Source organism: Achromobacter sp. CSND-B12, from assembly GCF_052906545.1.
The window spans coordinates 4,675,433-4,732,289 of sequence record NZ_JBREGJ010000001.1; the positions used below are offsets into that span (position 1 = coordinate 4,675,433).

General features: G+C 66.9%; 50 protein-coding genes (2 of these 50 cut by a window edge). 34 read left to right on the forward strand and 16 right to left on the reverse strand.

All coding sequences use genetic code 11. The features are described 5' to 3' along the window. Together axyY and axyX are read right to left on the reverse strand one after the other, a co-directional pair. Positions 1-753, reverse strand: the 5' portion of a protein-coding gene (gene axyY / locus ACUTAG_RS22095) for a multidrug efflux RND transporter permease subunit AxyY (RefSeq protein ID WP_446650345.1). The gene continues 2,385 nt to the left of window position 1, outside the view; the window shows 753 of its 3,138 coding nt (coding positions 1-753); the start codon lies at positions 751-753; its stop codon lies off the left edge, out of view. Positions 754-759: 6 nt separating this feature from the next. Then, a complete protein-coding gene (gene axyX, locus ACUTAG_RS22100; protein WP_054445374.1) occupies positions 760-1,935 on the reverse strand; it encodes a multidrug efflux RND transporter periplasmic adaptor subunit AxyX in 1,176 nt (391 codons plus the stop codon). Between the two features lie 242 nt (positions 1,936-2,177). Between axyX and axyZ the strand changes: the two genes are divergently transcribed. The 7 genes from axyZ (at position 2,178) to ACUTAG_RS22135 (ending at position 10,077) form a co-directional block, all read left to right on the forward strand. Next, positions 2,178-2,816 (forward strand): multidrug efflux transcriptional repressor AxyZ, encoded by a 639-nt coding sequence (gene axyZ / locus ACUTAG_RS22105; RefSeq protein ID WP_020924753.1) that lies wholly within the window; start codon positions 2,178-2,180, stop codon positions 2,814-2,816. A gap of 86 nt (positions 2,817-2,902) precedes the next feature. Next, the gene (locus ACUTAG_RS22110; protein ID WP_148316411.1) at positions 2,903-3,799 is read left to right on the forward strand and encodes a LysR family transcriptional regulator; all 897 of its coding nucleotides are present in this window, start codon (positions 2,903-2,905) and stop codon (positions 3,797-3,799) included. 232 nt (positions 3,800-4,031) lie between these two features. Beyond that, entirely contained in the window at positions 4,032-5,534 is a 1,503-nt protein-coding gene (locus ACUTAG_RS22115; RefSeq protein WP_006389201.1) for an ABC transporter substrate-binding protein, read from the forward strand. Between the two features lie 95 nt (positions 5,535-5,629). Then, positions 5,630-7,429 carry a gamma-glutamyltransferase family protein gene (locus ACUTAG_RS22120; protein ID WP_148316875.1) on the forward strand — a complete coding sequence of 600 codons (1,800 nt, stop codon included), beginning with the start codon at positions 5,630-5,632 and terminating at the stop codon, positions 7,427-7,429. Positions 7,430-7,505: 76 nt separating this feature from the next. Beyond that, positions 7,506-8,480: a diacylglycerol/lipid kinase family protein gene (locus ACUTAG_RS22125; protein ID WP_148316413.1), complete on the forward strand. Its 975-nt coding sequence runs from the start codon at positions 7,506-7,508 to the stop codon at positions 8,478-8,480. Then, the gene (locus tag ACUTAG_RS22130; protein ID WP_054517587.1) at positions 8,477-9,313 is read left to right on the forward strand and encodes a metallophosphoesterase family protein; all 837 of its coding nucleotides are present in this window, start codon (positions 8,477-8,479) and stop codon (positions 9,311-9,313) included. The genes ACUTAG_RS22125 and ACUTAG_RS22130 overlap by 4 nt, the downstream gene beginning before the upstream one ends. Continuing rightward, positions 9,310-10,077: a phosphatase PAP2 family protein gene (locus tag ACUTAG_RS22135; RefSeq protein ID WP_026382610.1), complete on the forward strand. Its 768-nt coding sequence runs from the start codon at positions 9,310-9,312 to the stop codon at positions 10,075-10,077. Before ACUTAG_RS22130 ends, ACUTAG_RS22135 begins: the two co-directional genes overlap by 4 nt. Here the strand turns inward: ACUTAG_RS22135 and ACUTAG_RS22140 are convergent. The 3 genes from ACUTAG_RS22140 to ACUTAG_RS22150 are packed head-to-tail and all read right to left on the reverse strand — an operon-like array spanning position 10,048 to position 11,536. Beyond that, entirely contained in the window at positions 10,048-10,482 is a 435-nt protein-coding gene (locus tag ACUTAG_RS22140; protein WP_020924748.1) for an NAD(P)-binding domain-containing protein, read from the reverse strand. The two genes, ACUTAG_RS22135 and ACUTAG_RS22140, sit on opposite strands and share 30 nt — an antisense overlap. After that, the gene (locus ACUTAG_RS22145; RefSeq protein WP_020924747.1) at positions 10,479-10,925 is read right to left on the reverse strand and encodes a PaaI family thioesterase; all 447 of its coding nucleotides are present in this window, start codon (positions 10,923-10,925) and stop codon (positions 10,479-10,481) included. Before ACUTAG_RS22145 ends, ACUTAG_RS22140 begins: the two co-directional genes overlap by 4 nt. Then, positions 10,922-11,536, reverse strand: coding sequence for a TetR/AcrR family transcriptional regulator (locus tag ACUTAG_RS22150; protein WP_148316415.1), 615 nt, complete (start codon positions 11,534-11,536; stop codon positions 10,922-10,924). Before ACUTAG_RS22150 ends, ACUTAG_RS22145 begins: the two co-directional genes overlap by 4 nt. 437 nt (positions 11,537-11,973) lie before the next feature. Here ACUTAG_RS22150 and ACUTAG_RS22155 point away from each other — a divergent pair, with 437 nt between their 5' ends. The 17 genes from ACUTAG_RS22155 (at position 11,974) to ACUTAG_RS22235 (ending at position 31,064) form a co-directional block, all read left to right on the forward strand. Further along, positions 11,974-13,137, forward strand: a complete 1,164-nt coding sequence (locus ACUTAG_RS22155) for a porin (RefSeq protein WP_054437462.1) — start codon at positions 11,974-11,976, stop codon at positions 13,135-13,137. 419 nt (positions 13,138-13,556) lie between these two features. Further along, positions 13,557-13,916: an NADH-quinone oxidoreductase subunit A gene (locus ACUTAG_RS22160; protein WP_020924744.1), complete on the forward strand. Its 360-nt coding sequence runs from the start codon at positions 13,557-13,559 to the stop codon at positions 13,914-13,916. A 42-nt stretch (positions 13,917-13,958) separates the two neighbouring features. Further along, entirely contained in the window at positions 13,959-14,435 is a 477-nt protein-coding gene (locus tag ACUTAG_RS22165) for a NuoB/complex I 20 kDa subunit family protein (RefSeq protein WP_006217960.1), read from the forward strand. Between the two features lie 82 nt (positions 14,436-14,517). Then, positions 14,518-15,144, forward strand: coding sequence for an NADH-quinone oxidoreductase subunit C (locus ACUTAG_RS22170; RefSeq protein WP_006389210.1), 627 nt, complete (start codon positions 14,518-14,520; stop codon positions 15,142-15,144). A 3-nt stretch (positions 15,145-15,147) separates the two neighbouring features. Further along, a complete protein-coding gene (locus ACUTAG_RS22175; protein WP_006389211.1) occupies positions 15,148-16,404 on the forward strand; it encodes an NADH-quinone oxidoreductase subunit D in 1,257 nt (418 codons plus the stop codon). Between the two features lie 46 nt (positions 16,405-16,450). Next, positions 16,451-16,945 (forward strand): NADH-quinone oxidoreductase subunit NuoE, encoded by a 495-nt coding sequence (gene nuoE, locus ACUTAG_RS22180; RefSeq protein ID WP_006389212.1) that lies wholly within the window; start codon positions 16,451-16,453, stop codon positions 16,943-16,945. After that, entirely contained in the window at positions 16,942-18,309 is a 1,368-nt protein-coding gene (gene nuoF / locus ACUTAG_RS22185) for an NADH-quinone oxidoreductase subunit NuoF (protein WP_026382606.1), read from the forward strand. Before nuoE ends, nuoF begins: the two co-directional genes overlap by 4 nt. A gap of 15 nt (positions 18,310-18,324) precedes the next feature. Continuing rightward, complete coding sequence (nuoG, locus tag ACUTAG_RS22190; protein WP_054484610.1) at positions 18,325-20,652, forward strand: NADH-quinone oxidoreductase subunit NuoG; 2,328 nt, start codon at positions 18,325-18,327, stop codon at positions 20,650-20,652. Further along, complete coding sequence (gene nuoH / locus ACUTAG_RS22195; RefSeq protein WP_006389215.1) at positions 20,652-21,725, forward strand: NADH-quinone oxidoreductase subunit NuoH; 1,074 nt, start codon at positions 20,652-20,654, stop codon at positions 21,723-21,725. The genes nuoG and nuoH overlap by 1 nt, the downstream gene beginning before the upstream one ends. Positions 21,726-21,746: 21 nt before the next feature. Further along, positions 21,747-22,235, forward strand: coding sequence for an NADH-quinone oxidoreductase subunit NuoI (gene nuoI, locus ACUTAG_RS22200; protein WP_006389216.1), 489 nt, complete (start codon positions 21,747-21,749; stop codon positions 22,233-22,235). A 17-nt stretch (positions 22,236-22,252) separates the two neighbouring features. After that, on the forward strand, positions 22,253-22,903 hold the full coding sequence (locus ACUTAG_RS22205; RefSeq protein ID WP_006389218.1) for an NADH-quinone oxidoreductase subunit J: 651 nt from the start codon (positions 22,253-22,255) through the stop codon (positions 22,901-22,903). Continuing rightward, a complete protein-coding gene (gene nuoK, locus ACUTAG_RS22210) occupies positions 22,900-23,208 on the forward strand; it encodes an NADH-quinone oxidoreductase subunit NuoK (RefSeq protein ID WP_006217969.1) in 309 nt (102 codons plus the stop codon). The genes ACUTAG_RS22205 and nuoK overlap by 4 nt, the downstream gene beginning before the upstream one ends. 17 nt (positions 23,209-23,225) lie before the next feature. Further along, complete coding sequence (gene nuoL, locus ACUTAG_RS22215; RefSeq protein WP_049055052.1) at positions 23,226-25,277, forward strand: NADH-quinone oxidoreductase subunit L; 2,052 nt, start codon at positions 23,226-23,228, stop codon at positions 25,275-25,277. Further along, complete coding sequence (locus ACUTAG_RS22220) at positions 25,274-26,776, forward strand: NADH-quinone oxidoreductase subunit M (RefSeq protein ID WP_026382603.1); 1,503 nt, start codon at positions 25,274-25,276, stop codon at positions 26,774-26,776. The genes nuoL and ACUTAG_RS22220 overlap by 4 nt, the downstream gene beginning before the upstream one ends. 9 nt (positions 26,777-26,785) lie before the next feature. Next, positions 26,786-28,270 (forward strand): NADH-quinone oxidoreductase subunit NuoN, encoded by a 1,485-nt coding sequence (nuoN, locus tag ACUTAG_RS22225; protein ID WP_054484611.1) that lies wholly within the window; start codon positions 26,786-26,788, stop codon positions 28,268-28,270. Between the two features lie 12 nt (positions 28,271-28,282). Beyond that, on the forward strand, positions 28,283-28,612 hold the full coding sequence (locus tag ACUTAG_RS22230) for a DUF2818 family protein (protein WP_024068076.1): 330 nt from the start codon (positions 28,283-28,285) through the stop codon (positions 28,610-28,612). A gap of 217 nt (positions 28,613-28,829) precedes the next feature. After that, entirely contained in the window at positions 28,830-31,064 is a 2,235-nt protein-coding gene (locus tag ACUTAG_RS22235; RefSeq protein ID WP_242609293.1) for a TonB-dependent receptor, read from the forward strand. A 61-nt stretch (positions 31,065-31,125) separates the two neighbouring features. On the opposite strand, the gene serB is transcribed toward ACUTAG_RS22235, so the two are convergent. Continuing rightward, positions 31,126-31,983: a phosphoserine phosphatase SerB gene (gene serB / locus ACUTAG_RS22240; protein WP_054445384.1), complete on the reverse strand. Its 858-nt coding sequence runs from the start codon at positions 31,981-31,983 to the stop codon at positions 31,126-31,128. Positions 31,984-32,006: 23 nt separating this feature from the next. Further along, positions 32,007-35,489 (reverse strand): transcription-repair coupling factor, encoded by a 3,483-nt coding sequence (gene mfd / locus ACUTAG_RS22245; RefSeq protein ID WP_006389226.1) that lies wholly within the window; start codon positions 35,487-35,489, stop codon positions 32,007-32,009. 29 nt (positions 35,490-35,518) lie between these two features. On the opposite strand from mfd, the gene ispD reads away from it, so the two are divergent. The 3 genes from ispD to ACUTAG_RS22260 all read left to right on the forward strand — a co-directional run bounded on the left by ispD (position 35,519) and on the right by ACUTAG_RS22260 (position 39,042). Next, positions 35,519-36,202 carry a 2-C-methyl-D-erythritol 4-phosphate cytidylyltransferase gene (ispD, locus tag ACUTAG_RS22250; protein WP_026382600.1) on the forward strand — a complete coding sequence of 228 codons (684 nt, stop codon included), beginning with the start codon at positions 35,519-35,521 and terminating at the stop codon, positions 36,200-36,202. Then, the gene (ispF, locus tag ACUTAG_RS22255) at positions 36,199-36,684 is read left to right on the forward strand and encodes a 2-C-methyl-D-erythritol 2,4-cyclodiphosphate synthase (protein WP_006389228.1); all 486 of its coding nucleotides are present in this window, start codon (positions 36,199-36,201) and stop codon (positions 36,682-36,684) included. Before ispD ends, ispF begins: the two co-directional genes overlap by 4 nt. Before the next feature lie 300 nt (positions 36,685-36,984). Beyond that, a complete protein-coding gene (locus tag ACUTAG_RS22260; protein WP_227740054.1) occupies positions 36,985-39,042 on the forward strand; it encodes a DUF4344 domain-containing metallopeptidase in 2,058 nt (685 codons plus the stop codon). A 115-nt stretch (positions 39,043-39,157) separates the two neighbouring features. On the opposite strand, the gene ACUTAG_RS22265 is transcribed toward ACUTAG_RS22260, so the two are convergent. From ACUTAG_RS22265 to risA, 4 genes are all read right to left on the reverse strand, one after another. Next, positions 39,158-39,676: a carboxymuconolactone decarboxylase family protein gene (locus ACUTAG_RS22265; RefSeq protein ID WP_006389230.1), complete on the reverse strand. Its 519-nt coding sequence runs from the start codon at positions 39,674-39,676 to the stop codon at positions 39,158-39,160. A gap of 73 nt (positions 39,677-39,749) precedes the next feature. Then, a complete protein-coding gene (locus ACUTAG_RS22270) occupies positions 39,750-40,298 on the reverse strand; it encodes a peroxiredoxin (RefSeq protein WP_006389231.1) in 549 nt (182 codons plus the stop codon). Positions 40,299-40,357: 59 nt separating this feature from the next. Next, positions 40,358-41,752 carry a sensor histidine kinase RisS gene (gene risS, locus ACUTAG_RS22275; RefSeq protein WP_006389232.1) on the reverse strand — a complete coding sequence of 465 codons (1,395 nt, stop codon included), beginning with the start codon at positions 41,750-41,752 and terminating at the stop codon, positions 40,358-40,360. Positions 41,753-41,786: 34 nt separating this feature from the next. Further along, positions 41,787-42,521, reverse strand: a complete 735-nt coding sequence (gene risA / locus ACUTAG_RS22280) for a response regulator transcription factor RisA (RefSeq protein WP_003813882.1) — start codon at positions 42,519-42,521, stop codon at positions 41,787-41,789. 131 nt (positions 42,522-42,652) lie between these two features. Between risA and tsaB the strand changes: the two genes are divergently transcribed. Both tsaB and ACUTAG_RS22290 read left to right on the forward strand, forming a co-directional pair. Then, the gene (tsaB, locus tag ACUTAG_RS22285) at positions 42,653-43,909 is read left to right on the forward strand and encodes a tRNA (adenosine(37)-N6)-threonylcarbamoyltransferase complex dimerization subunit type 1 TsaB (protein WP_446650346.1); all 1,257 of its coding nucleotides are present in this window, start codon (positions 42,653-42,655) and stop codon (positions 43,907-43,909) included. Next, complete coding sequence (locus ACUTAG_RS22290) at positions 43,906-44,835, forward strand: uracil-DNA glycosylase (protein ID WP_241122290.1); 930 nt, start codon at positions 43,906-43,908, stop codon at positions 44,833-44,835. The genes tsaB and ACUTAG_RS22290 overlap by 4 nt, the downstream gene beginning before the upstream one ends. 69 nt (positions 44,836-44,904) lie before the next feature. Here ACUTAG_RS22290 and lplT read toward each other — a convergent pair whose 3' ends face one another. Continuing rightward, complete coding sequence (gene lplT, locus ACUTAG_RS22295; RefSeq protein WP_054484616.1) at positions 44,905-46,221, reverse strand: lysophospholipid transporter LplT; 1,317 nt, start codon at positions 46,219-46,221, stop codon at positions 44,905-44,907. Positions 46,222-46,533: 312 nt separating this feature from the next. On the opposite strand from lplT, the gene smc reads away from it, so the two are divergent. From smc to ligA, 3 genes are read left to right on the forward strand one after another with little or no spacing between them, the layout of a single operon-like run. Continuing rightward, on the forward strand, positions 46,534-50,067 hold the full coding sequence (gene smc / locus ACUTAG_RS22300; RefSeq protein WP_020924729.1) for a chromosome segregation protein SMC: 3,534 nt from the start codon (positions 46,534-46,536) through the stop codon (positions 50,065-50,067). A gap of 46 nt (positions 50,068-50,113) precedes the next feature. Further along, positions 50,114-51,178, forward strand: a complete 1,065-nt coding sequence (locus tag ACUTAG_RS22305) for a cell division protein ZipA C-terminal FtsZ-binding domain-containing protein (protein WP_054484617.1) — start codon at positions 50,114-50,116, stop codon at positions 51,176-51,178. Next, a complete protein-coding gene (gene ligA, locus ACUTAG_RS22310; RefSeq protein ID WP_006389238.1) occupies positions 51,178-53,277 on the forward strand; it encodes an NAD-dependent DNA ligase LigA in 2,100 nt (699 codons plus the stop codon). Before ACUTAG_RS22305 ends, ligA begins: the two co-directional genes overlap by 1 nt. Before the next feature lie 197 nt (positions 53,278-53,474). Here ligA and ACUTAG_RS22315 read toward each other — a convergent pair whose 3' ends face one another. From ACUTAG_RS22315 to msrB, 4 genes are all read right to left on the reverse strand, one after another. Next, the gene (locus ACUTAG_RS22315; protein ID WP_006389239.1) at positions 53,475-54,251 is read right to left on the reverse strand and encodes a peptidylprolyl isomerase; all 777 of its coding nucleotides are present in this window, start codon (positions 54,249-54,251) and stop codon (positions 53,475-53,477) included. Positions 54,252-54,268: 17 nt separating this feature from the next. Next, on the reverse strand, positions 54,269-54,538 hold the full coding sequence (locus ACUTAG_RS22320) for a BolA family protein (protein ID WP_006389240.1): 270 nt from the start codon (positions 54,536-54,538) through the stop codon (positions 54,269-54,271). A 76-nt stretch (positions 54,539-54,614) separates the two neighbouring features. Next, the gene (locus ACUTAG_RS22325) at positions 54,615-55,181 is read right to left on the reverse strand and encodes a septation protein A (RefSeq protein ID WP_446650347.1); all 567 of its coding nucleotides are present in this window, start codon (positions 55,179-55,181) and stop codon (positions 54,615-54,617) included. Continuing rightward, positions 55,178-55,576 (reverse strand): peptide-methionine (R)-S-oxide reductase MsrB, encoded by a 399-nt coding sequence (gene msrB / locus ACUTAG_RS22330; protein WP_006389242.1) that lies wholly within the window; start codon positions 55,574-55,576, stop codon positions 55,178-55,180. Before msrB ends, ACUTAG_RS22325 begins: the two co-directional genes overlap by 4 nt. Positions 55,577-55,628: 52 nt before the next feature. On the opposite strand from msrB, the gene ACUTAG_RS22335 reads away from it, so the two are divergent. Next, positions 55,629-56,306: an energy-coupling factor ABC transporter ATP-binding protein gene (locus ACUTAG_RS22335; protein ID WP_446650348.1), complete on the forward strand. Its 678-nt coding sequence runs from the start codon at positions 55,629-55,631 to the stop codon at positions 56,304-56,306. Continuing rightward, on the forward strand, positions 56,303-56,857 hold the 5' portion of the coding sequence (locus tag ACUTAG_RS22340; RefSeq protein WP_026382593.1) for an energy-coupling factor transporter transmembrane component T family protein. 42 nt of this gene lie beyond the right edge of the window; the window shows 555 of its 597 coding nt (coding positions 1-555); it begins with the start codon at positions 56,303-56,305; its stop codon lies off the right edge, out of view. Before ACUTAG_RS22335 ends, ACUTAG_RS22340 begins: the two co-directional genes overlap by 4 nt.

The following is a 56,857-nucleotide window of genomic DNA, read 5'->3' on the forward strand; positions in this document are numbered from 1 at the left end:
CCGCAGCGGAATGTTGGCGAATTGTTCCGGCGTATGCAGCGATTCCCCCGCCACGATGCTGGCGTTCAGCGGCGCGTCCTTCGGCACGGCCTGGTTGCCCAGTTCGCCGATGGTGACGCGCGCGTTGTGGCTGCGCAGGGCCGAGACGATGTCGCCCGGCGTCAGCGACAGGGCGGTGAGCTTGGCCGGGTCCGGCCAGATGCGCATGGCCGCTTCCGCGCCGAACGATTGCACCTTGCCCACGCCTTCGACCCGGCGCAGCGCCTGCAGCACATTGGATGCGGCCAGTTCGCCCAGTTGCATGTCGTCCAGGCTGCCATCCGACTTCAGCGACACCACCAGCTGGATGTTGTCGGCGGCCTTCTCCACGCGCACGCCGTCGCGCCGCACGGATTCCGGCAGGCGCGGTTCGACTGCTTTCAGGCGGTTCTGCACTTCCACCGCCGCGATATCGGGGTTGGTGCCTTGCTTGAAGGTCAGGTTGATGCTGGCCCAGCCGGTCGAGTCGCTGCTGGACGAGGTGTACATCAGCCCCGGGGCGCCATTCATCTCGCGTTCGATGATGGCGGTGACGGCCTCCTCGACCACCTTGGCCGAGGCGCCGGGATAGCTGGCGCCGATGTTGACGACCGGCGGAGCGATGTCCGGATACTGCGCCACCGGCAGCGCGCGGACCGACAACAGGCCGACCAGCGCGATCAGCAGCGAGATCACCCACGCGAAGACGGGGCGATCGATAAAGAAACGCGCCATGGCGGTTTACCTTTTTTCGTTATTTCCCGCGGTCGCCACGGGCGCGCTTGGCGCGGCCCGCTCGACCGGTTTGATTTTCTGGCCAGGGGCCAGCTGCGCGGCGTTTTCCACGACCACGCGTTCGCCGCCCTCGAGCCCCTCGGTGATGACCCAGTTCGGCCCCAGCAGGCGGTGCGCGGCCACCGCCACGCTGCGCAGCTCGCCGTCGTCGCCCGCCACCAGCAGGTGCGCGCCGTCGGCATTGCGCAGCAGGGCGTCGCGCGGCACCAGGTAGGTGTCGCGGTTGACGGCCTGCTCCAGCCGCACGCGCACGTACATGCCGGGCAGCAGCACGCGGTCCGGGTTGTCGAACAGCGCGCGCATGGTCACGTTGTCGGTGCCCGGGTCCACCGCCAGGTCGGCGAACGACAGCGTGCCGCCCTGGCCGTATTCGGAGCCGTCGGGCAGCAGCAGGCGTACCCGCATCTTGTCGGGCGCAACCCCCTCAAGCGCGCCGGCGCGGATCTGCTTCTGCAACTGCATGACCTCGGCCGCGGGCTGCGAGAAGTTGACGTAGATCGGGTCGAGCTGCTGCACCACGGTCAGCGGCGTGGCCTGGCCTTCGCCCACCAGCGCGCCCTCGGTGACCAGCGCGCGGCGCGCGCGGCCGTCGATCGGCGAGGTGACGCGGGCGTATTCCAGCCGCAGCCTGGCGCTCTGCAGGTTGGCCTTGGCCAACGCCACTTCGGCGCGCGCCTGGCGTTCCTCGGCCACGCTCTCGGCGTGGTCGCGTTCGCTGATGGCGCGGTCCGACACCAGGTCGGCGTAGCGGCGCAGCTTGTCGGCGGCGGCGGACAGGTTGGCCTGGGCGCGCGCCAGCGCGGCCGCCTCGGAATCGTAGGCCGCCTGCAGCGGCGCCGGATCGATCTGGAACAGCGGGGCGCCGCGCGCCACTTCCTGGCCTTCTTCATACAGGCGGCGGGTGACGATGCCGGCCACGCGGGCGCGCACTTCGGCCTCGCGATAGGGCTCCAGCCGGCCGGGCAGTTCGCTGGCCACCGAGGTGGGCGTGGCCTTGGCCACGATGACCCCGATTTCGGCGGGCGCCTTGGCGGCTTCGGGGGCTTCCTTCTTCGAGCAGGCGGAAACAAGAAGCAGTACGGATACGAATGCGAGCGTTCTGAGAGGGACTCGGTGCGACATTTTTAGAAGTTATTGTGGGTTGCCCATGGCGGGCGAGGAAGGGAAAGTGCGCGGGTTTTCCCTGTGGGGTCCGCAGTCTATCATTTAATCCATCATGCTTGATTAATTGTTTTGTTCAAAAGTATGCTGGCGGCTGCATACATCTTTACAGTGCGCAGACGGCGGCCTCCGCAAACGGGGCCGCCGTTTTCACGTCAATCCGTTTTTCCCCGCAACCCATTCATTTACAAGGAGATCTTTGTATGGCCCGCAAGACGAAAGAAGAATCCCAACGCACCCGCGACCGCATCCTGGACGCCGCCGAGCACGTGTTCCTGTCCAAGGGGGTGGCCAGTACCACCATGAGCGATATCGCCGATTTCGCGGGCGTTTCCCGGGGCGCCGTCTACGGCCATTACAAGAACAAGATCGACGTCTGCATCGCCATGTGCGACCGGGCCCTGGGCGAAGCCGTGTCGCTGACCCGGGTCTCGACCGACGGCGAGGCGCTGGAATCGCTGTATGCCTCGATGCGCCAGTACGTGCAGATCTACGCCGAGGAAGGCTCGGTGCAGCGCGTGCTGGAAATCCTGTACCTGAAATGCGAGCGCAGCGACGAGAACGCGCCGCTCCTGCGCCGGCGCGACCTGTGGGAACGCCACGCCCTGCGCACCTCCGAAAAACTGCTGCGCGCCGCGGTCAGCCGCGAAGACCTGCCGCGCGCGCTGGACGTGCGCCTGTCCAATGTCTACCTGCACTCCCTGATCGAGGGCGTGTTCGGCACTATCTGCTGGTCCGATCGCCTCAAGGGTGATATCTGGCCGCGCGTCGAGCGCATGCTCCGCGCCGCCATCGACACCCTGCGGCTGTCGCCGCAACTGCGGACGCCGCAGGCCGCTTGACCCCCTGGACGCGGCCGACCCGTTAGCCCGCGTCCCGATGCCGCGCCGGCCGCCGCCACGCCAGGCCGTGCCCCTACAATCCGGCCATGACCCTCAAGCAACTCGAAGCCTTCTACTGGGCCGCCACCTGCGCCAGTTTCGCCGTGGCGGCCGAGCGCCTGCACCTGTCGGTGTCGTCGCTGTCCAAGCGCATCGCCGAACTCGAGGACGCATTGGGGCGGCCGCTGTTCGACCGCAGCGGCCACAAGGCCGTGCTGACCGACGCCGGCCAGCGGCTGCTGCCGCAGGCGCGCGAACTGCTGGCAGCGGCTGACCAGATTCGCGCCTCCCTGGCGGAAACCCCGGTCCTGCGCGGCCGCTGCCGCTTCGGCGTGGGCGAACTGACCGCGCTCACCTGGCTGCCGCGCCTGATCGGCGTGGTGCGCGCCGCCTATCCCGAACTGGTGCTGGAACCCTACGTGGACATCGGCCAGGTGCTGGAGCAGCGGGTCGCCGACGGCGAACTGGACTTCGCCGTCATCGCCGGGCGTTCCTCGCGGCCCAACATCGCTTCCGCGCCGATCGGCGAAGCCGCGTTCGCCTGGGTCGCCGCGCCCGCGATGCTCGAGGGCGACACCCGCATGTCGCCGGCATTGCTGGCGCGGCTGCCGCTGGTGACCTTGCCGCCGGGCGCCGGCACCACCCGCATCATCGACGACTGGCTGGCCGGGCGCGACGTGGCCGGCGAGCGCCTGTGCTGCAACAACTGGGGCGCCATTGCCGGCCTGCTGATCGAGGGCACCGGCGTCGGCCTGCTGCCCAGCCACTGGGCGCAGGCCTTGCAGGCGGAAGGCAGCCTGTGCGTGCTGCACTGCGAGCCGGCGCCGGCGGCGCTGCCGTATTCATTCCAGTACCGGCGCGACGACGCCCGGCCGCTGGTCGCCAGATTGCGTGAAGCGGTGCTGGAGGCGGTGGATTTCTCGGCGCCCTGCCGGTTGCCCTGAAGGATCGACGTCGTTCCGTCCGCAAGGCGGTCGTCCGGGACCAGGGGCGGGCGCCTGGCGGCCGCCGCTCTATACAATCGCCGCGCGCCTGGCGCAGAATCCAACAAGAACGTGCGCAACGGGGGGATGGGCCCGGCGATGCAGCACGGCTCGGGGTCTGTTCCCTCATTGCCGGGCGGCGCGCCGTCCGGCGCGGGGGGAAGCAGGCCGCCTGAATCGACGGAGATCATTCATGCGTAAACTCTGCCTCGCCATGGCCATGGCGGGAATGCTGGCCAGCGGGCTGGCCCACGCCCAATCGACCCTGAGGGTGGGCCTGCAGGACGACCCGGACGTGCTCGATCCGACCCGCGCCCGCACCTTTGTCGGCCGCATCGTGTTCGCCTCGCTGTGCGACAAGCTGGTCGACATCACGCCGGATCTGAAGTTCGTGCCGCAGCTGGCCCAGTCCTGGAGCACCAGCCCGGACAACAAGACCCTGACGTTCAAGCTGCGCACCGATGCCGTGTTCCATGACGGCACGCCGATCGACGCCGCCGCCGTCAAGGCCAACCTGGACCGCGCCCGCACGCTGCCCGACAGCAACCGCAAGAGCGAACTGGCCACCGTGGCCAGCGTCGACGCGCCCGACGCCGGCACCGTGGTGCTGCACCTGTCCGAACCCGACGCCTCGCTGCTGTCGCAACTGTCCGACCGGGCCGGCATGATGATCTCGCCCGCCTCGTTCGACAAGGACCCCGGCGGCAAGCCGGTTTGCTCCGGCCCGTACCAGTTCAAGGAGCGGGTGCAGAACGACCGCATCGTGCTCGAGAAATTTCCCAAGTACTGGGACGCCGCCAACTACCACTTCGACCGCGTGGTGTTCACGCCGATCCCCGACAACACCGTGCGCCTGAACAACCTGCGCGCCGGCGACCTCGACATCATCGAACGCGTGGCGCCCAGCGATGCCAAGGCGGTCAAGGACGACGCCAACCTGCGCCTGGCGCCGGTCACCGGCCTGGGCTTCCAGTCGATTTCGGTCAACCTGGGCAACGGCGCGCGCGCCAACAACCCCCTGGCCAAGGACAAGCGCGTGCGCCAGGCGCTCGACCTGGCCATCGACCGCGACGTGCTCAACCAGGTCATCGGCGAAGGCCAGTACCAGCCGGCCTACCAGCCGTTCCCGCCGGCCAGCTTCGCCTACAACAAGTCGTTCGAGCACGCCGGTCGCGATCCCAGGAAGGCCCAGGCCCTGCTCAAGGAAGCGGGCTTCGATCGCGTCAAGTTCGAGATCACCTTCGGCAACAACACCACCATGCAGCAGGTGTTCGAGCTGGTGCAGGCCATGGGCGCCGAGGCCGGCTTCGACATCACCCTGCGTCCGGTCGAGTTCGCCTCGCTGCAATCGTCGCTGGCCCGCGGCGACTTCGAAGTCGGGCAGAGCGGCTGGTCCGGCCGCGTCGATCCCAGCGGCAACATCCACCAGTACCTGAGCTGCAAGGGCAACCTGAACGACGGCAAGTTCTGCGACCCGCAGGCCGACAAGCTGCTCAACGAGGCCCGCGCCGAGCCGGACACGGCCAAGCGCCGCGCCCTGTACGACCAGGTGCTGTCGGTGATGCAGGACCAGCGTCCCATCGTCTATCTGTTCTACCTGCCGTGGACCTTCGGCACGCAGAAGAAGCTGGAAGGCTTCGTGCCGTATCCCGATGGCCTGATTCGCCTGAAGGGCGTCACCCTGGCCGGGAAGTAGCATCGAGCCAGACACGGGACCCGGTTGCGGGTCCCGTTTTTACTTGTCTCTCGCGGCCGCCGGCCTCGCGCCGTCCGCAACAGGATCGCATCATGATGTTTACGACTCGCCCGGAAATCCTCGGCACCTTCGGTGTCGTGACGTCCACCCATTGGCTGGCCAGCTCGGCCGGCATGTCGCTGCTGGAGCGCGGCGGCAACGCCTTCGACGCCTGTGTCGCCTCGGCCTTCGTGCTGCAGGTGGTCGAGCCCCACCTGGTCGGCCCGGCCGGCGAAGTGCCGGCGGTGTTCTATTCCGCCCGCACCGGCCGCCTCGAAGTGCTGTGCGGCCAGGGCACCACGCCCGCCGCCGCCACGCTCGAGCGCTACCGCGCCGAAGGCCTCGGTCTGATCCCCGGCAACGGCCTGCTGGCCACCGTGATCCCCGGCGCGTTCGACGCCTGGATGCAGCTGTTGCGCGACCACGGCACGATGCGCGTGCGCGACGTGCTGGAACCGGCCATCTACTATGCCGAGCACGGCCACGCGCTGATGCCGCGCATCTCCAACACCATCGCCGGCCTGAAAGACTTCTTCCAGGCCCACTGGCCCACCACCGCGCAGGTCTACCTGCCCGGCGGCAACGTGCCCGAGGCCCGCAAGCTGTTCCGCAACCCGGCGCTGGCCGCCACCTGGGCCCGCGTGCTGCGGGAAGCGGAACAGGCCGGCGCCGACCGCGAGCGCCAGATCGAGGCCGCCCGCGACGCTTTCTACCGCGGCTTCGTGGCCGAGGCCATCGACAAGTTCGCGCGCGGCCACGAGGTCATGGACGAAAGCGGCCAGCGCCATCGCGGCGTGATCACCGCCGACGACCTGGCCGGCTGGTCCGCCAACTACGACCAGCCCGCCACCTATGACTACCACGGCTACACCGTGGCCAAGGCGGGCGCCTGGAGCCAGGGGCCGGTGTTCCTGCAGACCCTGGCGCTGCTCAAGGAGATGGACCTGGCCGGCGTCGGCCCGACCAGCGCCGAGTTCGTGCACCGCGTCACCGAAGCCATGAAGCTGGCCTTCGCCGACCGCGAGGCCTACTACGGCGATCCCGCCTTCGTCGACGTGCCGCTGGCGCAACTGCTGTCCGACGACTACAACGACGCGCGCCGCGCCCTCATCGGCGAGCAGGCCTCGCAGGACCTGCGGCCCGGACAGATCCCCGGTTTCGAGGCGCAGGTGGCGCGGGTGATGGACACCCTGCAGCGGCTGTCCAAGGTGTCGGCCCCCGGCAGCGCGACCAACGAGCCGACGCTGGCCGACATGCGCGCCTCGGTCAAGCGCGGCGACACCACCCACGTCGACGTCATCGACCGCTGGGGCAACATGGTCTCGGCCACGCCGTCGGGCGGCTGGTTCCAGTCCTCGCCGGTGATCCCGGAACTGGGTTTCGGCCTGAACACCCGCGCCCAGATGTTCTGGCTGGAGGAGGGGCTGCCGGGCACGCTGGCGCCGGGCAAGCGCCCGCGCACCACGCTGACGCCGTCGCTGGCGCTGCGCGAGGGCCGGCCCTATCTCGCATTTGGCACGCCGGGCGGCGACCAGCAGGAGCAATGGCAACTGCTGTTCTTCCTGCGCCACGCGCACCACGGCCTGAACCTGCAGGAAGCCATCGACCTGCCGATGTCGCACACCATGCATTTCCCCACCTCGTTCTACCCGCGCGACCGCAAGCCGGGGCACCTCGCGGTGGAAAGCGGCTTCGGCGCCGAGACCATTGCCGCGCTGCGCGCCCGCGGCCACCAGATCGAGGAAGTGCCGCAATGGTCGGTAGGCCGCCTGACCGCCGCTTCGCGCGACGCCGACGGCCTGCTGCACGCTGCCGCCACGCCGCGCCTGATGCAGGCCTACGCGGTCGGCCGCTGAGCCTCATGCCGGCGCGCCTACCCGGCGCGCGCCGGCACGGTTGCGGCGATTTGCCGCCATGGGCTATCTTTTGCCCATGACGCCTATCCAGCAGAGCCCGGCGAGCGGGGCTCCTCCCCTGACGGGACACGAACCCCTCTTCATCGTCCTGAACACCGGCTCCGGGCGCGGCGACGCGCAAGCGCTGCAGGACATCATCCGACGCGTGCTCGACGAGGCCGGCCGCCGCTTCCAGCTGATGCCGGTCGACGATCCGTCGCGCCTGGTCGCCACCGCGCGCGAGGCCGTGGCCCGGGCGCGCGAGGCCGGCGGCATCGTGGTCGCGGCCGGCGGCGACGGCACGCTCAACGCTGTCGCCGGCCAGGTGCTGGGGCAGGGCGTGCCGTTCGGCATCCTGCCGCAAGGCACCTTCAATTACTTCGGCCGCCGCTACGGCATCTCGCAGGACACCGAAGCCGCGCTGCGCGGCCTGCTGGGCGGCGAGCTGCGGCCGGTGCAGGTGGGCCTGCTCAACGGCCGCCTGTTCCTGGTCAATGCCAGCCTGGGCCTGTATCCGCAACTGCTCGAAGACCGCGAAGCCTACAAACAGCGCTTCGGCCGCAGCCGCCTGGTGGCGCTGTGGTCCGGGCTCGTGACGCTGATGCGCGCGCCGCGCCAGCTCAGCCTGCGGCTCGACTACGAAGGCCGCGTGCGCGACCTGCGTTCGCCAACGCTGGTGGTGGGCAACAATCGCCTGCAACTGGAGCATATCGGCATCGATCCCGCCGAACTGGACCGCGGCCATCTGGTGGCCATGGCGGCGCGGCCAGTCGGCACGCTGGCGCTGTACGGCCTGTTGCTGCGCGGCCTGTTCAGCCGGCTGGGCGAGGCCGAGCACGTCGTCAGTTTCGCCTTCGACCGTCTGATGGTCTCGATCCGTGGGCGCCGCCGCGTCAAGGTCGCCATGGACGGCGAAATATCCTGGATGGACACCCCGCTGGAATTCAAGGTGTCCGACACGCCTCTGCCGCTGGTGGTGCCGGTCGCCGCCCCGGAAGAGGGGCGGCCATGACGCGCATCCTGCAATTCTCCGACACCCACTTCGGCACCGAGCGCAAGCCGGTGGTCGAGGCCGCGCTGGACCTGGCCCGATCACTGTCGCCCGAATTGGTCGTGATCAGCGGCGACATCACCCAGCGCGCGCGGCGCGGCCAGTTCGCCGCCGCCCGCAAGTTCATCGAGCGCCTGTCGCTGCCGGTGCTGGCGGTGCCGGGCAATCACGACATTCCGCTCTTCAACCTGTTCGCGCGGGCGCTCAATCCTTACGGCAACTACAAACGCGCGCTCGGCGCCGTGCTCGAGCCGGTCTATGAATCCGACGGGCTGCTGGCCATCGGCGTCAACACCACGCGGCCCCGCCGCCGCAAGGACGGCGAGATTTCCGATGCGCAGATCGCGCGCGTGGCGCAGCGCCTGCGCCAGGCCAGGCCGGGGCAGTTGCGGGTGGTGGTGGCGCATCACCCGATGCGCGCCAAGGTCGAATCCGATCACTCCAACCTGCTGATCGGCCGCCAACGTGCGCTGGCCGCCTGGGCCCAGGCCGGGATCGACCTGATCCTGGGGGGGCATATCCACCTGCCCTACGTGCTGCCGGCCAGCGTCGACCCGGCCGTGGCCGCCGGCTGGGTGGTGCAGGCCGGCACCGCATGCTCGCGCCGGGTGCGGGGCAATATCCCCAATTCGGTCAACCTGATCAGCTGCGAAACCGCGGGCGATACGCGCGTCTGCCACGTGGAGCGCTGGGACTACGCCGCTGGCGCCCACGCTTTCGCGCCGGCCGACAGGACGCTGGTCACGACGGCTGGCGGCGATGGCCCGGCCGGCCTGCCGCCGGGGGCGCGATGACCGATTCCTGCGCGGCCTGGGTGGCGTCCCACGCGCTGCTCCTGTTCATGCTGGCGCCGGCGGGCATCGCGCTCGTGGCGGTGCTGCTGGCGCGGGTCTATGTCCGGGCCACGCCCGCGGCCCGCCTGGCTGGCTTCGCCGGTGCGGTCGCCCTGGCCTGCGCCGTCTTCTTGTCGCTGGCCGCGGCCGTGACGCGACCGGGCGTGGTGGTCGAGTTCGACAGCGCCCTGGCAGGCGCCCTGAGCATGTCGATGGCGGATTCCGTGCTGTGGCTGCTGTCGTGGTTCACCACCCTGGGCGATCGCAGCCTGTTGACGGTCTTGGCCATCGCGATGACGGTGGCGTTGCTGTGGCACCGGCAGTGGCGCCTGGCCGCTTTCTGCGCCATTGCCACCGGCGGCGGCGGGGCGCTCAACCGGCTGCTCAAGCACGGCTTCGAGCGCGTCCGCCCCGAACATGACCACGGTTTCGCGACGGCGTTGGGCTGGAGTTTCCCCAGCGGGCATGCCTCGGCGGCCATGGCGGTGTACGGCGCGGCGTGTTACCTGGCCTGGCGTCTCGCGCCGGTTGCCTGGCGGTTGCCTGGCGTGGCGCTGGCCGCCGCGCTGATCATGGCGATCGGGTTGAGCCGGGTCCTGTTGCAAGTGCACTTCGCCAGCGACGTGGCGGCGGGTTTCGCCATCAGCTTCGCCTGGCTGGCCATCTGCGTGGCCGTGACGGAACGGGCGAGCGCTTCAGCGCGGCGGGAGCAGCGCATCCAGTAGGCGCGCGTCGGTTCCGCGGATATCCCGCGATCCCAGCGCGGCGCAGGCATAGCGGCCGCCGGCGGTGGCGATCGCCTGGTCGAGCCGGCGCGCCCGGTCTGGCGGCGGGGGTTCCAGGTCGACGATCAGCTTGCCGGCCACGGGCGCGGTCACTTCGCCGTCGCTGAAGCGCTCCAGGGTGCGGTCGATCTCGCGTTCGCGCGGCAGCGCCAGCACGATGGTGTCCGACTCGGCCAGGGCTTCACGCGCCGAGGTGGCCAGGGTCGCGCTGCCGCGGAAGTCCTCGCAGCGGTCCGGGTCGATGTCATAGACCGTCAGGGCGATATCGGGCTCGGCCGCCAGCAGCCGCCGCGCCGCCCGGGTGCCGGTGCGCCCCATTCCCACGATGCTGATGCGCAGGCTCATGGCTTGGGCACCGACCAGGTGCTGACGATATGGGCCAGCGGTTCGCCGCCGCCGGCCGCGGTCAGGATGACCTCGCCCGCCGACAGGCGGCCCACCTTGAGCAGCCGGGCGTCGGCGTGGACCGCCCCGGCCGGGCTCTTGCGCAGGAAGTTGATGGTCAGGCTGGCGGTGACGGCATGGGCCTGTCCGGTGGCGCCGACCACCGCGGCATACATGGCCAGGTCGGCCAGCCCCATGAGCATCGGGCCCGCGACGATCCCGCCCAGGCGCTGGTGGCTGTCGCGCGCGGGCAGGACGGCGAGGGCGGTGCCGCGGCCGATCCGTTGCACCTCGATGCCCAGCAACAGGGAAAAGGGATGCTGTTCGGCCAGCAACAGCTGGAAGTCGGCCAGGCTGATCAGTGGCGCCTCGGCCCGGGCGCAGGGCAGGGTGGTGGAGGTCATCGTTGTTCCAGCGCGTGGCAATAATGATCCAGCAGGACGTCGGCCTGCTGGCCCAGGGATTTCAGGCGGCGGGTGTGCAACAGCAACAACAGCCCGATGAGGTAGGTGAAGACGTTCATCTGCTCGACCTGGACCGCGCCGGCGGTCCAGGACTTGGTGCGGGCCAGCGCCTGGCCCAGCACGTCGACGCATTGGCGCAGCCGGCCGTTCAGTTGCTCGTCCATCTCGCGGCCCAGGCCGCGCGGCCCCAGGCCCTGGAACAGGTACAGCCCGAGTGAGAAATCGGTGCGGCGCTCGGCGTAGTAGCCGAAGAAGGCCAGGATGGCCTGGCGCGCCGCGGCAGGGGGGGCGCAGTCGGCGGTCGCCGCCTGCAGATGCGCATGCAGGCGCTGCAACGATTCGTCCAGCAAGGCGCCGTACAGGATTTCCTTGCCGGCGAACCAGGGATATATCGCGCCCGTGGTGCAACCGGCTTCCTTGGCGATCGCGCGGATGGTGGTCTTTTCGAGGCCGTCACGCTCGAATACGCGCTGCGCGGCGTCCAGGATCATCTGGCGGCGCAGGGCGCTTAGGCGTTCGTTGCGGTCAGCGCGCGGAGTTGAGGTGGGCATCGGCAGCCAGGGGATTGAGGTGTTGTTAAATAATATCGACGATTTATTTAAATAACAACGTTATTAAAGACATCGCCAACCGGCCACGCAAGGGCGCGGGCCGGCGGGACGGCAGGGCCTCAACCGGGCGCTGGCGGACTGGGGAAAATCGTTCAAAAGAAATAAGGGCGGTATCAGCGAATTATTGGGGTCAGGGCTGAAAGTCGCGTGGATACGTGATCGTTTGCAAAATTCAGGGTTAGCCCTAGCGGGATTGGTCTGATGTTGCAATATCCCAACAAGGCTGTCGCAAACCTGCACTTTTCTGGTGTCTACCATAGCCAGCCCCCCTGATTTTTGATGCAATAGCGTCAACTTCCCTTCGCGGAGTTAGGGGGGCGGCAGGCTGGTTTGCTGGATTGCTGCTCTTGTCACTCAAATCAACGGAGATTTCTTAAATGAAAAAGACTCTGCTCGCTGCCGCCCTGCTCGCCGGTTTCGCCGGTGTCGCCCAGGCAGAAACGTCTGTCACCCTGTACGGCATCATCGACACGGGTATCGGCTACAACAAGATCAGCGGTGCTGGCGATGCCAAGAACGGCAGCAAGATCGGCATGATCAACGGCGTCCAGAACGGTTCGCGCTGGGGTCTGCGTGGTTCGGAAGATCTGGGTGACGGCCTGCGCGCTGTTTTCCAACTGGAATCGGGTTTCGACTCGGGTAACGGCAAGTCGGGCCAAAACGGCCGTCTGTTCGGCCGTCAAGCCACCGTCGGTCTGGCCAGCGACAGCTGGGGTCAACTGGACTTCGGTCGCCAAACCAACATCGCGTCGAAGTACTTCGGTTCGATCGATCCGTTCGGCGCCGGCTTCAACGTCGCCAACATCGGTACCGGCATGAGCGCTGCCAACACGCAACGCTACGACAACATGGTCATGTACCAAACCCCGTCGTTCAGCGGCTTCCAGTTCGGCGTTGGCTACTCGTTCAGCGCTGATGATGGCAATGCCGACGGTTCGACCAAGGCTGATCCGGATCGCGTTGGCTTCAAGACCGCCGACAACGTCCGTGCCATCACGACCGGTCTGCGCTACGTCAATGGCCCGCTGAACGTCGCCCTGACGTACGACCAGCTGAACGCTTCGCACAACCAGGCTCAAGGTGAAGTTGACGCCACCCCCCGTTCGTACATGATCGGCGGTTCGTATGACTTCGAAGTGGTCAAGCTGGCCCTGGCCTACGCTCGCACCACCGACGGCTGGTTCGCCACGTCCAACCCGGCTGGCGCTTCGGGCACGATTACCGTTGATGGTACGTCGCGTAAGCTCGGCTTCGGTGCCAACCAGTTCGCTGATGGCTTCAAGGCCAACTCGTACCTGCTGGGTCTGTCGGCCCCGATCGGCGGTGCTTCGAGCCTGTTCGGTTCGTGGCAGCGTGTCGATCCGTCGAACAACAAGCTGACTGGCGACGACGCCACGATGAACGTGTTCTCGGCCGGCTACACCTACGACCTGTCCAAGCGTACCAACCTGTACGCCTACGGTTCGTACTCGAAGAACTACGCCTTCAACGATGGCGTCAAGGCGACCGCCGTCGGCGTCGGCCTGCGTCACCGCTTCTAATCGAAAGCAGGGCGCAAGTCCTGCCTCGATTCGTAGTGCATGAGCGGGCTTCGGCCCGTTCATATGAAGCCACCCTCCGGGGTGGCTTTTTTTATGTCCGAAATGTCTGCTTTTTAGGCGACAGGTCCGCGCGCATGGCGGTGCGTGCGGGCGGGTGTCGTGTGTCGTCGCGACGTGTACGCGATCGGCGGTGAAGGGGTTGTGAATGGCGTCGCGCGTGGCCGCTGTGCGGGCGTTTTGTGGTGCTGGCGGCGCGGGCGTGGAGCGATTGCGGTAAGCTGTTTGCTTCCCGTCAAAGACTGCGATTGTTCCACTGGAGAAATGCAGTCTTTCACCCGCTGTTCACGCTACAGAGTTCAGCCGGAAGTAACCGCGCGAATGCTACAATCCTAAGGTTTGCGCATTTGACGGACGCCTGAATGAACCTGCAACAGTATTTCCCCGTCCTGCTGTTTATCGTAGTGGCCACCCTTATCGGGTTCGCGCTTCTGACGGCCGGCTCCCTCCTTGGCCCGCGGCGTCCCTACGCCGAGAAGCTATCCCCCTATGAGTGCGGCTTCGAAGCGTTCGAAGACGCGCGCATGAAGTTTGACGTGCGCTACTACCTGGTGGCGATCCTGTTCATTCTTTTCGACCTGGAAATCGCGTTCCTGTTCCCGTGGGCCATCGCCCAGGGCACGGTTGGAATCGTCGGCTTCTGGACGGTCATGGTTTTCCTCGCCGTGTTGACCGTCGGCTTCATCTACGAATGGAAAAAGGGCGCGCTGGACTGGGAATGACCCTTCGGGTTATTTCATCACCGCACGCTATCAGAGACGAATATGGCTATAGACGGCATTCTCAAGCAAGGGTTCATCACAACCAGCGCCGATAAGTTCCTTAACTGGGCGAAAACCGGCTCCATGTGGCCCATGACCTTCGGCCTGGCCTGTTGCGCGGTCGAGATGATGCACGCGGGCGCGGCCCGCTACGACCTGGACCAGTTCGGCATCATCTTCCGCCCCAGCCCGCGCCAGTCCGACCTGATGATCGTGGCCGGCACGCTGTGCAACAAGATGGCGCCGGCGCTGCGCAAGGTCTACGACCAGATGCCCGAACCGCGCTGGGTGGTGTCGATGGGATCCTGTGCCAATGGTGGCGGTTACTACCACTACTCGTATTCCGTGGTGCGCGGCTGCGATCGCATCGTACCGGTAGACGTCTACGTGCCGGGCTGCCCGCCCACGGCCGAGGCGCTGGTCTACGGCTTGCTGCAGATGCAGAACAAGATCCGCCTGACCAACACGATTGCGCGCTGAGTTTGCGCACCGGTCCGCGGCCGCCGCAAACGCCGCCGCAGGACCCCGCGAAACAGCGTATCGGTTCACCTAAGCGTACAAGATGATGACCAGGCTCGAAACCCTGAAAAACAATTTGCAGACCACCCTCGGCGCGGACATCGCGCTGACCGAGGCGCTGGGCGAGCTGACGCTCGAAGTGCCCGCGGAGCAGTGGTTCTCCGTCTGCAACAAGCTGCGCACCGAAGCCGGCCTGCGCTTCGAAATCTGTATCGACCTCTGTGGCGTTGACTACCTCACCTGGGGCAACGGCACGCGCCAGCTGCCCGAGGAAGCCAACGCCAAGGTGCACCGCGCGCGCTTCGCCGTGGTCGCGCACCTGCTTTCGGTCGAGAACAACTGGCGCCTGCGCGTGCGCACCTGGGCGCCGGACGACGAATTCCCGATGGTCGCCTCGCTGATGGAATGCTGGCCGGCCGTGGGCTGGTTCGAGCGCGAGGCGTTCGACCTGTACGGCATCGTCTTCGAAGGCCACCCCGACCTGCGCCGCATCCTGACCGACTACGGCTTCATCGGCCACCCGTTCCGCAAGGACTTCCCGCTCTCCGGCACCGTCGAAATGCGCTACGACCCGGAACAGAAGCGCGTCATTTACCAGCCCGTCACGATCGACCCGCGCGAGATCACGCCGCGCGTGGTGCGCGAAGACACCTACGGCTTGGGACGTTGAATCATGGCAGAAATCAAGAACTACACGCTCAACTTCGGCCCGCAGCACCCGGCCGCCCACGGCGTGCTGCGCCTGGTGCTCGAGCTGGACGGCGAAGTCATCCAGCGCGCCGACCCGCACATCGGCCTGCTGCACCGCGCCACTGAAAAGCTGGCCGAGCACAAGACCTACATCCAGGCGCTGCCCTACATGGACCGCCTGGACTACGTGTCCATGATGTGCAACGAGCACGCCTACGTCATGGCCATCGAGAAGCTGCTGGGCGTCGAAGCCCCGCTGCGCGCGCAGTACATCCGCGTCATGTTCGACGAGATCACGCGCCTCTTGAACCACCTGATGTCGTTGGGTTCGCACGCGCTGGACGTGGGCGCCATGGCGGTGTTCCTGTACGCCTTCCGTGAACGCGAAGACCTGATGGACTGCTACGAAGCGGTCTCGGGCGCGCGCATGCACGCGGCCTACTATCGTCCGGGCGGCGTCTACCGCGACCTGCCGGACACCATGCCGCAGTACGGCGAGACCAGCAAATACCGTGGCGAGAAGGAAGTGCGCGTCATGAACGACGCGCGTTCGGGCTCGCTGCTGGATTTCATCGAAGACTTCACCAACCGCTTCCCCGCCTGCGTCGACGAGTACGAAACCCTGCTCACCGACAACCGCATCTGGAAGCAGCGTCTGGTCGGCATCGGCGTGGTCGATCCCGATCGCGCCAAGGCGCTGGGCTTCACCGGCCCGATGCTGCGTGGCTCGGGCGTGGCCTGGGACCTGCGCAAGATGCAGCCCTACGAAGTCTACGACCTGCTCGATTTCGACATTCCCGTCGGCGTCAATGGCGACTGCTACGACCGCTACCTGGTCCGCATCGCCGAAATGCGCGAGAGCAACCGCATCATCCGCCAGTGCGTGGAATGGCTGCGCAACAACCCGGGCCCGGTCATGATCGAGAACCACAAGATCGCCCCGCCCAAGCGCACCGCCATGAAGACCAACATGGAAGAGCTGATCCACCACTTCAAGCTCTTCACCGAAGGTTTCCACGTGCCCCCGGGCGAAGCGTTTGCTTCGGTGGAGCATCCCAAGGGCGAGTTCGGCATCTACCTGGTGTCGGACGGCGCCAACAAGCCGTACCGCCTGAAGATTCGGGCCCCCGGCTTCGCCCACCTGCAATCGCTGGACGAAATGTCGCGCGGTCACATGATCGCCGACGCCGTCACCATCATTGGTACGCAGGACATCGTTTTCGGCGAGATCGATCGCTGATCCGCCAGACAGTCACGAGCACGCCCGCATAACCCGGATTCAAACTATGCTGCTTTCCGAACAGGCCTACCAGAAAATCGACCGAGAACTCGCCAAGTTCCCGGCCGACCAGCGGCAGTCCGCCATCATGGCCTCTCTTGCCATCGCGCAGGAAGAGAAGGGCTGGTTGGCTACCGACATCATCGAAGATGTGGCCAACTACATCGGCGTCCCGCCCATCGCGGTGCAGGAAGTCGCCACCTTCTACAACATGTTCGACGTCAAGCCCGTCGGCAAGACCAAGATCGCGGTCTGCACCAACCTGCCCTGTGCCTTGCGCGACGGCGAACGCGCCGGCGACTACCTCAAGCGCAAGCTGGGCGTGGACTACCGCGAAACCACCGCCGACGGCCAGTTCACCCTGGTCGAGGGCGAGTGCATGGGCGCCTGCGGCGATTCCCCCGTGCTGATCGTGAACAACAAGCATATGTGCGTGCGCATGACCGAAGAGAAGCTGGACGCGCTGGTCGCGGCCCTCAAGGCGCAAGGAGAGTCGGCATGAACGCGCCGGACATCTACAAGCAGTTCGCGCAGGGCCTGGAGCCCAACCCGCTGAACGACCTGTCCAATTCGATGTGCCTGCACGGCCGTCACATCAAGCCGCAGATTCTGGCCGACGTCGACGGCGCCAACTGGCGCCTGGCCGACTACGTCAAGCGCGGCGGCTACGAAGCCCTGCGCAAGATCCTCACCACCGGAATGAAGCCGGAAGACGTGATCGCCGAAGTCAAGGCGTCGGGGCTGCGCGGCCGTGGCGGCGCGGGCTTCCCGACCGGCCTGAAGTGGAGCTTCATGCCGCGCGCCTTCCCGGGCCAGAAATACCTCGTCTGCAACTCGGACGAAGGCGAACCCGGCACGTTCAAGGATCGCGACATCCTGCGCTTCAATCCGCACATCGTGATCGAAGGCATGGCGATCGCCGCCTACGCGATGGGCATCAGCGTCGGCTACAACTACATCCACGGTGAAATCTTCGAAGTCTACGAGCGCTTCGAAGAGGCCCTGGAAGAAGCGCGCGCCGCCGGTTTCCTGGGCGACAGGATCCTGGGTTCGGAATTCAACTTCCAGCTGCACGCGTTCCACGGCTACGGCGCCTACATCTGTGGCGAGGAAACCGCGCTGCTGGAATCGCTGGAAGGCAAGAAGGGCCAGCCGCGCTTCAAGCCGCCGTTCCCGGCCAGCTTCGGCCTGTACGGCAAGCCCACCACCATCAACAACACCGAAACCTTCGCGGCGGTGCCCTGGATCATCCGCAACAGCGGCCAGGCCTACCTCGAAGTCGGCAAACCCAACAACGGCGGCACCAAGCTGTTCTCGATCACCGGCGACGTCGAGCGTCCCGGCAACTACGAGATCCCGCTGGGCACCCCGTTCTCGACCCTGCTGGAACTGGCGGGCGGCATGCGCGGCGGCAAGAAGCTCAAGGCCGTGATCCCGGGCGGTTCGAGCGCCCCGGTGCTGCCGGCCGACATCATGATGGAAACCACGATGGACTACGACGCCATCGCCAAGGCGGGTTCCATGCTGGGTTCGGGCGCCGTGATCGTCATGGACGAGACGCGCTGCATGGTCAAGTCGCTGCTGCGCCTGTCGTATTTCTATTTCGAGGAAAGCTGCGGCCAGTGCACGCCGTGCCGCGAAGGCACCGGCTGGCTGTACCGCATGGTGCACCGCATCGAAAACGGCCACGGCCGTCCGGAAGATCTGGACATGCTGGACAACGTGGCCGGCAACATCATGGGCCGCACCATCTGCGCCCTGGGTGACGCCGCCGCCATGCCCGTGCGTGGCTTCCTCAAGCATTTTCGCGACGAATTCGCGCACCACATCGAGCACAAGTCGTGTGTGGTTCCGCAATATCTGTAGGTCTCAGGAACAGCAATGGTTGAACTAACCGTCGACGGCAATACGGTAGAAGTGCCCGAGGGCAGCATGGTGATGCATGCGGCCCAGAAAGTCGGGCTTTACGTGCCGCATTTCTGCTACCACAAGAAACTGTCCATCGCGGCCAACTGCCGCATGTGCCTGGTCGAAGTGGAAAAGGCGCCCAAGGCGCTGCCCGCCTGCGCCACCCCCGTGACGAACGGCATGGTCGTGCACACCTGCTCCGAGAAGGCTCGTGCCGCTCAGAAGTCGGTGATGGAATTCTTGCTCATCAATCACCCGCTCGACTGCCCGATCTGCGATCAGGGCGGCGAATGCCAGCTGCAGGACCTGGCCGTGGGCTACGGCGGCTCTTCCTCGCGTTACCAGGAAGAAAAGCGCGTGGTGTTCCACAAGGACCTGGGCCCGCTGGTTTCCGCCGAGGAAATGAGCCGCTGCATCCACTGCACCCGCTGCGTGCGCTTCGGCCAGGAAATCGCCGGCGTCATGGAACTGGGCATGCTGGGCCGTGGCGAGCACTCCGAGATCACCTCGTTCGTGGGCCGCTCGATCGAGTCCGAGCTCTCGGGCAACATGATCGACATCTGTCCGGTGGGCGCGCTGACCTCCAAGCCCTTCCGCTACAGCGCCCGCACCTGGGAACTGGCCCGTCGCCGTTCGGTCAGCCCGCACGACAGCCTGGGCGCCAACCTGGTGGTCCAGGTCAAGGGCGACCGCGTGATGCGCGTGGTGCCGTTCGAAGACGAAGCCATCAACGAATGCTGGATCAGCGACCGCGACCGCTTCTCGTATGAAGGCCTGAACAGCGAAGACCGCCTGGCCGCGCCGATGATCAAGGGCGCCGACGGCAAGTGGCAGGAAGCCTCTTGGGCTGACGCCCTGGCTGCCGTGGCCCAGGGCCTGTCGCGCGTGCGTGACAGCTTCGGCGCCGGCCAGATCGGCGCCCTGGCGTCGGAATACGCCACCACCGAGGAATACGCGTTGCTGGGCCGCCTGGTCCGCGCGCTGGGTTCCGAGAACATCGACTTCCGCCTGCGCCAGACCGACCCGGCGTTCGACGCCGCGCTGACCGGCGCGCCGTGGCTGGGCATGCCCATCGCCGAACTCGACAACCTGGACCGCGTCCTGGTGGTTGGCTCGTTCCTGCGCAAGGACCACCCGCTGATGGCCCAGCGCCTGCGCCAGGCCGCCAAGCGCGGCACGCAGATCCTGATGGTCGACAGCGCCGCCGACGATCCCCTGATGCCGGTCGCCGGCCGCCTCACCGTGGCCCCGTCCGAGCTGCCGCGCGCCCTGGCCGAAGTGGCCGTGGCCCTGGCGCAAGCCAAGCAAGCCGCGGTGCCGGCCGAATTCGCCTCGGTCACGCCGGGCGAGAACGCCAAGATCATCGCCGCCAGCCTGGCGTCGGGTTCCAACACGGCCGTGCTGATGGGCAACCTGGCCGTGGCCAGCGCCCAGGCCTCGACCCTGGCCGCCAACGGCCGCGCCGTGGCAGACCTGGCCGGCGGCAAGTTCGGCTTCCTGACCTCCGGCGGCAACACCGTCGGCGGTTACCTGGCCGGCGCCATCCCGGGCAAGGGCGGCAAGAACGCTGCCGCCATGCTGGCCGAGCCGCTCAAGGCCTACGTGGTGCTGCACGCCGAGCCGCTGCTGGATGCCGACAACGGCCAGCAGGCCATCGCCGCGCTGCGCGGCGCGCAGTTCGCCGTGGCCCTGACGCCTTACCGTTCGGCCGCCGCCGAATGGGCCGACGTCATGCTGCCGGTGGCGCCGTTCACCGAGACCTCGGGCACGTTCGTCAACGCCCAGGGCCTGGCCCAGAGCTTCAAGGGCACGGTCGCGCCGTTCGGCCAGACCCGTCCGGCCTGGAAGGTCCTGCGCGTGCTGGGCAACGTCCTGCACCTGGCCGGCTTCGATGACGAAACCTCCGAGTCCGTGCGCGATGCCGCGCTGGCCGGTGGCGTCGAAGGCCGCCTGTCCAACGACATCAAGGCGCCGCTGGGCCTGGGCCAGCCCCTGACCGGGCTGGAACGCGTCGCCGACGTGCCGATCTACCGCAGCGACGCCATGGTGCGCCGCTCGGAACCGCTGCAGGCCGCGCCGGCTTCGAAGAGGCCCGCCGCGCGCATGAACGGCAACACGCTCACCAGCCTCGGCCTGACCGCCGGCGTCAAGGTGCGCGTGACGGGCGGGCAGGGCGCTGTCGAGCTCGAAACCGTGCAGGACGACGCCGTGGCCGATCGCGCCGTGCGCATCGCCGCAGCCTTTGAAAATACCGCAGCCCTGGGTGGCGCATTTGGTCAACTCAGCGTGGAGCGTGCCTGATGGAATGGCTCAATGTTCTTGAAAGCCACGGAACGGCATTGCTCGGTCCGACGGTCTGGATGGTTCTCTGGACGATCATCAAGATCGTGGTCATCGCCGTGCCCATCATCCTGTGCGTCGCCTACCTGACGTACTGGGAGCGCAAGATGATCGGCGCCATGCACGTGCGCATGGGCCCGAACCGCGTCGGTTTCAAGGGGCTGCTGCAGCCGTTCGCCGACGTGTTCAAGCTGCTGACCAAGGAAGTCGTGGTCCCCAGCCAGGCCAACAAGGTGCTGTTCGTCGTGGCCCCCGTGGTCACGCTGATGCCGGCCCTGGCCGCCTGGGCGGTGGTGCCGTTCGGCCCCGACGTGGTCCTGGCCAACGTCAACGCCGGCTTGCTGTACATCATGGCCATCACCTCGATCGGCGTGTACGGTGTGATCGTCGCCGGCTGGGCCTCGAACTCCAAGTACGCGTTCCTGGGCGCGCTGCGCGCCTCGGCCCAGATGCTCTCGTACGAACTGGCCATCGGCTTCGTGCTGGTGACGGTGCTGCTGGTGTCCGGCAGCCTGAACATGTCCGAGATCGTGCATGTGCAGAACCGCGGCTGGTTCGCCGACAAGGGCCTGACGTTCCTGTCCTGGAACTGGCTGCCGCTGCTGCCGCTGTTCGTGATCTACGTGATCTCGGCCGTGGCCGAAACCAACCGCCACCCGTTCGACGTGGTGGAAGGCGAATCGGAAATCGTGGCCGGCCACATGGTCGAATACTCGGGCATGGCCTTCGCGCTGTTCTTCCTGGGCGAATACGCCAACATGATCCTGCTGTCGTGCATGGCCTCGATCATGTTCCTGGGGGGCTGGGCTTCGCCGATCGACATCGCGCCGCTGACCTGGATCCCGGGTTGGATCTGGCTCGGTCTCAAGACGTTCGTCGTGGTTTCGTTGTTCGTGTGGTTCCGCGCGTCGTTCCCGCGTTACCGCTACGACCAGATCATGCGTTTGGGTTGGAAGATCTTCATCCCGCTGACCGGTGTTTGGCTGGTCATTGTGGCGATCTGGATGCAGACGCCCTGGAACATTTGGCGCTAAGCCGCCAGGCAGAGGCAGGATATGGAAGCGATCAAAGATTTCTTCGGCAGCTTGATGCTGGCCGAACTGCTCAAGGGCATGCGCCTGACGGGCAAGTATTTCTTCAAGCGCAAGGTGACCTTGCGCTACCCGCAGGAAAAGACGCCGACCTCGGCGCGTTTCCGCGGCCTGCACGCGCTGCGCCGCTACCCCAATGGGGAAGAGCGTTGCATCGCGTGCAAACTGTGTGAAGCCGTGTGCCCCGCGCTGGCCATCACCATCGAGTCGGACCAGCGTGACGACGGCACCCGCCGCACCACGCGCTACGACATCGACCTGACCAAGTGCATTTTCTGCGGCTTCTGTGAGGAAAGCTGCCCCGTGGACTCGATCGTGGAAACGCACATCCACGAATACCACGGCGAAAAGCGCGGCGACCTGTATTTCACCAAAGACATGCTGCTCGCCGTGGGCGACCGCTACGAAGCCGAAATCGCCCGCCGCCGGGCCGAAGACGCTCCCTACCGTTGAGCCCAGGGTCCTGATCCATGACTTTTACCACTGTCCTGTTTTACATACTGGCCGCCGTGCTGGTGATCGCGGCGTTCCGCGTGATCACCGCGCGCAGCCCGGTCACCGCCGTCCTGCACCTGATCCTGGCGTTCGCCAACGCGGCCATGCTGTGGATGCTGCTGGGCGCCGAGTTCCTCGCGCTGCTGCTGGTGCTGGTGTACGTGGGCGCCGTGATGGTGCTGTTCCTGTTCGTCGTCATGATGCTCGACATCCGCATGGATGCGCTGCGCCAGGGCATGAAGACCTACCTGCCGCTGGGCCTGGTGATCGGCCTGGTGATGGTGCTGGAAATGGCCTTCGTGCTGGGTTCGACCTGGTACGGCGCGGGCCCGCAGGCCCCGGTCGCCGGCGACTACAACAACGCCCGCGCCCTCGGTGAAGCGATGTACACGCACTACATCTACGCCATCGAAGTCGGCGCCGCGCTGCTGCTGGTCGGCATGGTTGCCGCCATCGCGCTGACCCTGCGCCGCCGCCGCGACGTCAAGTACAACGACCCGGTCGCCGCCGTCCGCGTGCGCTCGAAGGACCGCTTCCGCATGGTGAGCATGCCCGCCCAGAGCGAGCGCGCCCAGGCCCAGAACGGCACCGCCGCGCCCGCCGCGCCCCAAGGAGAAAAACAATGACGCTGACGCTGGCCCATTACCTGATCCTGGGGGCGATCCTGTTCGCCATCGGGATCTTCGGCATCTTCCTGAACCGCCGCAACCTGATCATCCTGCTGATGTCCATCGAGCTGGTGCTCCTGGCCGTCAACATGAACTTCGTGGCGTTCTCCAGCTGGTTCGGCGACACCGCCGGCCAGGTGTTCGTGTTCTTCATCCTGACCGTGGCCGCCGCCGAAGCGGCGATCGGCCTGGCCATTTTGGTGCTGCTGTTCCGCAACCTGAACACGATCAACGTTGACGAACTCGATCGCCTGAAGGGCTGACGGGGTATTGGAAGAAAATGTCTAGCTCACCCAATCTCTACCTGCTCATCGCGCTGGCGCCGCTGGCCGGAGCAATCCTCGCGGGCCTTTTCGGCACCGGGTTCCTGGGCCGTCCGATCGGCCGCCGCGCCTCGCACGTCATCACCATCCTGGGCGTGCTCATCTCCGCCATCGGTTCGGTGGTGGTGCTGGGCGACGTGCTCAACGGCCTGCGCTTTGACGGCGCGGTCTACACCTGGAGCCTGATCGGCCAGACCAAGCTGGAAATCGGCTTCCTGATCGATCCGCTGTCGGCCATGATGATGGTCGTGGTGACCTCGGTGTCGCTGATGGTGCACATCTACACCATCGGCTACATGGCCGACGATCCCGGTTACCAGCGCTTCTTCTCGTACATCTCGCTGTTCACGTTCTCCATGCTGATGCTGGTGATGTCGAACAACATGGTGCAGCTGTTCTTCGGCTGGGAAGCGGTGGGCCTGGTGTCGTACCTGCTGATCGGTTTCTGGTATACCCGCCCGACCGCGATCTTCGCCAACATGAAGGCGTTCCTGATCAACCGCGTCGGCGACTTCGGTTTCGTGCTGGGCATCGGCCTGCTGTTCGCCTACGCCGGCACCATGCACTACGGTGAAGTGTTCGCCCAGGCCGACAAGCTGTCCAAGCTGACGCTGCCCGGTTCGGACTGGATGCTGCTGACCGTGGCCTGCATCTGCCTGTTCATCGGCGCCATGGGCAAGTCGGCGCAGGTGCCCCTGCATGCCTGGCTGCCCGACTCGATGGAAGGCCCGACCCCGATCTCCGCGCTGATCCACGCCGCCACCATGGTGACGGCCGGCATCTTCATGGTCGCGCGTTTCTCGCCGCTGTTCGAGCTGTCGGACACCGCGCTGTCGTTCATCATCGTGATCGGCGCCATCGGCGCGCTGTTCCTGGGCATCCTGGGCATCATCCAGAACGACATCAAGCGCGTGGTGGCGTATTCGACGCTGTCGCAGCTGGGCTACATGACCGTCGCGCTGGGCGCCTCGGCCTACTCGGTGGCGATCTTCCACCTGATGACGCACGCGTTCTTCAAGGCGCTGCTGTTCCTGGGCGCGGGCTCGGTCATCATCGGCATGCACCACGACCAGGACATCCGCAACATGGGCGGCCTGCGCAAGTACATGCCCATCACCTGGATCACCTTCCTCTTGGGCACGCTGGCCCTGGTCGGCACGCCGTTCTTCTCGGGTTTCTACTCGAAGGAACACATCATCGAAGCGGCCGGCGCCGCCCACGTCTGGGGCGCCAGCTTCGCCTACTACGCCACGCTGATCGGCGTGTTCGTGACCTCGCTGTACTCGTTCCGCGTGTACTTCCTCGTCTTCCACGGCAAGGAACGCTTCGACACCAGCGACCACGGTCATGGCCACGGCCACGACGCGCACGGCCATGACGCGCACGGCCATGACGACCACGGCCACGACGACCATGGCCACCATGGCGGCAAGCCGCACGAGTCGCCCTGGGTCGTTACCCTGCCGTTGATCCTGCTGGCGATCCCGTCGGTGCTGATCGGCGCCTGGGCGGTGGATCCGATGCTGTTCGGCAAGTTCTTCAACGGCGTGATCACGGTGCTGCCGCAGCATCCCGCCATGCACGAACTGCATGAAGAATGGCACGGCTGGGTCGCCTTCGGCCTGCACGCCTTCCAGACCCTGCCGTTCTGGCTGGTCGTGGCCGGCGCGGTCATCGCCTGGTACTGCTACCTGATCAACCCGAAGGTCCCGGCCGCGATCAAGTCGAGCCTGTCGGGCGTGAACAAGGTGCTTGAGAACAAGTACTACGTCGACTGGGTCAACGAGCAGATCATCGCCCGCGGCCTGCGCTGCCTGGGCCGTGGCCTGTGGCAGACCGGCGACCGCGGCATCATCGACGGCCTGCTGATCAACGGCAGCGCCCGCGTGGTGGGCTGGGTGTCGGCGATCAGCCGCCACCTGCAGTCCGGCTTCATCTATCACTACGCGTTCGCGATGATCATCGGCATCATGGCGCTGGTGACTTTCTTTGTGCTGATTCCCCAATGATGGCAAGCGAGATGGCATCCAACACTTTCCCCTGGCTCACGCTTGCGATCTTTGTCCCGATCGTATTCGGCCTGCTGGTGCTGGCGGTGGGCCGTGACGACCGTCCCGGCCTGACGCGCGGCCTGTCGCTGATCGGCTCGATCGCCGGCTTCCTCGTCACGATCCCGCTGTACGCCGGGTTCGACTCCAAGACGGCTGCCATGCAGTTCGTCGAGAAGACCTCCTGGATCGAAGCCTTCAACGTCAACTACCACCTGGGCGTTGACGGCATTTCGCTGTGGTTCGTGCTTCTGACCGCGTTCATCACCATTATCGTGGTGCTGGCCGGCTGGGAAGTCATCACCAGCCGCGTGTCCCAGTACATGGCCGCCTTCCTGATCCTGTCGGGCCTGATGGTGGGCGTGTTCTGCGCGCTGGACGGCATGCTGTTCTACGTGTTCTTCGAAGCCACGCTGATCCCGATGTACATCATCATCGGCGTCTGGGGCGGACCGAACCGGGTGTACGCGGCCTTCAAGTTCTTCCTCTACACGCTGATGGGCTCGCTGCTGACGCTGGTGGCGTTCATCTACCTGTGGAATGCCTCGGGCGGTTCGTTCGACATCCTGACCTGGCAGCAGACCAAACTGGGCTACACCCCGCAGATCCTGATCTTCGTGGCGCTGCTGGCGGCCTTCGCCGTCAAGGTGCCGATGTGGCCGGTGCACACCTGGCTGCCGGACGCCCACGTCGAGGCGCCCACCGGCGGCTCCATCGTGCTGGCCGCGATCATGCTGAAGCTGGGCGCCTACGGTTTCCTGCGCTTCTCGCTGCCGATCGCGCCCGACGCCTCGCACAGCCTGGCCGGCCTGATGATCACGCTGTCGCTGATCGCCGTGATCTACATCGGCCTGGTGGCGATCGTGCAGGACGACATGAAGAAGCTGGTGGCCTATTCGTCGGTCGCCCACATGGGCTTCGTCACCCTGGGTTTCTTCATCTTCAACACGGCCGGCGTCGAAGGCGCCATCGTGCAGATGATCTCCCACGGCTTCGTTTCGGGCGCCATGTTCATGTGTATCGGCGTGCTCTATGACCGCATGCACTCGCGCCGCATCGCCGACTACGGCGGCGTGGTCAACGTGATGCCGCGCTTCGCCACGTTCTTCATCCTGTTCTCGATGGCCAACAGCGGCCTGCCGGCCACCAGCGGTTTCGTCGGCGAGTTCATGGTGATCATGGGCGCGGTCGAGCACAACTTCTGGATCGGCCTGCTGGCGGCCACAGCGCTGATCCTGGGCGCTTCGTATTCGCTGTGGATGGTCAAGCGCGTGGTCCTGGGCGACGTCGCCAACGACCACGTCCGCGAGCTGACCGATATCAACCGCCGCGAATTCGTGATTCTTGGCGTGATGGCGATCGCCGTGCTGTACATGGGGATCTATCCCAAGCCCTTCACCGACGTGATGCACGTGTCGGTCGAGGCCCTGCTGCAACACGTTGCCGTCTCGAAACTGTAAGACAAGACAATGATGCAATCCCAAATCGATTTCGCCCTGGCGACACCGGAAATCCTCCTGCTGCTTTTCGGCCTGGCTATCCTGCTCGTCGACGCGGTCAGCAATCACCCCGAGCGCAAGCCGACGTTCCTGCTGACCATGCTGGCGCTGGGCGTGCTGACCGTGGTGTCGGCGCTGCAGTGGAAGAACGGCGTCACGGGTTCGACCTTCAACGGCCTGTACGTCACCGACGAGCTGTCGCACCTGCTCAAGATCGCCTCGTACATCGCGGTGGCGGTCACGCTGGTCTACGGCCGCGTCTACGCCCAGCTGCGCGACATGATGCGCGGCGGCGAACTGTACGTGCTGACGCTGTTCGCCCTGCTGGGCCAAATGGTGATGATCTCGTCGGGCAACCTGATCTCGATCTACCTGGGCCTGGAGCTGATGTCGCTGGCGCTGTACGCGCTGATCGCGCTGCGTCGCGACAACGTCGTCGCCACCGAAGCCGCCATGAAGTACTTCGTGCTGGGCGCGCTGGCCTCGGGCTTCCTGCTGTACGGCATGTCGATGGTCTACGGCGCCACCGGTCACCTGGACCTGGCCGAAGTCTCCAAGGTCATCGCCGCCGGCAAGGCCGAGAAGCTGGCCCTGGTGTTCGGCATCGTGTTCCTGGTTTCGGGCCTGGCGTTCAAGCTCGGCGCCGTGCCGTTCCACATGTGGGTGCCGGACGTCTACCAGGGTTCGCCGACCGCGGTCACGCTGATCCTGGGCGGCGCGCCCAAGCTGGCGGCCTTCGCCATCACGCTGCGCCTGCTGGTCGACGGCCTGCACGGCCTGGCGGCCGACTGGCAGCCGATGCTGATGATCCTGGCGGTGCTGTCGCTGGCCATCGGCAACCTGACCGCCATCGCGCAGACCAACTTCAAGCGCATGCTGGCCTACTCGACCATCTCGCACATGGGCTTCGTGCTGCTGGGCCTGATGTCGGGCTCGGTGGCCGGCAAGCCGGAACTGGCGTCCGCCGCCTACGGCGCGTCGCTGTTCTACATGCTGACCTACGTGCTGACCACGCTGGCCAGCTTCGGCATCGTGCTGCTGCTGTCGCGCCAGGGTTTCGAGTGCGAGCACATCGACGACCTGAAGGGCCTGAACCGCCGCAGCCCGTGGCATGCCGCCATCGTGCTGCTGCTGATGTTCTCCCTGGCCGGCATCCCGCCGCTGGTGGGCTTCTACGCCAAGCTGGCGGTGCTGCAGGCGCTGGTCAGCGCCGGCCACGTCACGCTGGCCGTGATCGCGGTGCTGTTCTCGCTGATCGGCGCGTTCTACTACCTGCGCGTGGTCAAGGTCGTGTACTTCGACGAGCCGGCGGCCGATGCCGCCCCGATGTCGGCCACCTGCGGCCAACGCGGCGTGCTGTCGGTCAACGGCCTGCTGATCCTGGTGCTGGGCCTGTTGCCCGGCGGCCTGATGGCCCTGTGCGTGCAGGCCATCCGCAGTTCGCTCAGCCTGTAAGCGGAACGGGCCATGAACCAGACCCTGGCGGTATGGCTCCTGATCGCGCTGGCCCTGGTCAGCGCGAACCTGCCTTTCCTGACGGAGCGCGTGTTCGCCGTGCTGCCGTGGAAGCAGGGCGGAGCCGAGGCCGTCAAGCCGTTCTGGATGCGCCTGGTCGAAGTACTGGTGTTCTACCTGATCGTGGGCGCCCTGGGCTTCACGTTCGAGTCCGTGCTGGGCAATCGCTTCGCGCAGACCTGGGAGTTCTACGCCATCACGTTGAGCCTGTACCTGGTGCTGGCTTATCCGGGATTCGTGTATCGCTATCTCTTCAAGCGCCATCCCCGCCTGCGGACCTGAACCGCTCGCCACGCCTTCGCAGTACCTGCCAAACGCCCCGCAAGGGGCGTTTTGCTTATGCGTGCCAGCGTTGCCGTCGATTGCCGTTTTCGTGGCGAAATGGCATCACACCGCGCCGCTCTCGCGTTACCGCGTCCGATTTCCGGGCACGGCCTGAACTCGATCAGCTTTCCAATACAGAATCGCAACCTGTCATAAACAGGAATGCTTGTCATTCATGTTCTGGAGGTTGATGGTGAAGCACGAAGACTCGTATGCATTGAATACCCTGGCCAGTTCGCTGGCTGCCGCGGTGGCGGTTCCCGCACTGTTCATCAGCCCCTATGCGCTGGCACAGTCCGGCGCCCATGGCGTCACGCAGCTGGCGCCGGTGGAAGTGGAGGGCGAGGATTCGCCCTACCAGCCCGTTGCCGCGCAATCGCCCAAGATGACCGCGCCGCTGCTGGACACGCCGCGTTCGGTGCAGGTGGTGCCCAAGCAGGTCATGTCCGACCAGTCCGCCAGCTCCTTGCAGGACGTGCTGCAGAACTCGCCGGGTATCACCTTCGCTGCTGGCGAAGGCGGGCGCGCCGGCGGCGACCTGCCCGTCATCCGCGGCCAGAATGCCGCCAGCAGCCTGTTCCTGGACGGAATGCGCGATGCCAGCATGCAGGCGCGCGACACCTTCAACCTGGAACAGGTCGAGATCATCAAGGGGCCCGATTCGGTCTATTCGGGCCGCGGCGGTGCGGGCGGCAGCATCAACCTGGTCAGCAAGGCGCCCAAGGCCAAGGATGCCATCGAGGTCACGGGCCAGATCGGCACCGATCGCAACTACCGGGGAAGCGTCGACAGCAACTGGCGGCTGGGCGAAAAATCGGCCTTCCGCCTGAATGTCATGGGCACCAAGGGTGACGTGCCGGGCCGCGACAGGGCGGTGAATTTCGAGCGTTGGGGCGTGGCGCCGTCGCTGATGCTGGGCATGGGCACGCCGACCCGCATCACGCTGAGCTACTACCACTACCAGAACGACAGCATGCCGGACTACTCCATCCCCTACGACCCGCGAGTGGGTCTGCCGGTCACGGAGACCCTGGGGATCAGCCGCAAGAACTTCTACGGCCTGGCCGAACGCGACTTCATGAAGACCCGCGATGGCATGGCCACCGTCGATTTCCAGCACGATTTCTCCGACAAGCTCACGTTGCGCAACGTGGTTCGATATGGCCGCGAAACCGCCGATTACCTCGCCACCCAGCCCGACCTCACGCTCGCAAACCTGCCCGCGGGGATCGTGGACAGGCCGGCCTACGGCAGGTACTACACCACCAAGGCATTCGCCAACCAGACCGACCTGAGCGGCGAGTTCCTGACCGGCGCCGTCAAGCACGGGTTCGACCTGGGCTTCGAGTACACCAGCGTGAAGCAGACCATGGCCTATACCAACGACCAGGTCCTGTCTTCGGATGGTGTCACCAAATGCCCGGCCGATCTGACGCAGACCTCGCTGCGCAATCCCGATCCGAACGTGGCCTACCCTTGCCGCACCGCCCGCAGCTGGCCGGCTCCCTACGCCACCGACACCCTGGCGCTATACGGCTTCGACACCCTCAAGTTCGACGAACAATGGCAGGCCAGCGTCGGCTTGCGCTGGGACAATTACCGCACCAGCGGCCACGACAAGAAAAAGCAGGGCTATAGCCGCACCGACAATCTGTTCAACTACCAGTTGGGCCTGGCCTACAAGCCCGTGCCCCAAGGCACGATCTATGCGTCCTATGGCACGTCGTCCACGCCGTCCGCGGTGGCGGGTGCCACGGCTTCCGACATCCTCAGGAAAAGCTCGGACGAGGCGGCGGCGCCGGAAAAGAGCCGTTCGGTCGAGGCGGGCGTCAAGTGGCTGGTCCTGGATGAACGCCTGACGCTCACGGGCGCGGTGTTCCAGGATACGCGCAGGAACACCAACATCGAGGTGTTGCCGAACGAATACGAGCAGGCCGGCCAGACCCGCGTGCGCGGCATCGAACTGGGCTTCTCCGGCGCCATCACGCCGGCATGGAACATCTATGGCGGCTATACCTTCCTGGACAGCAAGCTGATCCGGGGCGGACGCAAGGACATCGGCGCCGAGGGCCAGGATCTGCCGAACACGCCGCGCAATGCGTTCAGCCTGTGGTCCACCTACAAGGTGCTGCCTGAACTGACGTTGGGCGGCGGCGCCTACTATGTCGACAAGGTCTACGGCAACGCCGACGCGGGCGTCGATGCCAGCGGCGCTCCCAAGGCGCGCTGGGTGCCGTCGTACTGGCGCTTCGATGCGATGGCCAAGTACAAGTTCAGCTCCCACCTGGCGTTGCAGCTCAATGTCCTGAACGTGTTCGACCAGACTTTCTACACCCGGGCCAGGCCGAAGAACCACGCCGCGCTCGGCACGGGCAGGGCGGCGCTGCTGTCCGTGAGACTGCGCTATTGAGCGGTATGCAGACCGGGCGGCCACCTTGCGGTGGCCGCCCTTCTCTGCGGATCCGCCAAGATCAGCTTTCGAACCAGTTCAGCACGCCGTCCAGGCCCGAGACGTTCAGCGCGTAGCGGGTCTGCTGCCGCACCAGCGGCTTGGCGTGGTAGGCCACCGGGAAGCCGGCGGCGCCCAGCATCTTCAGGTCGTTGGCGCCGTCGCCCATGGCGATGACCTGCTCCCTGGTGGCGCCGTGGGTGCGGGCGAACTCGCGCAGGTAGACGGCCTTGGCGTCGGCGTCCAGGATATCGCCCAGCACGCGGCCGGTCAGCACGCCGTTGTCGATTTCCAGCGTGTTGGCGTGCGCGCTGTCCAGCTTCAGGCGTTCGCGCAGGCGGTCGGTGAAGAAGGTGAAGCCGCCGGACACCAGCAGCACCTTGATGCCGGCGGCCTGGGCGGTGGTGATCAGGCGTTCTGCGCCCGGGTTCAGGCGCAGCTTTTCGGTGTAGACCTGTTCCAGCGCTTCGGCCGGCACGTCCTTGAGCAGCGCCACGCGGCGCCGCAGGCTTTCGGCGAAGTCCTTGATCTCGCCGCGCATCGCGGCTTCGGTGATTTCCGAGACCTTGTCCTTGACGCCGGCCACGCCGGCGATCTCGTCGATGCACTCGATGTTGATGAGCGTCGAGTCCATGTCCATCGCCAGCACCTTGCAGTGCGACAGCTTCAGGCCGGCCGGCACGAAGGCGGTGTCGATGCCATGGCGATCGGCCCACGCCACCACGTCGGCGCGGGTGGCGTCGTCGTGCTGCACGTCGAGCAGGCGCGCGGCCGTGGCGCTGATGCGGGCCACGCCTTGCGCCTGCGCCAGGGCGGCGAGCTGTTCGGCGTGTTCGACGGTCAGGCCGGGGGATTGGACGACGAGGTGATGGATAGTCATAAAAATGCGAAGGTCGGGGCGGGTTACTTCAAGGCGCGCAGCACGGCGCGCACGGCATCGGCGCGAGCCGGGATCTGCGCGGCCTTGATCTCAACCCGCAATTTATCCTGTCCGGCGAGTTTGATGTGGCGTTGCCGCTGCACCAGCTCGATGATTTTCGCCGGATCGACGCTGGTCTTGGGGCCGAACTGCAGCAGCGCCTGGGTTTCGCTGGCGTCGATCTTGACGATGCCCAGCGGTTGCGCGGCCAGGCGCAGGCGGTGCGTGGTCAGCAGCGTCTGCGCCGCTTCGGGCAGCTTGCCGAAGCGGTCGATCAGTTCTTCCTGGATCTGGATCAGGTCGTCCTCGTCGGCGGCGTGGGCCAGGCGCTTGTAGACGCTCAGGCGCGCGTGCACGTCGGCGCAGTAGTCGGACGGCAGCAGCGCCGGCGCGTGCAGGTTGACCTCGCAGGCCAGGTTGAAGGGCGCGTCCAGGTCCGGCTCTTCGCCGGCGCGCAGGGCGCGCACCGCTTCGTTGAGCATCTCGTTGTACATCGAGAAGCCGACTTCCTGGATGTTGCCCGACTGCGAATCGCCCAGCACTTCGCCGGTGCCGCGGATCTCCAGGTCGTGCATGGCCAGGTAGAAGCCCGAACCCAGTTCCTCCATGGCCTGGATCGCCTCCAGCCGCTTCTTGGCGTTGCTGGTGATGGCGTCCTCGCCCGGTGTCAGCAGGTAGGCGTAGGCCTGGTGGTGCGAGCGGCCGACGCGGCCGCGCAGCTGGTGCAACTGCGCCAGGCCGAAGCGGTCGGCGCGGTGGATCACGATGGTGTTGGCGCTGGGCACGTCGATGCCGGTCTCGATGATGGTGGTGCACAGCAGCACGTTGTAGCGCTGCTGGTAGAAGCCCTTCATCACCTGTTCCAGGTCGCGCTCGGGCATCTGGCCGTGGGCCACCGCGATGCGGGCTTCGGGCACCAGCTCTTCGAGGCGCGCGCGGCGGTTGTGGATGGTCTCGACCTCGTTGTGCAGGAAGTAGCACTGGCCGCCGCGCTTGAGCTCGCGCAGCAGCGCCTCGCGCAGCGTGCTGCCGTCCTCGCGCCGCACGAAGGTCTTGATGGCCAGCCGCTTTTGCGGCGCGGTGGCGATGACCGAGAAGTCGCGGATGCCTTCGAGCGACATGCCGAGCGTGCGCGGAATGGGCGTGGCGGTCAGGGTGAGCACGTCGACCTCGGCGCGCAGCGCCTTGAGCGCTTCCTTCTGGCGCACGCCGAAGCGGTGTTCCTCGTCGATGATGACCAGCCCGAGGCGCTTGAACTTCACGTCCTTGGACAGGATCTTGTGGGTGCCGATGACGATGTCGACGCGGCCGTCGTTGATGCCCTCGATGGCGGCCGATACTTCCTTGGCCGAGCGGAAGCGCGACAGCTCCACCACCCGCACCGGCCAGTCGGCGAAGCGGTCGGAGAAGGTCTGCGCGTGCTGTTCGGCCAGCAGGGTGGTGGGGCAGAGCAGGGCGACCTGCTTGCCGTTGGCCACCGCCAGGAACGCGGCGCGCAGCGCCACCTCGGTCTTGCCGAAGCCGACGTCGCCGCACACCAGGCGGTCCATCGGCCGGCCCGAGGTCATGTCGGCGATCACGGCCTCGATGGCGGCGGCCTGGTCGGCCGTTTCCTCGAAGCCGAAGCCTTCGGCGAAGGCCTGGTAGTCGTTCAGCGGCAGGTTGAAGGCGAAGCCCTCGCGCGCGGCGCGCTGGGCGTACAGCGCCAGCAGCTCGGCGGCGGTGTCGCGCACCTGCTTGGCCGCCTTGCGGCGCGCCTTGTCCCACTGGCCCGAGCCGAGCTGGTGCAGCGGCGCGGCTTCCGGATCGGCGCCGCTGTAGCGGGCGATCACGTGCAACTGCGACACCGGCACGTACAGCGTGCTGCCGTTGGCGTATTCGAGATGCAGGAACTCCATCTCGCCTTCGCCCATGTCCATGTTGACCAGGCCGTGGTAGCGGCCGATGCCGTGCTGCGCGTGCACCACCGGGTCGCCGGCGCGCAGTTCGGACAGGTCGCGCACCATCGCTTCGACGTTGCTGGCGCGTTCCTGGTCGCGCTTGCCGCGCCGGCCGGTGGCGGCGACGCCGGGATACAGGTCGTTTTCGGTCAGGAACGCCAGCCCGGCCTGCGGCAGCTCGAAGCCGGTGGCCAGGGGCGCGGCGACGATGCCGAAATGGGCGTCGGACGCGAGAAAAGCCTCGATGGTCTCGGGTTGCGCGTCGGGCGTGACGCCGAACTCGTTCAGCATCTGCACCAGCGTCTCGCGCCGGCCCGCCGAATCGGCGCACAGCAGCACGCGGCCATCGTGCCGCCCCACCAGCGCGCGCAGTTTGGCGATCGGATCTTCGGCGCGGCGCGCGACGCTGACGTCGGGCGCGGCGCGGAAGTCGGGATGCGGCTGGCCGGCGCCCAGCGCCAGGCGGCGGAAATCCTTCAGGCGGGCGTACAGCGCCTGCTCGTCCAGGAACAGCGCGGACGGCGGCAGCACCGGCCGTTCGCGGTCGCTTTTCAGGAAGCCATAGCGGCTGCCGGTGTCCTGGCTGAAGCGCATCATGGCGTCGTCGATGTCGCCGACCGTGACGGTGAGCGTGCCTTCGGCCAGGTAGTCGAACAGCGTGGCCGTCTCGTCGAAGAACAGCGGCAGGTAGTACTCGACCCCGGCGAAGGGGATGCCGTTGCCGATGTCCTTGTAGGGCAGGGCGCGCGAGGGATCGCCTTCGAACACTTCGCGGAAACGCGCGCGGAAGCGGTTGCGCGATTCCTCGTCCATGGGAAATTCGCGCCCCGGCAGCAGTTGCACCTCGCGCACCGGATACAGGCTGCGCTGGGTGTCGACGTCGAAGCTGCGGATGGTCTCGATCTCGTCGTCGAACAGGTCAAGCCGGTAGGGCAGCGCCGATCCCATCGGGAACAGGTCGATCAGGCCGCCGCGCAGACAGAACTCGCCGGGCGCGGTGACCTGGGTGACGTGGTTGTAGTTGGCCAGCGTCAGCTGCGCGCGCAGCGCTGCTTCGTTGAGCTTGTCCTTCTGCTTGAAAGAGAAGGTGTAGGCTGCCAGGAAGGACGGCGGCGCCAGCCGGTACAGCGCGGTGGTGACCGGCACCGTGAGCACGTCCACCGTCTTCATCATCAGCGAATGCAGGGTATGCAGGCGCTCGGAGATCAGGTCCTGGTGCGGCGAGAAGGCGTCGTACGGCAGGGTTTCCCAGTCGGGCAGCTGGCGCACCCGCAGGCCGGGCGCGAACAGCGCGATTTCCTCGGCCAGGCGCTGGGCTTCCAGCGGCTCCGCGGTCAGCACCACCAGCGGCGCGCCGGCCTGCCGGGCCAGGTCGGCCAGCAGCCAGGCATCGCCCGAGCCGGGAGGCCGGGGTTGCGCATAGCGCGTGCCGGGCTTGAGCGCGGCGAGAGTGGGGGCGGTCGCGGGGACGGGCGGCGCTGCCGTGGCGGAGGAGGTGGGAGCGGGCATCAGGCTGGGAGCAGGCATCAAGCGGAAGATTATAAAATCACCGCACCATGTCTGACTCAATCATCGCAATCGTTCCCGCCGCCGGCGTCGGCGCCCGCGCCAGCCACCCCGGCGTCGAGAGCGTGCCCAAGCAATACCGTCCGTTGGCCGGACAGCCCATGCTGCGCCATGCCGTTGCGGCGCTGCTGGCCGACGAGCGCGTGTCGCAGGTGCGCGTGGCGGTGACGCCCGGCGATGGCTGGGTCGACCACGCGCTGGCTGGCCTGCCGCGCACCGTCTGGCGCGCCTGCGGCGGCGCGACGCGCGCCGATACGGTGGCCGGCGCCCTGGCCGAGAGCGGCGTGGCCGATGACACGTGGGTGCTGGTGCATGACGCGGCCCGCCCCGGCCTGCCGGCGCCGGCCCTGGCGCGCCTGATCGACGCCTGCCTCGCGGATGCGGTGGGCGGGCTGCTGGCGCTGCCCGTGGCCGATACCGTCAAGGCCGGCCACGAGCGGATCGAGCGCACGCTGGACCGCAACGGCCTGTGGCTGGCGCAGACGCCGCAGATGTTCCGCGCCGGCGTGCTGCGCGATGCGCTGACGGCGGCCGCGGTGAACGGCGTTGCCGTCACCGACGAGGCCTCGGCGATCGAGGCCGCGGGCTATGCGCCCCTGCTGGTGCCCGGCGCCATGCGCAATTTCAAGGTGACCTGGCCGGACGATTTCGAACTGATGGAAAAATGGCTATGAGTATTCCCTTCCGCGTTGGCCAGGGGTTTGACGTGCATGCGCTGGTGGAAGGCCGCCCGCTGATCATCGGCGGCGTGACCATTCCGCACAGCCACGGCCTGCTGGGCCATTCCGATGCCGACGTGCTGCTGCACGCCATCACCGACGCACTGCTCGGCGCCGCCGGGCTGGGCGACATCGGCCGCCACTTCCCCGATACCGATCCGGCCTTCAAGGGCGCGGATAGCCGCGTGTTGCTGCGCGAGGCCGTGGCGCGCGTGCGCCAGGCTGGCTGGACGCCCGTGAACATCGACGCCACCGTGCATGCCCAGGCGCCCAAGATCGGCCCGCATGCGCCCGCCATGGTCGGCAACATCGCCGCCGATACCGGCCTGGCCGAAACCGAGGTCAACATCAAGGCCAAGACCAACGAAGGCCTGGGATACCTGGGGCGCAAGGAAGGCATCTCCGCGACGGTGGTGGCGCTGCTGGCGCGGACCTGAGCGCCGTCCCATACCCTGCTTGCATCGATGGCGCGGTGTTTACCGCGCCATTTTCTCGGTGCGCGGGCGTTGTTTTATTCGCACGGATACATGTCCACAACAAATTAACAAACCGCAAAAAAGGGCGCGGACCGCGTGGCTGCTGCGGTTTGGCGCGCATCCCGCGTCGTTTGGGGCGCTCAGGCCGAAAACGCCCTGTGTTTTCGTCTTGCCGGGGCATTTGAACTGGAATATTCTGCCGCTACTTAACGTCTGGATAATAGGGACACTAGGATGCATGTACGTGGCGCTGCCTTATTCGTGGCTCTCGTCGCCTTTGGTTCGCCTGCACATGCAGAATTCGAGCAACAGCTCGGCCCGCTCGCGGGCGCTGTCCGCACGCAGTTGCTGCAAGGCTGGACCGCAGGGGTCGAGGATGGCTGGTTCACGCTGCGCAACAAGGCCACGGCCGGCAGCGAACAGACGCTCTACCTGAACGTCGGGCAACCGCCCGAAGGCGGCCGCATCACCGACGTCAACGTGGTCCTGAATTCGAAGAATCCCAAGGCTTCCATCGGCCTGGCGCTGACCAACCGTTCGCGCAAGGGGCTGTGCCTGCTCGAGCTCACGGCCGCCAAGCAGACCTTGCTGTTCTGTCTGGACGGCGACAAGCGCCGCGATATCGCCAACGTGCCCAATGTGGCCAAGCTGGACGGCTCCGATCGCATCAAGGTGGTCGAGGTGCCGGGCGCGGCGCGCTTCATCGTCAATGGCCAGAAGATCGGCGATATCGAGAACGAACCCGCGCTGGGTTCCGAGCTCGGCATCATGGCTTACGAGGTCGGCACCTTCGGGATCGCGGACTTCGCCATCAACACGAACGTCAATGCCAACACCGGCCAGGGCGGCGGCGGGCAACCGCAGCAGCAGCCGACGCGCGCGCCGCAGGCCTCGCCGGATTCAGGCGCCAGCAGCGGCTTGCCGGGGTCCGGCCCGTATCCGCGCTTTGGCGGCGACTCGCTGCGCATCGTGGCGGTGTACATCGGCATCATGCGCAGCATTTTCATGCATGAGTTCGGCCACGCGCTGATCGGCGAACTGGAGCTGCCCTCGACCGGCGCCGAGGAAGACGCGGTCGATATCTATTCGGCGCTGCAGATCGTCGAGCCGACCATGTACCCGTCCAGCGACAAGGACACCAACGCCATGGCCCAGGGCGCGGCCAAGTACGCGGCCCTGCAGTGGTACTACAGCGGCAAGCTGGCCGAGGCCAAGGGCGCCGGCAACTCGCCTTGGCAGGACGAGCACACGGGCGACCTCAAGCGCTTTCGCAACATGCTGTGCATCATGTATGGCGGCAACCCCGGCGTGTTCGCGTCGCTGGTCGACCAGGTCGGCTTCGAAGACCGCACCAAGGCGCGCTGCGCGGATGAATTCACCAAGCAGAACCGCGCCTGGCGCCGGATCCTGGCGCCGCATACCCGCGTCGGCACGTGGTCGCCCGATGGCCAGCAGCCGGCGAACGCCCCCGGCGCGCCGGTGAACGTGACCTTCGAGCCGTCGTCGCGCCGCATCGGCAACCTGTTCGCCAACAACTTGTCCGAAGCCATCACCAACAACATCAAGCTGCTGGGCCAGACCTACGTGTTGCCGCGGCCGGTGAACGTGGTCTTCAAGGATTGCGGCAAGCTCAACGCCTGGTACAGCCCGCGTGAAGGCTCCATCACCATGTGCTACGAGCTGATCGAGAATATCGCGGTGATGATCTCGGATATCGAGATGGGCACGGTCGGTGGCGAGCCCAAGCAGGGCGGGGCGGCGCCGCAGCAAGCCCCGCAACAGGCCCCGCAACAGCAGCCGCGCCAGCAACCGCCCGCCGGCCAGCCGCAGCGCGCGCCCGGCAACGGCGGTTTCGACGAGTTGCAGGATAGCGGCGTGCCGCCGACGACCCTGCTGTTCTCGGCGCCCTACAAGGGCCCGACGCCGAATTCCCATCCGCGCGCCAAGGTGATCACCACCAAGGACGTGGTGGCCCTGTTGACCGATGAAAAGAACAAGAACTTCCTGGTGATCGACACCAGCGGCCTGCGCGACACCATTCCCGGCGCCTTCCCGCTGAGCGATGCGGGTTCGGACGGCAGTGTGACGGACCAGATGCAGGAAGCCTTTGACGGCTGGCTGCACAAGAAGACGGGCACCGAGAAAGAACACAACGTGCCGCTGATCATCGTGGGCGCCGGCATGAACGACCGCTCCTCCTATAACGCCGCGCTGCGCGCCGGCATGATGGGTTGGCCGGTCTACTGGTATCGCGGCGGCATGGAGGCCTGGCTCGCCAACGGCCTGCCGACGGCTCCCGTCAAGTCCCAGGGACAATAGCGGCAGCGGGGCGGCGCAAGCGCCTTCCGGCAAATAAAGAAAGCCCGCCTGTGCGAACAGGCGGGCTTTTCATTGCCCGCGCGCGGCGGGGCGGGCCAGCGTGGCGGAGGCGGGCTTACTTGCCCTGCGCGGCCAGCGCCAGGGCGGCGGCGTTGACCACCGCGGCGATGCGGCCGGCGTCGCGCAACTGCTCGGTCGACAGGCCGTCCTGCTTCAGGTTCTCGTAGTGCGAACCGACGCAGAAATGGCACTTGCCGATGATGGAGGCCACCAGCGCGAACAGCTCGAAGCGCTTCTTTTCCACGCCGCCATGGGTGGCGTAGGCATTCATGCGCAGCTGGGCCGGCAGGCTCTTGAGCTGGGCGTCGCCGCTCATCTCGACGTAGGGGTACCAGGTGTTGTTCATGCCCATGAGCGCCGAGGCGGTCAGCGCGGCATTGGCGTCGGTTTCGGACAGGCCGCTCTTGAAGGCTTCGATCAGCACCGGGCTGCGCGCGGCGTAGGCGGCCGACAGGGCGGCGCCGACGGCGTCTTCCGGGGCCAGGGTCGAGCGGGCGATCACGGCGTCCAGATTCAGGCGGATGTCCTTGGCCCAATCCGGCAGCTGTTCCTTAATGGTCGTCAGAAATTCCATAGTTTTTACCTATAATCTAGCGCAGTTAAAGCCCGGCGAGGGACCCGCGAGCAGGTCCCGGCCGGGCTGGAAATTACAACGTGGCGCCGCCAACCGTACGGTTGCACGGGCACAGCTCGTCGGTTTGCAGGCCGTCGAGCAGACGCAGCACTTCTTCCGGGTTACGGCCGACGTTCAGGTTGTTCACCGAAACGTGCTGGATCGTGTTGTCCGGGTCGACGATGAAGGTGGCGCGCAGGGCAACGCCAGCACCCTTTTCACGCACGCCCAGCTGGTCGATCAGGGCGCCGGTGGTGTCGCCGAACTGGTAGTGACCCAGCTTGTTCAGGTCCGGGTGCTCACGGCGCCAGGCCAGCTTGACGAATTCGTTGTCGCTCGAGCCACCCAGCAGGACGGCGTCGCGGTCTTCGAAATCCTTGGCCAGCTTGTTGAAGCCGACGATTTCGGTCGGGCACACGAACGTGAAGTCCTTCGGGTAGAAGTAGATCACCTTCCACTTGCCGGGGAACGAGCTTTCGGTGATGTCTTCGAAAGCCGAGACGCCGTTTTCTTCGTGCTGGTTGAAGCCGGGCTTGACGCCGGTAACCTTGAAGGGCTCGAGTTTGTCGCCAACAGTTTTCATGTTTACTCCCAGTAGTTGTTGGTGGAATTAAGGCGGTGCCTCAAACCATAAATTCTACGCTATGGATTATCGTTGTCTAATTGATAATTCCTAAACTTCGCTTTGGGCAGCTCTATGCGGGCGGTCAGGCCGCCACCCTCGCGCGGCAGCATGCGCAGGGCGCCGCCCACGTGCTTGAGCAGGCGTTCGACGATGGCCAGGCCCAGGCCGGCGCCGCTGACGCCGGTGCGGGCGGCCTCGCCGCGCGAGAACGGCCGCAGCAGGCGGTCGACGTCTTCGGGGGCGATGCCGGGGCCGCGGTCGGACACCTCGATGACGATCATGCCGCCCTCAGCTTGCAGTGTCATGACCAGATGGGCCATGCCGTCGGTCGAACGGCCATAGCGGCGCGCGTTCTCGATCAGGTTGCTGACGATGCGTTTCAGGTCCAGCGCGGTGATGCGCGCGCGCAGGCCCGGTTCGAGGGTGGCGTCCAGTTCGCCGCCCAGCGAGGACGTGTGGCTGCGTTCACGCTCGTACAGCTCGGCCAGCACGGCCGAGATATCGGTGGCCAGTTGCGGCAGGGTGCCGGCGGGACGGGCGTATTCCATCAGCTGGCCGATACTGTGGTCGATCTGGCCCAGGTCCTCGTCGATGGCCTGGCGCGCGTCTTCCGACACGCCGCTCAGTTCGATTTCCAGGCGCATGCGCGCCAGCGGCGTGCGCAGGTCGTGGGAAATGCCGGCCAGCATCAGCTCGCGGTCGGCCTCGGCCTGCCGCAGGTCCTTGGCCATGCGGTTGAACGAGGCGTTCAGGTCGCGGATTTCCAGCGGCCCCTGCTCGGGCAGGGGCGCCGGGGTCTCGCCACGCGACAGCACCTGCGCCGCGCGCGCCAGCCGCGACAGTGGCCGGTTGACGAAGCCGACGCTGACCGCCGCGCCCACCAGGGACAGCAACAGCGCCGTGGCGCCCCATCCCAGCCATTCGATGCCGCCCGTCAGCCCGATTTGCTCGCGTTCGAACACCAGCCAATATAGGTCTTTCTCGATCTGGAAACTGACCCAGAAGCCCGGCACCTGGTTCACGCCCCAGGCGATCTGGGTCTCGGGGCCGAAGCGCGTGCGGATGTGCTGCGCCACGCGCTGCCAGTAATCGTCGTCGGGAAGGGCTTCGGCGAAGTCGGTGACCTCGCGCGGATAGACCTGGATGCCTTCATTGGTGGCCAGGTCGAGCAGGAGCTTGCTGCGTTCGCCGTTGTGCGAATAGATCAGCGCGGTGCGCGTGATATTGACGGCCGTGATCACCCGCTGCGCCATTTGATTGGCGCGCGGTCCCAGCTCCATGCTGAAGAAGACTTGTAGCCACGCCCCCAGGCTGACCAGCATGAGCGCGGCCAGCAACAGGAACGTGCGGCCGAACAAGCCGAGCCGCAGACGTGAAGTCAGGTTCCTGAAGGTTTTGCGCAAGCGGGGCACGAGGCTGCGCTCCTGCCCGGGGCGGGCGTGTCGATCAACTGCCACCGTCCGGCACAAACACGTATCCGAGACCCCAGACGGTCTGGATGAATACGGGCTTGGACGGGTTCGGCTCGATCAGCTTGCGCAGGCGCGAGATCTGCACGTCGAGGCTGCGGTCGAAGGCTTCGTATTCGCGGCCGCGGGCCAGTTCCATGAGCTTGTCGCGCGACAGCGGAATCTTCGGGTGGCGGGCAAACACCTTGAGCACCGAGAATTCGCCGGTGGTGATGGGCACCTGTTCGCCGTTGCGCGTGAGCGTGCGGGTCGACAGGTTCAGCACGTAGGGGCCGAAGGCGATGGATTCGTTTTCCTGGCTGGGAGCGCCGGGATGTTCCTCGGTGCCGCGGCGGCGCAGGATCGCGTTGATCCGGGCCAGCAGTTCGCGAGGGTTGAACGGTTTGGACAGGTAGTCGTCCGCGCCCATCTCCAGGCCGACGATGCGGTCGATTTCTTCCGCCTTGGCCGTCAGCATGATGATGGGGGTGTTGTCGTGGCCACCGCGCAGCCGGCGACAGATGGACAGGCCATCCTCGCCGGGCAGCATCAGATCCAGCACGAGCAGGTCGAAGTGCTCGCGTTGCCAGAGTTTGCCCATCTCTTTGGCGTCTTCGGCAACGAAAACGTTGAATCCCTGCTCGGACAGATACCGGCGCAGCAGATCGCGCAAGCGCGGATCATCGTCGACGACGAGGATTTTTCGGGTGGGGGTGGTGTTTTGCGTATTCATGGCCGGAAATGTAACAGTGACAAGAACCAGCGGCTAGTGGGCGTTCACAAGATATTACACATTGCGAACCATGGTTGAAATCCCCCTTACATACGGGGGCAAGCCCCCGGTATTTCGTACAATCTGCATCTATGGAACTAAACCTGCTGGCTCTGGAAACCTCTTCGTCGCGCTGCGGCGTGGCCCTTTTGCGCGCCTTCGACGGGCGGCTGGAGGTCGCCGTTCGCGAACACGAGGGCTCCCAGGAGCACGCGGAACGCCTTTTGCCCATGGCCAACGAACTGCTGGCCGAGGCCGGCCTGGCGCCCGGCGCCCTGCAGGCGGTGGCGTTCGGCCAGGGGCCGGGCGGCTTTACCGGGCTGCGCGTGGCCTGCGGCGTGGCCCAGGGCATGGCCATGGGGCTGGGAATCCCGGTATTGCCGGTGGTGTCGCACCAGGCCGTGGCCGCCCAGGCGGGCGGCGTGCCGGACGACGCCATCGTGGTGGCGCTGGACGCCCGCATGAATGAAGTCTACCTGGCGGTCTATCGCCCGGTTGCCGGTGCCGATGGAGAGTCCGTCTGGGAAACCCTGCAGGCCCCCTTGCTGATCGCGGCGGCCGAGGTCGTGCCCTGGACGGCGCACCACCTGCCCGCGTGGTCCCGCGCCGCTGGCCGGGCGCTGCAGCCCCTGCTGGCGGGCGATGCCTGGGATGCCTACGCCGCGGACATGTCGATACCGGCCGGATGGCGGCGCGCCGGCGAGGCGCAGCGGCCCGAGGCCGCCAGCGTCGCCCGCCTGGCGCGCCAGGCCTGGTCGCGGGGCGAGGCCGTCGCGCCGGAGCAGGCCGCGCCGCTCTACGTCCGAGACAAAGTGGCTTTCACCACCGCGGAACGCCTGCGGGGCGAGGGCGGCAACCCCAAGGCGCAATCCACGCTGGCGCCGGCATCTCCCCAGCCGCTGACCGACGCCGACCTGGACGAGGTGGTGGCCCTGGAGGCCAATGTCCAGTCGTTTCCCTGGACCCGCGGCAATTTCGCCGACGCGCTGGCGGCCGGCTATGGCGCCTGGACATTGCGCCGTGATGGCCGCGTGGCCGGTTTCTGTATCCTGATGTTTGCGCCCGACGTGGCCCATCTGCTGGTGATCGCGGTGGCGCGCAGCCTGCACCGCCAGGGGCTGGGCAGCGTCCTGCTCGACTGGTGCGAACAGCAGGCGCGCGAGCGCAGCCTGGACGGCGTGCTGCTCGAAGTGCGCCCATCCAATACCGCGGCGGTCGAGTTCTACAAGGCCCGCGGCTACCTGCAGATCGGCCTGCGGCGTGGCTACTATCCGGCCGAAAAGGGCGGACGCGAGGATGCCCTGGTGATGCAGAAGCGCCTGGACAGGCCCAAGGGAGCGACGGCGTGACGGCCCCGAACCCCACGCAGTCGGCGGCCGCGCCCCGCGTCAATCCGCTGCAGCGCCTGTGGCTGCGCGAGCTGGGCATGGAGCGCCTGTGGCTGCGCCCGGCGCCGCGGCCCGCGGTCGCGTCCGAGGCCCAGGCCGTTGTTTCCAAACAGGATTCGCCGGCAATGGCGACGCCGGGCGGCGCGCCGCCGGCACCGGTCCGCGACGCCGCGCCAGCGCCGACGGCCGTGGCATCGCCCGTCGCCGCGCGTCCCGCCGGGCCCGGCCCGGGCCTGCGCAATGGCCCGCCGCCCAAGCCGGCGCCCAAGCCCGAGGTCGCGGCCGACGCCGCCCCGGCGCCGATTCCGGTGGCCGAAGCGGTCAAGAACGCCAACCTGGACGAATTGCGCGAACAGGTAGTGGCCTGCACCGCCTGCGGCCTGTGCAGCGGGCGGCGCCATGCGGTGTTCGGCCACGGCGGCCAGCCCACGCGCTGGCTGGTGGTGGGCGAGGCGCCCGGCGAACAGGAAGACCGCCAAGGCCAGCCTTTCGTCGGCCGTTCCGGGCAATTGCTGGACTCGATGTTGTCGGCGGTGGGCATGAGCCGCGAGCGCGATGTATTCATCGCCAACGTGATCAAGTGCCGGCCCCCGGGCAACCGCAATCCCAAGCCCGAGGAAATCGCGGCTTGCAGCCCTTACCTGATGCGCCAGATCGCGCTGCTCAAGCCCGAGCGCATCCTGGTGCTGGGCCGGTTCGCGGCCCAGACGCTGCTGGGCACGGACGCGACCATCGGCAGCCTGCGCGGCCGCGTGCACCAGATGAAGACGGAAGAGGGGCGCGAGATCCCGGTGATCGTGAGCTATCACCCGGCCTATCTGCTGCGCAGTCCGGCCGAGAAGGCGCGCGCCTGGCAAGACCTGAAACTGGCGGCCCGGCAACTCTAGGCCGGGCCTGGCCGGCCGGCAAGACCGCCAATGAGCGGGCGCCACAAGGGCAGCCCGCCGCGATGATGATCAGCGCGCGTGCGGGTCGAGCGCGTGGCCGTGGCCTTCCTGGCCGATCTGGTCATGCAGCTCGGGGTTGGCCGCCAGGTTGCGCCGGCTCCAGCGCATGAACACCACCATCAGCACGGCCACCACGGTGCCGAAGATCACGATGATGATGTTGATCGGCAGTTGCAGCCACAGCAGCAGGGTGTACATGGCCACCATCAGCAGGATGTTGAGCTGCTCGTTGAAGTTCTGCACCGCGATCGAATGGCCGGCCGACAGCAGCACGTGGCCGCGGTGCTGCAGCAGGGCGTTCATGGGCACCACGAAAAAGCCCGCCAGTCCGCCGGTGATCAGCAGCAGCAGGTAGACGCTCCAGGGCGAATAGACCAACGGCATCAGCAGCACCACCAGCCCCATGGCCGCGCCCACCGGCAGCACCGCCAGGGCGCGCCGCAGCGGAATGCGGCCGGCCAGGATCGAACCCACCACCGTGCCCAGGGCGGCCACGCCCATCAGCATCGAGGCCTTGTCCAGCTGGTAGCCCAGGTGGCTGCGGCCCCATTCGATGACGATCAGTTGCAGCGTCGCGCCGGCGCCCCAGAACAGGGTGGTGACGGCCAGGGAAATCTGCCCCAGCTTGTCCTTCCAGAGCACGCGGACGTAGCCCCAGAAGGTGCGCATCAGCTTGACCGGGTTCTTCTGCTGCGGCGGATAGCGCACGTGGGTCGGCGGGATCAGCAAATTGCACAGCGCCGCCAGCAGGTAGACGAAGGCGATGACCAGGATGGCTGCCTCGGCCGGCGTGTGGACCAGCTTGCCGATGAAGGAATGTTGCAGCAGCGCGGTCGATACCGTGGTCGAGATCAGCAGGCCGCCCAGTACCGTGCCCAGGATGATGGAGAAGACGGTAAGGCCTTCGATCCAGCTGTTGCCCTTGACCAGCATGGTGGGGGGCAGCATTTCGGTGACGATGCCGTACTTGGCGGGGGAGTAGGCCGCCGCGCCGATGCCCACCACACCGTAGGCGGCGCAGACCAGGTAGGTCTGGTATTCAGGGGCGACGCCGATGCTGGCGTACGAGAACATGAGCAGACAGCCGGCCACCTTCAGGGCGTTGGTGGAGAACATCACGCGGCCCTTCGGATAGGAGTCGGCGATGGCGCCGACGAAGGCTGCCAGCACCACATAGGCCAGTGCGAAGGACCATTTCATGATCGGGGCCAGCCAGTCCGGGCCGTGCAGTTCCTGTATCAGGGCGATCGCGGCAATGAATAGCGCGTTGTCCGCCAATGACGAGAAGGCCTGCGCGGCCATGACCAGATAGAAACCTCGTTTCAAGAATGTCCCCGTACTTTGACCTGAGCCCGGTCGGTCTGCGTGAAAATTATGCGTCTTGCGAAAAAGTGTCAGCGAGTATAGCCCGTGGCGCGGGTAGGGCTATTCAGCGTTTGCCCGTGGGTTGCGGCAGGTCAGGCGGCGCGCGGCATGGGGGAGGGCAGTCCCCGGCTTGACCGTTGTTCACGTTTGGGGACAGACTGCCTGCGGTATCATACGACCCATCCGCGAGCCGGCCCCCCAGGGGCCGGTTTGCAATGTGTGCGGCAGGTCCGTTAACGCCTTTCGTTCAACCCACCCCGTCGTCATCGTACTGTGCGTCTTACTCAGCTCAAACTCGCCGGCTTCAAGTCCTTCGTCGATCCCACCGTGATTCCCGTGCCCAGCCAGCTGGTGGGCGTGGTGGGCCCCAATGGCTGCGGCAAATCGAACATCATCGATGCGGTGCGCTGGGTGCTGGGCGAGGCCAAGGCCTCGGAACTGCGCGGCGAGTCCATGCAGGACGTCATCTTCAACGGCTCGGGCAACCGCAAGCCGGCGGCCCGGGCCTCGGTCGAAATGGTGTTCGACAACAGCGAAGGCCGCGCCGCCGGGCAATGGAGCACCTACGCCGAAATCGCCGTGCGCCGCGTGCTGACGCGCGACGGCACCAGCAGCTACTTCGTCAACAACCAGCAGGTCCGCCGCCGCGACATCCACGACATCTTCCTGGGCACGGGCCTGGGCGCGCGCGGCTACGCCATCATCGGCCAGGGCATGATCAACCGCCTGATCGAGGCGCGCCCCGAGGAACTGCGGGTGTTCCTGGAAGAAGCCGCCGGCGTGTCGCGCTACAAGGAGCGCCGCCGCGAGACCGAAAACCGCCTGTCCGACACGCGCGAGAACCTGACCCGCGTCGAAGACATCCTGCGCGAACTGAACAGCCAGCTGGAAAAGCTGGAAGCCCAGGCCGAGGTCGCCACCCGCTACCGCGAACTGCAGGCCGACGGCGAAAAGAAACAGCATGCGCTGTGGTTCCTGAAGGAAACCGGCGCGCGCGAAGAGCGCGCCAAGAAAGCCCAGGAAATGGCCCAGGCCCAGAACGAGCTGGAAGCCGCCATCGCCGGCCTGCGCGCCGGCGAGGCCGCGCTCGAATCCCGGCGCCAGGCCCATTACGCCGCCAGCGACGCGGTCCACACTGCCCAGGGCGCGCTGTACGAGGCCAACGCCCAGGTCAGCCGCCTCGAGGCCGAGATCCGCCACGTGGTGGATTCCCGCAACCGCCTGCAGGCGCGGCGCGACCAGCTGCAGCAGCAGATCGCCGAATGGAACAGCCAGCGCGAGCACTGCGCCGAGCAGATCGCCCAGGCCGAAGAAGACCTGGCCGCCGGCGCCGCCCGCACCGAAGAGGCGCGCGCCGCCGCCGAGGACGCCCAGGCCGCGCTGCCGTCGGTCGAGCAGCGCGTGCGCGAAGCCGCCTCCGGCCGCGACGAGATGCGCGCCGCCCTGGCCCGCGTGGAACAGAACCTGGCCCTGGTGGCGCAGACCCAGCGCGATGCCGACCGCCAGATGCAGGCCCTGGAGCAGCGCCGCGAGCGTCTGCAGCAGGAACTGCGCGAATTGCACAGCCCCGACCCGGTGCGCCTGGAGCAACTGGCCGGCGATCGCGTCGCCGGCGAGGAACAGCTCGAGGAGGCCCAGGCGGAACTGGCCACCCTGGAAGGCAAGGTGCCGGACGCCGACGCCGAGCGCAGCCGCGCCCAGGCCGCCGCCCAGACCGATGCGCAGAACCTGGCCCGCCTGGAAGCCCGCCTGTCGGCCCTGGTGAAGCTGCAGGAAGACGTGCAGAAGCAGGGCGCCCTGGAACCCTGGCTGGCCAAGCACGAGCTGGCCGGCCTGTCGCGCCTGTGGCAGAAGCTGCACATCGAACCGGGCTGGGAAACCGCCCTGGAAGCCGCCCTGCGTGAACGCATGGCCTCCCTTGAAGTGCGCAGCCTGGACTGGGCCCGCGCCTTTTCCGACGACGCGCCGCCCGCCCGCCTGGCCTTCTACCAATTGCCCCCCGCGGCGCCCGCCCCGGCGGCGCCCGCGGGCCTGACGCCGCTGGCCAGCCTGCTGCGCATCACCGATCCCGATCTGCGCACGCTGCTCAATGACTGGCTGGCCGGCATCTATACCGCCACCGACCTGGCCCAGGCCCTGGCGACCCGCGCCACGCTGCCGGCCGGCGCCGCCTGCGTGGTCAAGGCCGGCCACCTGGTGGATGCGCACAGCGTGCGCTTCTACGCCCCGGATTCCGAACAGGCCGGCCTGCTGGCGCGCCAGCAGGAGATCGAAAACCTGCAACGCGAGATCAAGGCGCAACAACTGATCGCCGACCAGGCCCGCGCCGCTGTCGCCCGCGCCGAAGTGGCCTGGCAACAGGTGAGCCAGGCGATCGCGCCGGCGCGCCAGCGGGTCGCCGAAGTGACCCGCCGGGTGCACGACATCCAGCTGGAACACTCGCGCCTGCAGCAGCAGGCCGAGCAGTCCGGCCAGCACGCCGCGCGCTTGCGCCAGGATCTCGAAGAGATCGCGGCCCACGAAGAAGACCTGCGCGCCACCCGCGAAGAGGCCGAGGCCCGCTTCGAGGCGCTCGACGAGGAGCTGGCCGAACACCAGTCCCGTTTCGCCGACGCCGAAATGGATGGCGAAACCCTGGCCGCCCAGGCCGAGGCCGCCCGCGCCCGCCTGCGCGAACTCGAGCGCGCCGCCCAGGAAGCCGAGTTCGCCGAGCGCGGCATCCAGGTCCGCATCACCGACCTGCAACGCAACCAGCAACTGGCGGCCGACCAGAGCCAGCGCGGCAGCGTCGAACTCGAACAATTGCTGGCTGACCTGGTCGACCTGGACGCCTCGGCCTCCCAGGCCGGCCTGCAGGACGCCCTGGAAGTGCGCGCCGAGCGCGAAGAGGCGCTGTCGCGCGCCCGCCAGGAAATGGAAAACCTGGCGGCGCTGCTGCGTGGCGCCGACGAAGACCGGCTGCAACAGGAACGCACGCTCGAGCCGCGCCGCGCCCGCATCACCGAATTGCAGCTGCAGGAACAGGCCGCGCGCCTGGCCGAGGAACAATTCACCGAGCAGCTCAACGCCCGCGAGGTCGACCGCGAGGCCCTGGCCCAGGACTTGGCCAACCAGCCGGACGAATGGCGCCGCGCCAGCTGGCTGCAATCGGAAGTCACCCGCATTTCGCGCCAGATCGAGTCGCTTGGCTCGGTCAACCTGGCCGCGCTGGACGAGCTGAACACGTCGCGCGAGCGCAAGGGCTTCCTGGACGACCAGCACCAGGACCTGATGACCGCCATCGAGACCCTGGAAGACGCGATCCGCAAGATCGACCGCGAAACCCGCGACCTGCTGCAAGAGACCTTCAACGTCGTCAACGGCCACTTCGGCGAACTGTTCCCCAAGCTGTTCGGGGGCGGCGAAGCCAAGCTGACCATGACCGGCGAGGAAATTCTCGATGCCGGCGTTCAGGTGATGGCGCAGCCGCCGGGCAAGCGCAACAGCACCATCCACCTGCTGTCGGGCGGCGAAAAGGCGTTGACCGCCACCGCGCTGGTGTTCGCGCTGTTCAAGCTGAACCCTGCGCCGTTCTGCCTGCTGGACGAGGTGGACGCGCCGCTGGACGACGCCAACACCGAGCGCTACGCCAACCTGGTCGCCAACATGAGCGAGCAGACCCAGTTCCTGTTCATCTCGCACAACAAGATCGCGATGCAGATGGCCAAGCAACTGATCGGCGTCACCATGCAAGAGCAGGGGGTTTCGCGTATCGTTGCGGTAGACATAGATTCGGCCGTCCAGATGATGGCCTCCGAAGCGGCATAAACCCAATATTCAGAATGGCGCCGGCTTCCTGGCGCGGGATTTACACATGAGTGATTTGCAGATCGGGCTGATTGCCCTGGGCGTCTTGCTGATACTGCTGGTGCTGGGCTTCAACTGGTGGCAGGACCGGCGCGTGCGCCGCAAGATGCAAAGCCATTTCCCCACCTCCGAGCAGGATCCGCTGCTGGGGGCGGGCGCCAACGCCGCCGCGGGCGCCGCGGCCGTGCGTCGCGAGCCCGGTATGGGCGACGCGCCCAAGGCGCACCCGGAGCAGCCCAGGCCGGTCGATCCGGGCAGCGATGCCGACGATGCCGAGGAACCCGATCCCGCCTGCGAAGTGGTCATCGAGATCAACTTCGCCGAGCCGGTGCGCGGCGCCGACCTGCTGCCCTACATGCAGAGCCTGCGCCAGGTGGGTCGCAAGCCCATGCGCGTGTTCGCCGAAACCGACCAGCGCCGCCATCGCGCCCGTGTCCATGCCGGCGAGTCGTATGCCTCGATGCAACTGGCGGTGCTGCTGGCCAATCGCAGCGGCCCGCTGACCGCCATCGAATGGTCGCAGGCCTGGGCCCGCGCCCAGGACATGGCCGAACGCTTCGATGCCACCATCGAGGGCCCCGACCAGCAGGCCGTGCTGGAGCAGGCCGCGCGCCTGGACGACACTTGCGCCGCGCTGGATACCCAGGTCGGCCTGACCCTGTTGCTGGGCACCGCCCAGCCGGCCGCCGAGGTGCTCAACGTGGCCCGCGACGCCGGCTTCGTCGCCGATGGCAACCGCCTGGCCTGGCCTGCCGAGAACGGCGTGGCCCGTTTCACGCTGGCGCGCGCCGATGGCGCCGCCTTCGACGCCGGCATGGGGGGCATCGAACGCCTGTACCTGCTGCTGGACGTGCCCTGCAGCCCCGCCGACAGCCGCGCCTTCGGCCGCATGGTGGACGTGGGCCGTGAACTGGCCGCCCGCCTGCGCGCCGACCTGGTCGACGACCAGGGCAAGCCGCTGGCCGACGGTTCGGAAAGCGTCATCGACGAACGCCTGCAAGTGTTGTTCGGCCAGCTCGAGCAGGCCGGCCTGCCGGCCGGCAGCGAGCGCGCCCAGCGGGTGTTTGCATAATGAGCAAGGCCGGAGGGACCCCCGCGGCGGAAACCGCGGCGCGCCTGCGCGCGGAAATCGAGCAGCACAACGTCCGCTATTACGTCTACGACGACCCGTCGATCTCGGATGCCGAATACGACCGCTTGATGCGCGAGCTGCAGGACCTGGAAGCCGCGCATCCCGAACTGGTCACGCCCGAATCGCCCACGCAGCGGGTCGGCGCGGCGCCGGTCTCGGCCTTCGGCAGCGTGCGCCACGCGGTGCCGATGCTGTCGCTGGGCAACGCCTTCGACGAAGAAGATGTGGTGGCGTTCGACCGCCGCGTCACCGATACGCTGCGCGGCGCCGGCCTGCTGGGCCCGGCGCAGCAGGCCGAATACTTCTGTGAACTCAAGCTCGATGGCCTGGCGATCAGCCTGCGCTACGAGGACGGCCGGCTGGTGCAGGCCGCCACCCGTGGCGACGGCCAGACGGGCGAGGACGTCACCTCCAATATCCGCACGATCAAGGCGATCCCGCTGCAGCTGAGCGGCCCGGCGCCCAAGGTGCTGGAGGTGCGCGGCGAAGTGCTGATGAACCGCGCCGATTTCGAGAAACTCAACGCGGCCCAAGCCAAGCGCGACGAGAAGGTCTTCGTCAACCCGCGCAACGCCGCCGCCGGCAGCCTGCGCCAGCTCGACCCGCGCATCACCGCCAAGCGGCCGTTGCGCTTTTTCGCCTACGGCTGGGGCGAGGTGCGGGGCCTGCCGGGCACGCAGAGCGGCCTGTTCGACGAAGCGTCGGCCGGCGCGGCGGATGCCTCGACCCTGCCCGAGAAATCGCATGGCGCCATGCTCGACTGGCTGGCGTCGCTGGGCCTGCCGGTCAATGTGAAGCACAACCACCGCGCCACCGGCGCCGAGGGCCTGATGGCGTTCTACGCCAAGGTCGGCGCCCTGCGGCCCGAACTGCCCTACGACATCGACGGCGTGGTCTACAAGGTGGATTCGCTGCCGGCACAGAAACTGCTGGGCTTCGTGGCGCGCGCGCCCCGCTTTGCGCTGGCGCACAAATTCCCGGCCGAGGAAGCCACCACCACGCTGCTGGACATCGAAGTGCAGGTCGGCCGTACCGGCGCCATCACCCCGGTCGCCCGGCTCAAGCCGGTGTTCGTGGGCGGCGTGACCGTCACCAACGCCACGCTGCACAACGAAGACGAGATCCGCCGCAAGGACGTGCGCATCGGTGACACCGTCATCGTGCGTCGCGCCGGCGACGTGATTCCGGAGGTGGTGGGCGCGGTGCTCGAGAAGCGTCCCGCCGACGCGCGCGAGTTCGTCATGCCCAAGGCCTGCCCGGTCTGTGGCTCGGCGATCGAGCGCCTGGAAGACGAAACCATCGCCCGCTGCACCGGCGGGCTGTTCTGCGCCGCGCAGCGCAAACAGACGCTGTGGCACGCGGCCAGCCGCAAGGCGCTCGATATCGAGGGCCTGGGCGAGAAGCTGGTGGAGCAATTGGTGGACAGCGGCCGCGTCAAATCGCTGGCCGACCTGTTCAGCCTGCGCCCGCTCGAACTGGTCGGGCTGGACCGCATGGGCCAAAAATCGGCCGACAACCTGGTCGAGGCCATCGACAAGGCGCGCGCGCCGGCGTTGGGACGCCTGCTGTTCGCGCTGGGCATCCGCCACGTGGGCGAGACCACGGCGCGCGACGTGGCCCGGCACTTTGGCAGCATCGAGGCCATCATGGACGCAGACGAGGACGCGCTGTCCTCCGTGCCGGACGTGGGGCCGGTGGTGGCGGGGTCGATCCGCCGCTTCTTCGCCGAACAGCACAATCGCGACGTGATCGGGCAGCTCAAGGCCCAGGGCGTGCATGCGGTGGCCGAGGCCGTGCCGCAGGACACCACGCTGGCGGGCAAGACCTTCGTGCTGACTGGCACGCTGCCCAACTGGACGCGCGAGGAAGCCTCCATGCGCATCCAGGCCGCGGGCGGCAAGGTCAGCGGCTCGGTGTCCAAGAAGACCGCCTATCTCGTGGCCGGCGAAGACGCCGGCAGCAAGCTCACCAAGGCCCAGGAACTGGGCGTCACGGTGCTGGACGAGGACGGGCTCAAGGAATTGCTGGGTTCCTCCTGATTAATCCGGGCCGCGTTGCCGGCCCGGCGCCTGGCCCTGTCGAACAGGCCGCCCGCCCTTGGCGCGCGGCCTGTTTCCATTTTCGCCACGCTCGGGGCCGTTCCATCGGGCTTTTGCGGCCGCCCCGCGAGACGTTCTGCGCGGACAAAAAAAACTGCCCGCGCAAGGCGGGCAGTTTCTGCGGAAAGACGCCAGGTTTACTGGATCTTGGCCTTCTCGCGCAGTTCCTTCTGGTAGTCGGCCAGGGTTTGCTGGCGCAGCATTTCTTCCAGTTGGGTGCGGACCTGGTCCAGCGGCGGGAATTCAACCGGACGGGTGTCGTCGACCATGATGATGTGCCAGCCGAACTGGGTCTGGACCGGCTTGTCGACCAGTTGCCCCTTCTTGAGCTGGGTCACGGCCTGCGCGAACGGCTGGACGTAGTTGGTGGGAGGCGCCCAACCCAGGTCGCCGCCCTTTTCGGCGCTGCCGGGGTCCTTCGAGTTCTTCTTGGCCAAGTCGTCGAACTTGCCCTTGTTGCTCTTCAACTGGGCCAGCAGGTCGTTGGCGGTCTTTTCGTCTTCGACAAGGATGTGACGGACCTTGTATTCCATCTTGCCGGCCTGTTCTTTCTTGATCTTCTCGTATTCAGCCGTGACCTTGGCGTCCGACACCGGGTGCTTGGCGAGGTAGTCGGCCATCAGGGCGCGGACCAGGATGCCTTGGCGGGCCAGTTCGATTTCGGTCTGGACGTCGGCCTGCTTGGCGATGCCGCCGGCTTCGGCGGCCTGCACGAAGACCTGGCGGTTGATCATTTCCTGCTTGACCTGTTCGCGCAGCTGGGGCGAATCGGTGGCGCCCTGGCTGACCAGCAGCTTGACGAATTGATCCAGGCTCTTCTGCGGAATGGCCTTGCCATTCACGGTGGCGACGTTCTGGGCGAAAGCGGGCACGGCGATGACGCAGGCGGCGGCCAGCATGACGATGCGTTTCATGAATATCCTTTTACTTTCTATTTGGGAGCCTGGGCGTCGAGCGCAAGCGCATGAATCGGATAGGGGATCAAATCTTGCAGATGATGATACACCAGCCTATGTCGCGCCACGGCGGAGAGCCCCGCAAAGCAAGACGCCACGATGTGGACGCGATAATGGCCGGCGCCGTTTTTACTGCCTTCGTGACCGGCATGTAAATGGGAATCGTCCTGGATGTCCAGGGAAACCGGTTCCAGGACGGCCAGGCGCTCCCGGATCAGGGTGATGCGGTCGGTGGTCTCTGACATGGCGTCAATCGTAAAAGTTCCGGCGCGCGGGGCGCGCCACGGGAGGGAGGAGGGCGCCAGGCCCGGTCGGGATGCGTCAGGCCTTGGGCGGGGGGGGGGCGCCGTCGTCGGCCTGGATGTGCTTGCCCAGCCAGATGGACTGGCCGATGACGAAGACGATCATCAGGCCCATCAGGCCGAAAGCCTTGAAGCTGACCCACTGGGATTCGGTGAAATGCCCCGAGAACGCCACGTAGAGGTTGATGGCGCCGGCGAACAGGAAGAAGCCGGCCCAGATCAGGTTGAGCTTGTCCCAGGCGGCGTCCGGCAGCTGGATCTGCTTTTCCATCAGGCGCCGGATCAGGTTGCGACCGAACAGCAGGCGGGCGAAGACCAGGGCGCCGCCGAACAGCCAGTACAGCACCGTCGGTTTCCATTTGATGAAGACGTCGCTGTGCAGCCAGATGGTGGCGCCGCCGAACACCAGGATCACGGTCAGGTTGATCCAGTGCATGGCTTCGGTGGCGCGGCCGGTGGCCTTGAGCCAGACGATCTGCAGCACCGCCGCCGCCATGGCCACTCCGGTCGCCACGAAGATGTCGGTGAACCGGTAGGCCAGGAAGAACAGGAACAGCGGAAAGAGGTCGAACAGGAACTTCTTCATTCTTCTATGGGTTCGAACGTCATCGACAGGGAGTTGATGCAGTAGCGCAGGCCGGTGGGCTCGGGGCCGTCGGGGAAGACGTGGCCCAGGTGCGCGTCACAGACGTTGCACAGGACCTCGGTGCGCACCATGCCGTGGGAGGTATCGCGTTCCTCGCGCACCAGTTCCGGGTCGAGCGCCTGGAAATAGCTGGGCCAGCCACAGCCGGCGTCGAACTTGGTGTCCGACGCGAACAGCGCGGTGCCACAGCCCACGCAGCGGTAGATGCCCGGGGTGAAGGTGTTCCAGTAACGCCCGGTGAATGCGCGTTCGGTACCCTTTTCACGGGTGACGACGTATTCTTCCGGGGACAGCTGGGCCCGCCATTCGGCGTCGGTTTTGCGTACTTTGTCCATATCAGCTCTTGGAGTCCCGATGCCCGAAATGGTTCGGGCATAATCCCGCCCCATGTTAATCGAGTTTGACCAGGCGATTGTATCGACGCCCCAGGCGGAAGTGCTGCGCGGGGTGAGCGCGGCGCTGGACGGGCGCCGGATCGGCATCGTCGGTCCGAACGGCGCCGGCAAGAGCACCCTGGCGCGTCTGGTCAACGGGCTGGTGCTGCCATCCTCGGGCAGCGTGCGGGTCGGCGGCCTGGATACCCGGCATGAATGGAAGGCAGTGCGGCGCCAGGTCGGCTTCGTGTTCCAGAACCCCGAGAACCAGATCGTCTTCCCGATCGTGCGCGAAGACCTGGCGTTCGGCCTGAAACAACTGGAACCCGATCGGGCGCAACGCGAGGCCCGCATCGAGGCGGAGCTGGCGGCCCTGGGCGTGGCGCATCTGGCGGATCGCACCAGCCACACCCTGTCCGGTGGCGAACGCCAGCTGGTGGCGCTGGCCGCGGTGCTGGTGATGCGGCCCGGGCTGGTGGTGTTCGACGAACCCACCACCCAGCTGGACCTGCGCAACCGCAACCGCGTGCGCGACGCCATCGCCGCCATGCCGCAGGACGCCATCGTGGTCAGCCACGACCTGGCGCTGCTGGAAGATTTCGAGCGGGTGCTGGTGATCCAGGATGGCGTCATCGCCGCCGACGACACGCCGGCCGCCGCGCTGCGCTGGTACCGGGACCGCTGCGCGTGATCGAGCCCCTATATATTCCCGGCGACTCGCCGCTGCACCGGCTGCCCGCCGGCCTGAAGCTGCTGGCGTTGGCCGCGGCCGGCGCCGGATTGTTCCTGCTGCGCGATCCCGCCATCCTTGCGGGAGCCTGCGCGGTCGCCGGCCTGCTGCTGTGGCGCGCTGGCGCCACGCCAGCCGGCGTCTGGCGCCAGGTGCGCGGCCTGGTCTGGGTGCTGCTGGCCGTCGGCGTCTTCACGGCCTGGTTCCAGGGCTGGCGCGAGGCGCTGGCAGTACTCTTGCGGATCGCCGCGATGGTCGGGCTGGCGCTGGCGGTGACGCTGTCGACCCGCAGTTCCGACCTGATCGCCGTATGCGAGCGGGTGTTGATGCCGTTGCAGCGCATCGGCCTGCTGGACGCGGGCAAGGTGTCGCTGGCGCTGGCGCTGGCCCTGCGCTTCGTGCCGGAGATCTGGCGCAATTTTCACGAGATTCGCGAAGCCCAGGCGGCGCGCGGACTGGGCGCCAATCCGGTGGCGCTGATCGTGCCGCTGGTGGTGCTCACGCTGAAGCGG

Bases quoted from the DNA above. Each gene is read 5' to 3' on its own strand.
- axyX (WP_054445374.1), bottom strand. From the start codon at position 1,935: ATGTCGCACCGAGTCCCTCTCAGAACGCTCGCATTCGTATCCGTACTG.
- axyZ (WP_020924753.1), top strand. From the start codon at position 2,178: ATGGCCCGCAAGACGAAAGAAGAATCCCAACGCACCCGCGACCGCATC.
- ACUTAG_RS22110 (WP_148316411.1), top strand. From the start codon at position 2,903: ATGACCCTCAAGCAACTCGAAGCCTTCTACTGGGCCGCCACCTGCGCC.
- ACUTAG_RS22115 (WP_006389201.1), top strand. From the start codon at position 4,032: ATGCGTAAACTCTGCCTCGCCATGGCCATGGCGGGAATGCTGGCCAGC.
- ACUTAG_RS22120 (WP_148316875.1), top strand. From the start codon at position 5,630: ATGTTTACGACTCGCCCGGAAATCCTCGGCACCTTCGGTGTCGTGACG.
- ACUTAG_RS22125 (WP_148316413.1), top strand. From the start codon at position 7,506: ATGACGCCTATCCAGCAGAGCCCGGCGAGCGGGGCTCCTCCCCTGACG.
- ACUTAG_RS22130 (WP_054517587.1), top strand. From the start codon at position 8,477: ATGACGCGCATCCTGCAATTCTCCGACACCCACTTCGGCACCGAGCGC.
- ACUTAG_RS22135 (WP_026382610.1), top strand. From the start codon at position 9,310: ATGACCGATTCCTGCGCGGCCTGGGTGGCGTCCCACGCGCTGCTCCTG.
- ACUTAG_RS22140 (WP_020924748.1), bottom strand. From the start codon at position 10,482: ATGAGCCTGCGCATCAGCATCGTGGGAATGGGGCGCACCGGCACCCGG.
- ACUTAG_RS22145 (WP_020924747.1), bottom strand. From the start codon at position 10,925: ATGACCTCCACCACCCTGCCCTGCGCCCGGGCCGAGGCGCCACTGATC.
- ACUTAG_RS22150 (WP_148316415.1), bottom strand. From the start codon at position 11,536: ATGCCCACCTCAACTCCGCGCGCTGACCGCAACGAACGCCTAAGCGCC.
- ACUTAG_RS22155 (WP_054437462.1), top strand. From the start codon at position 11,974: ATGAAAAAGACTCTGCTCGCTGCCGCCCTGCTCGCCGGTTTCGCCGGT.
- ACUTAG_RS22160 (WP_020924744.1), top strand. From the start codon at position 13,557: ATGAACCTGCAACAGTATTTCCCCGTCCTGCTGTTTATCGTAGTGGCC.
- ACUTAG_RS22165 (WP_006217960.1), top strand. From the start codon at position 13,959: ATGGCTATAGACGGCATTCTCAAGCAAGGGTTCATCACAACCAGCGCC.
- ACUTAG_RS22170 (WP_006389210.1), top strand. From the start codon at position 14,518: ATGATGACCAGGCTCGAAACCCTGAAAAACAATTTGCAGACCACCCTC.
- ACUTAG_RS22175 (WP_006389211.1), top strand. From the start codon at position 15,148: ATGGCAGAAATCAAGAACTACACGCTCAACTTCGGCCCGCAGCACCCG.
- nuoE (WP_006389212.1), top strand. From the start codon at position 16,451: ATGCTGCTTTCCGAACAGGCCTACCAGAAAATCGACCGAGAACTCGCC.
- nuoF (WP_026382606.1), top strand. From the start codon at position 16,942: ATGAACGCGCCGGACATCTACAAGCAGTTCGCGCAGGGCCTGGAGCCC.
- nuoG (WP_054484610.1), top strand. From the start codon at position 18,325: ATGGTTGAACTAACCGTCGACGGCAATACGGTAGAAGTGCCCGAGGGC.
- nuoH (WP_006389215.1), top strand. From the start codon at position 20,652: ATGGAATGGCTCAATGTTCTTGAAAGCCACGGAACGGCATTGCTCGGT.
- nuoI (WP_006389216.1), top strand. From the start codon at position 21,747: ATGGAAGCGATCAAAGATTTCTTCGGCAGCTTGATGCTGGCCGAACTG.
- ACUTAG_RS22205 (WP_006389218.1), top strand. From the start codon at position 22,253: ATGACTTTTACCACTGTCCTGTTTTACATACTGGCCGCCGTGCTGGTG.
- nuoK (WP_006217969.1), top strand. From the start codon at position 22,900: ATGACGCTGACGCTGGCCCATTACCTGATCCTGGGGGCGATCCTGTTC.
- nuoL (WP_049055052.1), top strand. From the start codon at position 23,226: ATGTCTAGCTCACCCAATCTCTACCTGCTCATCGCGCTGGCGCCGCTG.
- ACUTAG_RS22220 (WP_026382603.1), top strand. From the start codon at position 25,274: ATGATGGCAAGCGAGATGGCATCCAACACTTTCCCCTGGCTCACGCTT.
- nuoN (WP_054484611.1), top strand. From the start codon at position 26,786: ATGATGCAATCCCAAATCGATTTCGCCCTGGCGACACCGGAAATCCTC.
- ACUTAG_RS22230 (WP_024068076.1), top strand. From the start codon at position 28,283: ATGAACCAGACCCTGGCGGTATGGCTCCTGATCGCGCTGGCCCTGGTC.
- ACUTAG_RS22235 (WP_242609293.1), top strand. From the start codon at position 28,830: ATGTTCTGGAGGTTGATGGTGAAGCACGAAGACTCGTATGCATTGAAT.
- serB (WP_054445384.1), bottom strand. From the start codon at position 31,983: ATGACTATCCATCACCTCGTCGTCCAATCCCCCGGCCTGACCGTCGAA.
- mfd (WP_006389226.1), bottom strand. From the start codon at position 35,489: ATGCCTGCTCCCAGCCTGATGCCCGCTCCCACCTCCTCCGCCACGGCA.
- ispD (WP_026382600.1), top strand. From the start codon at position 35,519: ATGTCTGACTCAATCATCGCAATCGTTCCCGCCGCCGGCGTCGGCGCC.
- ispF (WP_006389228.1), top strand. From the start codon at position 36,199: ATGAGTATTCCCTTCCGCGTTGGCCAGGGGTTTGACGTGCATGCGCTG.
- ACUTAG_RS22265 (WP_006389230.1), bottom strand. From the start codon at position 39,676: ATGGAATTTCTGACGACCATTAAGGAACAGCTGCCGGATTGGGCCAAG.
- ACUTAG_RS22270 (WP_006389231.1), bottom strand. From the start codon at position 40,298: ATGAAAACTGTTGGCGACAAACTCGAGCCCTTCAAGGTTACCGGCGTC.
- risA (WP_003813882.1), bottom strand. From the start codon at position 42,521: ATGAATACGCAAAACACCACCCCCACCCGAAAAATCCTCGTCGTCGAC.
- tsaB (WP_446650346.1), top strand. From the start codon at position 42,653: ATGGAACTAAACCTGCTGGCTCTGGAAACCTCTTCGTCGCGCTGCGGC.
- ACUTAG_RS22305 (WP_054484617.1), top strand. From the start codon at position 50,114: ATGAGTGATTTGCAGATCGGGCTGATTGCCCTGGGCGTCTTGCTGATA.
- ligA (WP_006389238.1), top strand. From the start codon at position 51,178: ATGAGCAAGGCCGGAGGGACCCCCGCGGCGGAAACCGCGGCGCGCCTG.
- ACUTAG_RS22315 (WP_006389239.1), bottom strand. From the start codon at position 54,251: ATGAAACGCATCGTCATGCTGGCCGCCGCCTGCGTCATCGCCGTGCCC.
- ACUTAG_RS22320 (WP_006389240.1), bottom strand. From the start codon at position 54,538: ATGTCAGAGACCACCGACCGCATCACCCTGATCCGGGAGCGCCTGGCC.
- ACUTAG_RS22325 (WP_446650347.1), bottom strand. From the start codon at position 55,181: ATGAAGAAGTTCCTGTTCGACCTCTTTCCGCTGTTCCTGTTCTTCCTG.
- msrB (WP_006389242.1), bottom strand. From the start codon at position 55,576: ATGGACAAAGTACGCAAAACCGACGCCGAATGGCGGGCCCAGCTGTCC.
- ACUTAG_RS22335 (WP_446650348.1), top strand. From the start codon at position 55,629: ATGTTAATCGAGTTTGACCAGGCGATTGTATCGACGCCCCAGGCGGAA.